This window comes from Desulfocurvibacter africanus subsp. africanus DSM 2603, assembly GCF_000422545.1.
GTDB classification, from domain to species: Bacteria; Desulfobacterota; Desulfovibrionia; order Desulfovibrionales; family Desulfovibrionaceae; genus Desulfocurvibacter; species Desulfocurvibacter africanus.
Map to the genome: position 1 here is coordinate 112,276 of NZ_AULZ01000010.1, position 57,671 is coordinate 169,946.

General features: G+C 62.7%; 50 protein-coding genes (2 of these 50 only partly in view). 33 read left to right on the top strand and 17 right to left on the bottom strand.

The features are described 5' to 3' along the window. From trpD to trpA, 5 genes are all read left to right on the top strand, one after another. Nucleotides 1-6, top strand: partial view of an anthranilate phosphoribosyltransferase gene (trpD, locus tag H585_RS0107970; protein WP_027367438.1) — the 3' end only. Its footprint begins 1,005 nt before the window's first position; only the last 6 of its 1,011 coding nucleotides appear in the window; its start codon lies off the left edge, out of view; the stop codon is at nt 4-6. Further along, complete coding sequence (locus H585_RS0107975) at nt 6-797, top strand: indole-3-glycerol phosphate synthase TrpC (RefSeq protein WP_027367439.1); 792 nt, start codon at nt 6-8, stop codon at nt 795-797. Before trpD ends, H585_RS0107975 begins: the two co-directional genes overlap by 1 nt. Then, nucleotides 797-1,420, top strand: coding sequence for a phosphoribosylanthranilate isomerase (locus H585_RS0107980; RefSeq protein WP_027367440.1), 624 nt, complete (start codon nt 797-799; stop codon nt 1,418-1,420). Before H585_RS0107975 ends, H585_RS0107980 begins: the two co-directional genes overlap by 1 nt. Before the next feature lie 20 nt (nt 1,421-1,440). After that, nucleotides 1,441-2,622: a tryptophan synthase subunit beta gene (trpB, locus tag H585_RS0107985; RefSeq protein WP_027367441.1), complete on the top strand. Its 1,182-nt coding sequence runs from the start codon at nt 1,441-1,443 to the stop codon at nt 2,620-2,622. Nucleotides 2,623-2,773: 151 nt separating this feature from the next. Next, the gene (trpA, locus tag H585_RS0107990; RefSeq protein WP_027367442.1) at nt 2,774-3,541 is read left to right on the top strand and encodes a tryptophan synthase subunit alpha; all 768 of its coding nucleotides are present in this window, start codon (nt 2,774-2,776) and stop codon (nt 3,539-3,541) included. Between the two features lie 265 nt (nt 3,542-3,806). Here the strand turns inward: trpA and H585_RS0107995 are convergent, their stop codons facing one another. Both H585_RS0107995 and H585_RS21090 read right to left on the bottom strand, forming a co-directional pair. After that, nucleotides 3,807-5,282 (bottom strand): sigma-54-dependent transcriptional regulator, encoded by a 1,476-nt coding sequence (locus H585_RS0107995; RefSeq protein WP_014259956.1) that lies wholly within the window; start codon nt 5,280-5,282, stop codon nt 3,807-3,809. A 14-nt stretch (nt 5,283-5,296) separates the two neighbouring features. After that, entirely contained in the window at nt 5,297-7,156 is a 1,860-nt protein-coding gene (locus tag H585_RS21090) for a hybrid sensor histidine kinase/response regulator (RefSeq protein ID WP_051183029.1), read from the bottom strand. Between the two features lie 360 nt (nt 7,157-7,516). On the opposite strand from H585_RS21090, the gene H585_RS21095 reads away from it, so the two are divergent. The 10 genes from H585_RS21095 to H585_RS0108055 are packed head-to-tail and all read left to right on the top strand — an operon-like array spanning nt 7,517 to nt 19,710. After that, the gene (locus H585_RS21095) at nt 7,517-8,629 is read left to right on the top strand and encodes a Coenzyme F420 hydrogenase/dehydrogenase, beta subunit C-terminal domain (protein WP_051183031.1); all 1,113 of its coding nucleotides are present in this window, start codon (nt 7,517-7,519) and stop codon (nt 8,627-8,629) included. 17 nt (nt 8,630-8,646) lie between these two features. Then, nucleotides 8,647-10,722, top strand: a complete 2,076-nt coding sequence (locus tag H585_RS21100; protein WP_034627460.1) for a CoB--CoM heterodisulfide reductase iron-sulfur subunit A family protein — start codon at nt 8,647-8,649, stop codon at nt 10,720-10,722. A gap of 10 nt (nt 10,723-10,732) precedes the next feature. Next, nucleotides 10,733-11,155 carry a hydrogenase iron-sulfur subunit gene (locus H585_RS0108015; protein ID WP_034627462.1) on the top strand — a complete coding sequence of 141 codons (423 nt, stop codon included), beginning with the start codon at nt 10,733-10,735 and terminating at the stop codon, nt 11,153-11,155. Between the two features lie 10 nt (nt 11,156-11,165). Beyond that, complete coding sequence (locus H585_RS0108020; protein WP_027367444.1) at nt 11,166-12,326, top strand: 4Fe-4S binding protein; 1,161 nt, start codon at nt 11,166-11,168, stop codon at nt 12,324-12,326. Nucleotides 12,327-12,344: 18 nt separating this feature from the next. Next, nucleotides 12,345-15,776 (top strand): FAD-dependent oxidoreductase, encoded by a 3,432-nt coding sequence (locus tag H585_RS0108025; protein ID WP_027367445.1) that lies wholly within the window; start codon nt 12,345-12,347, stop codon nt 15,774-15,776. Between the two features lie 14 nt (nt 15,777-15,790). After that, nucleotides 15,791-16,345 carry a 4Fe-4S dicluster domain-containing protein gene (locus H585_RS21105; RefSeq protein WP_034627465.1) on the top strand — a complete coding sequence of 185 codons (555 nt, stop codon included), beginning with the start codon at nt 15,791-15,793 and terminating at the stop codon, nt 16,343-16,345. Then, complete coding sequence (locus H585_RS0108035) at nt 16,342-17,235, top strand: CoB--CoM heterodisulfide reductase iron-sulfur subunit B family protein (RefSeq protein WP_027367446.1); 894 nt, start codon at nt 16,342-16,344, stop codon at nt 17,233-17,235. Before H585_RS21105 ends, H585_RS0108035 begins: the two co-directional genes overlap by 4 nt. Nucleotides 17,236-17,239: 4 nt before the next feature. Continuing rightward, on the top strand, nt 17,240-18,169 hold the full coding sequence (locus H585_RS0108040; protein WP_027367447.1) for a universal stress protein: 930 nt from the start codon (nt 17,240-17,242) through the stop codon (nt 18,167-18,169). Between the two features lie 11 nt (nt 18,170-18,180). Further along, complete coding sequence (locus tag H585_RS22445) at nt 18,181-19,500, top strand: (Fe-S)-binding protein (protein ID WP_081678618.1); 1,320 nt, start codon at nt 18,181-18,183, stop codon at nt 19,498-19,500. Nucleotides 19,501-19,527: 27 nt separating this feature from the next. Beyond that, complete coding sequence (locus H585_RS0108055) at nt 19,528-19,710, top strand: ferredoxin (RefSeq protein ID WP_027367450.1); 183 nt, start codon at nt 19,528-19,530, stop codon at nt 19,708-19,710. Between the two features lie 147 nt (nt 19,711-19,857). On the opposite strand, the gene H585_RS0108060 is transcribed toward H585_RS0108055, so the two are convergent. Continuing rightward, nucleotides 19,858-21,132 carry an adenylosuccinate synthase gene (locus tag H585_RS0108060; RefSeq protein ID WP_014259945.1) on the bottom strand — a complete coding sequence of 425 codons (1,275 nt, stop codon included), beginning with the start codon at nt 21,130-21,132 and terminating at the stop codon, nt 19,858-19,860. Between the two features lie 131 nt (nt 21,133-21,263). Here H585_RS0108060 and H585_RS0108065 point away from each other — a divergent pair, with 131 nt between their 5' ends. After that, nucleotides 21,264-22,721 carry an MltF family protein gene (locus H585_RS0108065; RefSeq protein ID WP_027367451.1) on the top strand — a complete coding sequence of 486 codons (1,458 nt, stop codon included), beginning with the start codon at nt 21,264-21,266 and terminating at the stop codon, nt 22,719-22,721. Here H585_RS0108065 and H585_RS0108070 read toward each other — a convergent pair. After that, nucleotides 22,641-23,060 carry a hypothetical protein gene (locus H585_RS0108070; protein WP_014259943.1) on the bottom strand — a complete coding sequence of 140 codons (420 nt, stop codon included), beginning with the start codon at nt 23,058-23,060 and terminating at the stop codon, nt 22,641-22,643. The genes H585_RS0108065 and H585_RS0108070 overlap by 81 nt on opposite strands. Before the next feature lie 175 nt (nt 23,061-23,235). On the opposite strand from H585_RS0108070, the gene H585_RS0108075 reads away from it, so the two are divergent. From H585_RS0108075 to H585_RS0108090, 4 genes are all read left to right on the top strand, one after another. Next, the gene (locus H585_RS0108075; protein ID WP_027367452.1) at nt 23,236-24,510 is read left to right on the top strand and encodes an IMP cyclohydrolase; all 1,275 of its coding nucleotides are present in this window, start codon (nt 23,236-23,238) and stop codon (nt 24,508-24,510) included. Nucleotides 24,511-24,916: 406 nt separating this feature from the next. Then, nucleotides 24,917-27,025 carry a ribonuclease catalytic domain-containing protein gene (locus H585_RS0108080; protein ID WP_027367453.1) on the top strand — a complete coding sequence of 703 codons (2,109 nt, stop codon included), beginning with the start codon at nt 24,917-24,919 and terminating at the stop codon, nt 27,023-27,025. Nucleotides 27,026-27,061: 36 nt separating this feature from the next. Then, a complete protein-coding gene (gene plsY / locus H585_RS0108085; protein ID WP_027367454.1) occupies nt 27,062-27,667 on the top strand; it encodes a glycerol-3-phosphate 1-O-acyltransferase PlsY in 606 nt (201 codons plus the stop codon). A gap of 245 nt (nt 27,668-27,912) precedes the next feature. Further along, nucleotides 27,913-28,911: a hypothetical protein gene (locus H585_RS0108090; RefSeq protein WP_027367455.1), complete on the top strand. Its 999-nt coding sequence runs from the start codon at nt 27,913-27,915 to the stop codon at nt 28,909-28,911. Between the two features lie 128 nt (nt 28,912-29,039). Here H585_RS0108090 and H585_RS0108095 read toward each other — a convergent pair whose 3' ends face one another. From H585_RS0108095 to H585_RS0108110, 4 genes are all read right to left on the bottom strand, one after another. Next, on the bottom strand, nt 29,040-29,345 hold the full coding sequence (locus H585_RS0108095) for an RNA recognition motif domain-containing protein (RefSeq protein ID WP_014259938.1): 306 nt from the start codon (nt 29,343-29,345) through the stop codon (nt 29,040-29,042). 205 nt (nt 29,346-29,550) lie between these two features. Beyond that, nucleotides 29,551-30,816 carry a DNA polymerase/3'-5' exonuclease PolX gene (locus tag H585_RS21110; RefSeq protein ID WP_051183035.1) on the bottom strand — a complete coding sequence of 422 codons (1,266 nt, stop codon included), beginning with the start codon at nt 30,814-30,816 and terminating at the stop codon, nt 29,551-29,553. Nucleotides 30,817-30,912: 96 nt separating this feature from the next. Beyond that, complete coding sequence (locus H585_RS0108105) at nt 30,913-32,040, bottom strand: site-2 protease family protein (RefSeq protein WP_027367456.1); 1,128 nt, start codon at nt 32,038-32,040, stop codon at nt 30,913-30,915. 17 nt (nt 32,041-32,057) lie between these two features. Continuing rightward, nucleotides 32,058-33,266, bottom strand: a complete 1,209-nt coding sequence (locus tag H585_RS0108110; protein ID WP_027367457.1) for a cation:proton antiporter — start codon at nt 33,264-33,266, stop codon at nt 32,058-32,060. A 699-nt stretch (nt 33,267-33,965) separates the two neighbouring features. Between H585_RS0108110 and H585_RS21115 the strand changes: the two genes are divergently transcribed. Then, complete coding sequence (locus H585_RS21115; RefSeq protein ID WP_244432496.1) at nt 33,966-34,778, top strand: Cache 3/Cache 2 fusion domain-containing protein; 813 nt, start codon at nt 33,966-33,968, stop codon at nt 34,776-34,778. Here the strand turns inward: H585_RS21115 and H585_RS21120 are convergent. The 4 genes from H585_RS21120 to H585_RS0108145 form a co-directional block, all read right to left on the bottom strand. Beyond that, a complete protein-coding gene (locus H585_RS21120; RefSeq protein ID WP_244432497.1) occupies nt 34,695-35,393 on the bottom strand; it encodes a hypothetical protein in 699 nt (232 codons plus the stop codon). The genes H585_RS21115 and H585_RS21120 overlap by 84 nt on opposite strands. A 189-nt stretch (nt 35,394-35,582) precedes the next feature. Next, on the bottom strand, nt 35,583-37,115 hold the full coding sequence (gene hflX / locus H585_RS0108135) for a GTPase HflX (protein ID WP_034627469.1): 1,533 nt from the start codon (nt 37,113-37,115) through the stop codon (nt 35,583-35,585). Nucleotides 37,116-37,245: 130 nt separating this feature from the next. Continuing rightward, a complete protein-coding gene (locus H585_RS0108140; protein WP_027367461.1) occupies nt 37,246-37,845 on the bottom strand; it encodes an IMP cyclohydrolase in 600 nt (199 codons plus the stop codon). A gap of 143 nt (nt 37,846-37,988) precedes the next feature. Next, complete coding sequence (locus tag H585_RS0108145; protein ID WP_027367462.1) at nt 37,989-38,549, bottom strand: tetratricopeptide repeat protein; 561 nt, start codon at nt 38,547-38,549, stop codon at nt 37,989-37,991. Nucleotides 38,550-38,832: 283 nt separating this feature from the next. On the opposite strand from H585_RS0108145, the gene flgB reads away from it, so the two are divergent. From flgB to H585_RS0108195, 9 genes are all read left to right on the top strand, one after another. Further along, nucleotides 38,833-39,336 (top strand): flagellar basal body rod protein FlgB, encoded by a 504-nt coding sequence (gene flgB, locus H585_RS0108150; RefSeq protein WP_081678619.1) that lies wholly within the window; start codon nt 38,833-38,835, stop codon nt 39,334-39,336. A gap of 13 nt (nt 39,337-39,349) precedes the next feature. After that, nucleotides 39,350-39,793 carry a flagellar basal body rod protein FlgC gene (gene flgC, locus H585_RS0108155; RefSeq protein ID WP_005985513.1) on the top strand — a complete coding sequence of 148 codons (444 nt, stop codon included), beginning with the start codon at nt 39,350-39,352 and terminating at the stop codon, nt 39,791-39,793. 37 nt (nt 39,794-39,830) lie between these two features. Beyond that, nucleotides 39,831-40,157, top strand: a complete 327-nt coding sequence (gene fliE, locus H585_RS0108160; RefSeq protein ID WP_027367464.1) for a flagellar hook-basal body complex protein FliE — start codon at nt 39,831-39,833, stop codon at nt 40,155-40,157. A 56-nt stretch (nt 40,158-40,213) separates the two neighbouring features. After that, a complete protein-coding gene (fliF, locus tag H585_RS0108165; protein WP_005985509.1) occupies nt 40,214-41,815 on the top strand; it encodes a flagellar basal-body MS-ring/collar protein FliF in 1,602 nt (533 codons plus the stop codon). Between the two features lies 1 nt (nt 41,816). After that, complete coding sequence (fliG, locus tag H585_RS0108170; RefSeq protein WP_005985507.1) at nt 41,817-42,818, top strand: flagellar motor switch protein FliG; 1,002 nt, start codon at nt 41,817-41,819, stop codon at nt 42,816-42,818. Further along, nucleotides 42,805-43,629 (top strand): FliH/SctL family protein, encoded by an 825-nt coding sequence (locus H585_RS0108175; protein ID WP_027367465.1) that lies wholly within the window; start codon nt 42,805-42,807, stop codon nt 43,627-43,629. Before fliG ends, H585_RS0108175 begins: the two co-directional genes overlap by 14 nt. Nucleotides 43,630-43,633: 4 nt before the next feature. Then, nucleotides 43,634-44,944, top strand: a complete 1,311-nt coding sequence (locus H585_RS0108180) for a FliI/YscN family ATPase (protein WP_027367466.1) — start codon at nt 43,634-43,636, stop codon at nt 44,942-44,944. A gap of 316 nt (nt 44,945-45,260) precedes the next feature. Next, the gene (locus tag H585_RS0108185) at nt 45,261-46,604 is read left to right on the top strand and encodes a sensor histidine kinase (protein WP_027367467.1); all 1,344 of its coding nucleotides are present in this window, start codon (nt 45,261-45,263) and stop codon (nt 46,602-46,604) included. A 146-nt stretch (nt 46,605-46,750) separates the two neighbouring features. After that, on the top strand, nt 46,751-48,181 hold the full coding sequence (locus tag H585_RS0108195) for a class I adenylate-forming enzyme family protein (protein WP_027367468.1): 1,431 nt from the start codon (nt 46,751-46,753) through the stop codon (nt 48,179-48,181). Between the two features lie 147 nt (nt 48,182-48,328). On the opposite strand, the gene H585_RS0108200 is transcribed toward H585_RS0108195, so the two are convergent. Then, nucleotides 48,329-50,539: a PAS domain S-box protein gene (locus tag H585_RS0108200; protein WP_027367469.1), complete on the bottom strand. Its 2,211-nt coding sequence runs from the start codon at nt 50,537-50,539 to the stop codon at nt 48,329-48,331. A gap of 436 nt (nt 50,540-50,975) precedes the next feature. Here H585_RS0108200 and H585_RS0108205 point away from each other — a divergent pair, with 436 nt between their 5' ends. Both H585_RS0108205 and H585_RS0108210 read left to right on the top strand, forming a co-directional pair. Further along, nucleotides 50,976-52,349, top strand: coding sequence for a cobyrinic acid a,c-diamide synthase CobB (locus tag H585_RS0108205; RefSeq protein ID WP_027367470.1), 1,374 nt, complete (start codon nt 50,976-50,978; stop codon nt 52,347-52,349). Further along, on the top strand, nt 52,346-53,455 hold the full coding sequence (locus H585_RS0108210; RefSeq protein WP_027367471.1) for a cobalt-precorrin-5B (C(1))-methyltransferase: 1,110 nt from the start codon (nt 52,346-52,348) through the stop codon (nt 53,453-53,455). The genes H585_RS0108205 and H585_RS0108210 overlap by 4 nt, the downstream gene beginning before the upstream one ends. A gap of 207 nt (nt 53,456-53,662) precedes the next feature. Here H585_RS0108210 and H585_RS0108215 read toward each other — a convergent pair whose 3' ends face one another. The 4 genes from H585_RS0108215 to H585_RS0108230 all read right to left on the bottom strand — a co-directional run bounded on the left by H585_RS0108215 (nt 53,663) and on the right by H585_RS0108230 (nt 57,330). Further along, nucleotides 53,663-55,033 (bottom strand): sigma-54 interaction domain-containing protein, encoded by a 1,371-nt coding sequence (locus H585_RS0108215; protein WP_027367472.1) that lies wholly within the window; start codon nt 55,031-55,033, stop codon nt 53,663-53,665. Nucleotides 55,034-55,159: 126 nt separating this feature from the next. Further along, nucleotides 55,160-56,041, bottom strand: a complete 882-nt coding sequence (locus H585_RS0108220) for an ATP-binding protein (protein WP_027367473.1) — start codon at nt 56,039-56,041, stop codon at nt 55,160-55,162. Further along, complete coding sequence (locus H585_RS0108225) at nt 56,038-56,904, bottom strand: nucleotide-binding protein (protein WP_005985489.1); 867 nt, start codon at nt 56,902-56,904, stop codon at nt 56,038-56,040. The genes H585_RS0108220 and H585_RS0108225 overlap by 4 nt, the downstream gene beginning before the upstream one ends. Before the next feature lie 189 nt (nt 56,905-57,093). Next, nucleotides 57,094-57,330, bottom strand: coding sequence for a DUF5320 domain-containing protein (locus tag H585_RS0108230; protein WP_338042134.1), 237 nt, complete (start codon nt 57,328-57,330; stop codon nt 57,094-57,096). A 175-nt stretch (nt 57,331-57,505) separates the two neighbouring features. On the opposite strand from H585_RS0108230, the gene H585_RS0108235 reads away from it, so the two are divergent. Beyond that, nucleotides 57,506-57,671: the 5' end (the start) of a sigma-54 interaction domain-containing protein gene (locus H585_RS0108235; protein ID WP_027367475.1), read on the top strand. The gene runs 1,184 nt beyond the window's last position; the window shows 166 of its 1,350 coding nt (coding positions 1-166); the start codon lies at nt 57,506-57,508; its stop codon lies off the right edge, out of view.

The window sequence follows — 57,671 nt, forward strand, 5'->3', positions numbered from 1 at the left end:
GCCTGATGCTGGAAAAATTCCGCCAAGCCAAGCTGGACGAAATCGAGAGGCTGCGCCGGCACGAGCAGGCCGGCACCCTGCCCAGGCCCTTCAAGGGCAAACGGCCGTCCTTCAGCGAGGCCGTTCGGGCCAAGGCTCCGCGCGCCGTCATCGCCGAATACAAGCGCGCCTCGCCCTCGCGCGGCGAGATCAACCTGCGCATGTCGCCCGAGGAAGTCGCCCTGCTCTACGCCTCGAACGGCGCGGCGGCCATCTCCTGCCTGACCGAGAAGACCTTCTTCAAGGGCAGCCTGGACTTCATCGCGCTCATGGCCGGGACGGGGTTGCCCATCCTGCGCAAGGACTTCCTGTTCGACCCGCTGCAGCTCTTGGCCACGGCGGCCACGCCCGCTTCGGCCGCGCTGCTCATCGCGCGCATGATCCCGAACATCAACGACCTGTCGGCCATGATCGTCAAGGCCCGCGACCTGGGGCTCGACCCCGTGGTGGAAATCTTCGACGAGCGCGATCTGTCCCACGCCCGAGACGCCGGGGCCTGGATCATCCAGGTCAACACGCGCGACCTGGACACCCTGGAAGTCGATGCGCAGAACGCCTTCCGGCTCATCAAGGACAAGCGCCCGGGCGAACTGTGGATCGCGGCCTCGGGCATCAAGGACGAGGGCGACGCCGCGGCCCTGGAGAGCGTGGGCTACGACGCCCTGCTCGTGGGCACGGCGCTCATGGAGCACAAGGACCCCGGCCGCAAGCTGGCCGAGCTGACCGGCAGGGTGCGCGACGGAGGGCTCACGCTGTGATGATCAAGGTCTGCGGCATGACCAGGCCCGAGGACGTGCGCCTTTGCGCAGAGGCCGGAGCCGATCTGCTGGGCTTCATCTTCCACCCGGCCAGCCCGCGTTTCGTCACCCCGGACTTTCCGGCCTCCCTTGAGCCGGAGGCTCTCGGCCAGGCGCGCAAGGTCGGCGTCTTCGTCAAGGAGAGTGTGGTGGAAGTCCGCCACACCCTGGACGAAGCAAGACTCGACTACGTTCAGCTCCACGGCGGCCAGGACCAGGAATTCTGCCGCGCCGTGGGCTTTGAGCGGGTCATCAAGGTCTTCTGGCCCAAGCGCTACGCTAGCCTGGACGAGCTGGCCGAGGACATGGCCCGTTTCGCGGACTGCGCTCTGTTTCTGCTGGACGCGGGGACATCCGGCGGCGGCCACGGCAGGAGCCTGGACTTCGCGGCCCTGGCTAAGCTGGACAGTCCTCGCCCCTGGCTGCTGGCCGGCGGCCTGGGACCGAAAAACGTGCGCGCGGCCGTCGAGGACTGTGCGAAGGCGAACCTGGCCGGAGTGGACCTCAACTCCGGCGTGGAATCCGCGCCCGGGCTCAAGGACATCGAGAAAGTACGAACCGCCATCGCCGCCTGCCGGCGATGAACCTATAAAGGACGTGACACATGCAGATGCTCAAGAAGGGTTATTTCGGCGATTTCGGCGGCCGCTTCGTGCCCGAGCTGCTCATGCCGCCGCTCATCGAACTTGAGGAGGCCATGGGCCGCATCATGCCCTCCCCGATCTTCCAGCAGGAGCTTGGCCGCATCATGGCCGACTTCGTGGGCCGTCCCACGCCGCTCTACCACTGCCAGGGCCTGTCCGAGATGCTCGGCCGCAACATCTGGCTCAAGCGCGAGGACCTGGCCCACACCGGCGCGCACAAGGTCAACAACACCATGGGCCAGGCCCTGCTGGCCAAGCACATGGGCAAGCCGCGCCTCATCGCCGAGACCGGCGCGGGCCAGCACGGCGTGGCCACCGCCACGGCAGCGGCCATGCTCGGCCTGGAGTGCGTGGTCTACATGGGCTCCATCGACGTGAAGCGCCAATCCCACAACGTGCGGCGCATGAAGCTCCTGGGCGCGGAAGTGCGGCCCGTGGAGTCCGGCACCAAAACCCTTAAGGATGCCATCAACGCCGCCCTGCGCGACTGGATCGCCGAGCAGCGCACCACGCACTACTGCCTGGGCTCGGTCACGGGCGCGCATCCCTTCCCGCTGCTCGTGCGCGACTTGCAAGCCGTCATCGGCCGCGAAGCCAAGCGCCAGTTCATGGAAAAGATGGGCGGCAAGCTGCCTTACATGATCGTGGCCTGCGTGGGCGGCGGCTCCAACGCCATCGGGGCCTTTCACGAATTCGTGCCGCACGGGGAAGTGCGCCTGGTGGGCGTGGAGGCCGCAGGCACGGGCGAGCTCGGCTGCTATCACTCGGCCACCCTGACCAAGGGCGAGCACGGCGTGCTGCACGGCGCGCTCACCAAGCTCCTGCAGGACAAGCACGGCCAGGTCGAGCCTTCGCACTCCGTGGCCGCCGGCCTGGATTATCCGGGCGTCGGGCCGGAGCACGCCGGGCTGCAGGCCGCCGGCCGGGCCGAATACTACTGCGTCAACGACACCCAGGCCCTGAACGCCTTCCAGGTGCTCTGCCGCACCGAAGGCATCATCCCGGCCCTGGAATCCTCCCACGCCCTGGCCTGGGTTCTGGACAACGCCGAGTCCATTCCGCGCGGCGAGCACGTCATCATCAACCTGTCCGGCCGCGGCGACAAGGACCTGGACATCATCGAGGAAGTGCTTGGAATTTAAGAGGCCTCCGGGGTCCAGGGGGATGATCCCCCTGGACCCCGCGTTTCCGGCGCGGCCGCGTCCCTCGAAGACTCGGGCCACAGCCGCGCCGGGGGATGCGAGGAGACAGGCAGTCAACCAGCGAAAAAAAGCGAGCGTGCATATGACCACACTGACGAAATCCAGGCTGGAGCAGAAGATACGCGAGGCCAACGAGGCCGGCCGCAAGGCGCTCATTCCCTACCTGCCGGCGGGCTACCCGGATAAGGAGCGTTTCTGGAAGGAGCTTTCGGCCCTGGACAAAAGCGGAGCAGACATCATCGAGATCGGCGTGCCTTTCTCAGACCCAGTGGCCGACGGCCCGGTGGTGGAACGGGCCTCCCTGCAGTGCCTCGAAGCCGGCGTCACGCTGGATTGGATTCTGGCCGAGCTGAAGAAACGCAAGGGCGGCTTCAAGGCCGGGATCGTGCTCATGGGCTACTACAACCCGTTCTATAAATACGGCCTGGACAGGCTCGCGGCCGACGCAGCCGAGGCCGGAGTGACCGGCTTCATCGTGCCCGACCTGCCCATGGAAGAGTCAGAGGACATGACCAAGGCGCTGGCGGCCCGCGGCCTGGACCTCATTCCGCTCGTGGGCCTGAACACGAGCGAGGAGCGCATGAAGCTCTACGCCGACAATGCGCGGGGCTACGTCTATTTCGTGTCCGTGCTGGGCACCACGGGCGAACGCACGAGCCTGCCCGAGGAAATCGCCGGTCGGCTGGCCGTGGCTAAGCGCGTATTCGACGTGCCCCTGGCCCTAGGCTTCGGCATCTCCAGGCCCGAGCAGCTGACCACCTTCGGCGACACGATCGACGCCGTGGTCTTCGGCAGCTCGCTCATCAAGCATCTGGACCAGGGCGGCGACTCGGCCGGCTTCATGGCCCGCTGGAAGTAGCGCCCAAGTAACCATCGGCCCTTTTGCCACTGCTTATAAACAAACAGCCGCCGGCTTCCGCCGGCGGCTGTTTGTTTATAAAAAGGGCCCCAAGGGATCGCACCTCTTGGCGGGATGTGTTCCCTTGGACCACAATTGAACTGCAAAATGCTATAAAAAACAGGTTGGGTTCGCCAGCCTGTCTTCTGCTTAAGATTCGCCTGGCAAACCGCGTCGGCATCTGCACAAAAGGACATGGCGACCGGATGGTTTCTTTCGTGTGTCTTCAGACTCTACTGTCAAGGACCTCCCGGTTTAGGTCAGCAGTCTGATCGCTCATGGCGCGTTTCACCGTCCGCTCGATTGCATGATGCTTGAGCAGGGCATAAAGGCGTGCGCGGGAAAGGCCTGATTGGGCACAGGCTGTTCTGATGTCTCCGTGAGCGATGGCCATGAGCTGTTCGAGATAGCAGCACTCTAGATCCTCAAGGGCCGTCTTGCGGAAGTCCTTGAGTTGCGGAATGTTCTCGGGGTCTAGGATTACGGCGGTGTTCCTCATGCACACGGCCTTTTGTCGATGCTCTTCGAGCGGGGCGCGGGCCAGCCGCACCCGAATGTTGAGGGGCAAATGGCGAGGCGCCAGCATGGGCTCGCCGCCCGCCGACGTAATCGCACTCTCGATGGCGTTGGCGAGTTCGCGAACATTTCCCGGCCAGTCAAATTCACACAGTGCCTCCAGGAATTCAGCGGAAATCATCTTCGGCTTGATGCCGAGCGCCCGACAGGCACTTTCGTTGAAGTAGTGGGCGAGCCTGGGAATATCGTCCTGGCGGTCTCGCAGGGTAGGCAACTCGATGCACAGCGTGCGCAGGCGGAACAAAAGATCCTGACGAAACTTCCACACCGTGACGAGCTCATCGAGATTCCTGTTTGTCGCGGCAACCAGCCTGAAATTGCTCTCCACCTCGGTAAGTCCCCCGATCGGACGAAAACGGCGGGTCTGCAGCACCCGCAGAAAGGCCTTCTGCATTGCAAGCGGCAACTCGCCCACTTCATCAAGGAAGAGCGTCCCTCCATGCGCTTGCCTGACAAGACCTTCCGAGCGCCGGTCAGCCCCGGTGAAAGCCCCCTTCTCGTGACCTAGGAGCACGCTTTCGACGAGGTTCTCCGGCAGGGCGGCACAGTCCACGATGACGAATGGACCATGCACCCTTCGGCTGTTCTCATGTATTGCCCGGGCAAAGAGCTCCTTGCCTGTGCCTGTTTTGCCGGTAATAAGCACATTGGCCTCGGTTGCCGCGGCCTGAGCCACCAGTTCCAGACTTTTCAAAAACAACCGGCTCTCACCGACTAGTCCGGCACGCTTGAGGACCACGGGCTGCCCGCAGTTCCTCTTTTTTTCATGATAATCAAGGGCCCGTTGCACCGGCAGTTGGATTTTGGTCAGCGTAGGCGGCTTGGAGATATAGCTCCACGCGCCGTTTCTGATGGCCAGCTCGGCACCCTCGGGATCGCCCGACCCCGAAAGAATGATGACTTCGGGGCTGCCCGCGCTGTCCTTGATCTGAGGGAGGAATTCAAGGCCGTTGCCGTCAGGGAGACTTATGTCGAGGATCACTACCTCGAAGCTGTTTCCCTTAAGGAGCCTAAGGCCCTGACGCAGGGTAAAGGCGCAGTCCGCCTCATTCCCCATGCGCTTGACCACGAGGGACAACGCCTTGCAGAGCTGCACGTCGTCATCGATGATGAGAATCTTTGCCATGGCTGCTGCTCACCTCATATCGTGGCTGGCATGCTGCCGAGCACCTTGGTCAGAGTTTTACGTAAGTCGTCCATGCGAAAGGGCGTGCGGATGCAAGCGCTGATTCCCAGGTGGGCCATCGATTCCATGGGCAAGCCCGCATGGGAAGCGAAGCTGAGCACAATGGGCAGATCGGGTCTATTGAGGAGCAGTTCACGGGCCAGCTCGACCCCGCCCATTTCGGACATCGACGCCTCGCAGATGCATACGTCGAACTGCTCCGGCGCCTTACGGAAGTAGGCCAAGGCCTCGAAGGCGCTGCGACAGGCGGTCACGGTGAAGCCCAGTTGTTCCAGGGCCCCTCGGCTTCCCTGGACAACGACGGGATCATCATCCACGAGCAGCATATGCTCTTCCCTGTCCAGCGGGACGCGTCTGGCAGTCTTCTCCGGAACACATGAGAGGAAGAGAAGTCGGAAAGTTGCTCCATTTCCCGGCGTGCTCTCCACCCTCACATTGCCTCCAATGGAATTCATGATCGTACGCACTACCGCCAGTCCAAGGCCGGTGCCGGTATCCTCCTTTTTTGTCGTGAAGAACGGGTCGAATATGCGTTCAAGGTTTTCGGGCGCTATTCCAGGTCCCGTATCACGCATCTCCAATTGGATATACCGTCCCTTAGGCAGGCCCTGGCTTCCAATCTGATTCTCCAGCACTTTAGCTTCAGAAAGGGTGATGCTTAATTCGCCGCTCCTGTCTTGCATGGCTTGGGCAGCATTTGTAGCCAGGTTCATTATGACCTGATGAACCTGCGTGGGGTCTGCCAGGATGAGATCCCAGCGGCTTCGATTCTCGAAGACGATGCGGATGTCCGAGGGAAGAGAGGGCCTGAGGAGCTTCAGGCACTCTTTCACCAGGCTGCTGAGCTGAAAACAGAGTGGTTGGTCTTTCTCGCGCTTACGGCTAAGTCCCAGGATGTGGTCGATAAGGCCTCTCGCACGCTGGGCCGCGCCGAGGATTTCTTCCAGGCCCTGGAAGATGGGAGAATCCTGTGGCAATCCCTGCATGTTCAACTCGGCATGCAGAATGATGGGACCCAGGATGTTGTTGAAGTCATGGGCTATGCCGCCCGCGAGCATGCCCAGGGCCTCCATCTTCTGGGCCTGCCGCAATTGCCTCTCGAGTTGCTCCATCTCGGTGATGTCGCGCCATACGCTTACGTATCCCAGCGGCCTGTAACGCTTGCCTCGTATGCGGGCGAACGTCTGTTCGCATTTGAAGACCACGCCGTTCTTGCGGGTATTGGTGGTCCGCCCCATCCAGGTCTCGCTATACTCGAGACTGTTGATGGTATTCTCGAGTACGCGCTTCTGGTCACCGCTCGTATAGAGCGTTTCGATGTTCTTGCCCTTGATTTCCTGCTGAGCAAATCCGGTCATCTCTTCAAAGGCTTGGTTCACATATTCGATGTTCAGATCGTTGCTTAGCAGGATGAAGGCTTCCACTGCCTGCTCGATGGCCTGGACCAAGCGTACGCGCTCTTGTTCGGCCTTGAATGAGGCGGTCGTGTTCCGCACGCTGATGACTGCGCATTCGGGCTGCCCCCCCTGTCTTAGAATCGGGACGACGCGGACAACGAAATTATTGCTGCGTGACAAGACGTCTTCAAAGATGACCGGTTGGCGCATGGACAAGGCCTGCCTGAACCGACGTTTGCGTTTGGCGGCTGTTTCCTTGGGGAATAGGTTGAAAAGGGCGCGCCCAATGAGATCGCCTTCGGCGATGCCGAGGCGCTCGCACATGGCTGTATTCGCCATGAGAACCACCCCACTCGTGTCCAACACCGCGATCTGATCGGTGGTGGCGGCGAGCAGGGCCATATGCAGTGAATCCACTGCCGCCTCCCGTGTGGAGATGTGTCCATCTGAAGACTATCGCTCTTGACAAAATCGTACAAGGGCGATGTCGATATTTCGTCTCATATCGCGAGACAGATTATGGCCTATCCCAGCAAGCCCTTATAGCGGCATATTGCCCGCGATCGCCGACTTGCTCGGCTCTTCCTCGTTTTTCGTCTTGCCGGACAAGACCATATCTTGTGCCGCAAGATGATCCCGTCTGCACCCTGATCGGCACCTCGCGCGACTCTCCTCTAATATATTAATATATAAAGTTTTTAATATACCATTCTGGCGGCATGGAAGTTGATTTGGGCAACCCAGGTGAACCTGAGTTCCGGCCCGAAGGAGGGACAAATGAGAACTAATTCCACCAAGTCCTTTCACGACCTCATGGCAGAGGTGATTGAACCGGGCCTCTGCTCGAATTGTTCAGGGTGCGTGTCCTTTTGCTCGGCCATGGGCTACGGCGCCCTGGAAACCGGTCCCGAAGGGGAACCGCGGTTCAGGAATCCGGCGCTGTGCATCGAGTGCGGCATATGCCACCTGATCTGTCCCGAAACCGGCCTGATGGAGGCAGATACCAGGGCGCGGCTCAACTCCCAGGCTCCCATGGGCGCGGTCCGCAATCTGACTTTTGCCCGGGCCAAAGCCCCTGAAGTCACCTGCATGGCCTCGCATGGCGGAGCCGTTACCGCCCTGCTCCTGCACCTCCTGGATACGAAGCAGATTTACGGCGCGATCGTGAACCGCCGGGAAGGGATCCACCGCAAGCCCGTGTTGGCCAGGAGCGCCAAGGACCTTCTGCTGTCCGCAGGGCATTATCCCGCCGTTTCCAATGGGCCAGCCCTGCTGGGCGAGTTGTACCAGACTCTTTCAGTGAGGGAATGCGCAGGCAGCCTGGCTCAGGGCTGGTTGCACAAGGTCGCTTTCGTCGGGCTGCCCGACCAGATCCTCGCCCTGCGCAACATGGAAACCCTGGGCATCATCCCTTCGGATGCCGTGGCCCTGTACGTGGGCCTTTTCTGTGACGAAGCCTACCAGTTGGGCATTACCGAACAGCTCCGCCTTGAGCAGGCCGGGAAGTTCAACTGGGAAAATATCCTGCGTTTCACCTGCGCCGAAGAACTCAAGATCCACCTGGACGACGGCAGGGTCGTCACCCCCCCCGAGAGGCTGCGCAAGAAGCTCAGTATGAAGGGATGTAGCGCATGCACCGACTACTCCGCGGAGCTTGCCGACATCTCCTTTGGCGGTCTGGGTGCTCCGAATGGCTGGACCACCGTGGTGGTCAGGACGGAACGCGGACAAAAGGCCTTCCAGAGTGCCTGCGGTACCGTTCTTGAGGAGCCAAGCCAGTCCCTTCGGCAAAGGCAAGAGGCCCAAAGGGCCATAGAAGGGATCTCCAGGCGCAAGCGTGAGCGAGCTGCAGGGATGCGCCAGGAACAGGTTGCCGTTTCCGGCGTCTAGCCCAAGGGGAGCATGCCATGGCCAACCGTATCGGAGTTTATGTCTGCCACTGCGGCACCAACATTCACCCGCGCGTGGATTCACCGGGAGTGGCCCGCTTCGCCGCCGGACTGCATAATGTCGTGGTTGCGAGGGACTATAAGTTCATGTGCTCGGACCCGGGCCAACAGATGATCATCCGAGACATTCATGAACTGGGGCTCAACCGGGTGGTCGTCGCGTCCTGCTCGCCGCGCTTGCACGAGAGGACCTTCCAGAACGCCTGCCTGCGCGCCGGACTCAACCCGTTCCTGTTCCAGATGACCTGCATCCGGGAGCACTGCTCGTGGATCACCACCGACAGCGAGGAGGCCACGGCCAAGGCCAAGCACCTGGTTGCCGCGGCTGTGCACCGGGTCAACGAGCACACGGAGCTCTACTCCAGAGTGGAGAAGGTCCATCCGGACGTGCTCGTGGTCGGCGCGGGGATCGCCGGCATCCAGGCCGCCCTGGATATCGCCAAGTCCGGCCATCGGGTCCATCTCGTCGAACGCGCGCCCTCCATAGGCGGGCATATGGCCCAGTTCGACAAGACCTTCCCGACCCTGGACTGCGCGGCGTGCATCTCCACCCCAAAGATGGTCGCCGTGGCCCAGGAACCCAACATCAACCTCATGACCTACAGCGAGGTGGCCGCGGTCAAGGGATTCGTGGGCAACTACCAGGCCACCATCCGGCGCAAGCCGCGCTATGTAAACATGGACGCCTGCACCGGCTGCGGGCTGTGCATGGAGAAGTGCCCCACCAAGGTTCCCAGCGAATTCGAGGAAGGGCTCGGCCTGCGCAAGGCCATCTACCGCAATTCGCCTCAGAGCGTCCCCAACAAGCCCGTCATCGATGCCGAACATTGCCGGTATCTCAACGGCAAGAAGTGCCAGGTCTGCGCGAAGAACTGCCCATCCGAGGCCATAGATTTCACGCAGACCGAACAGATGCTCGGCGTGGATATCGGCACCATCATCCTGGCCACCGGCTTCGACACCTTCGATCCCGCGCCGTTGGGCCAGTATGGCTACGGACTGTTCGACAACGTGCTCACGGGCCTCCAGTTCGAGCGCCTCAACAACGCCGTCGGACCTACCGGCGGCAAGATCCAGATGAAGGACGGCCGCCCTCCCGAAAGCGTGGCCATTATCCACTGCGTGGGCAGCCGGGATGTGAACCATTACGCCTACTGCTCGCGGGTCTGCTGCATGTATGCCCTCAAGTACGACCATCTACTGAAGGACAAGCTCGGGCACCATGTGCAGGCCTACAACTTCTACATAGACATGCGCTGCTTCGGTAAGGGCTACGAGGAGTTCTACCGCCGCGTGCAGGAGGAGGGAGTGCACTTTATCCGCGGCCGGCCGGCCGAAGTGACGGATGTGGCGCTTTCTCCGGAAGAAAAGGGCAAGCTCGTCGTGGTGAGCGAGGACACCCTGCTGGGCAGAACCGTCCGCGTGCCAGTGGACATGGTTGTGCTCTGCACGGCCATGACTTCGCGACATGATGCCGCCGAGGTGGCCCGCATCTTCGGGATCGCTCAGGGGGCCGACAGGTTCTTCCTGGAGGAGCATCCCAAGCTCGGGCCGGTCTCCACTACCACGGACGGCATCTTCCTGGCCGGAACCTGCCAGGGGCCCAAGGACATCCCTGATGCCGTGTCCCATGCCTCGGGGGCTGCTGCGCAGGCCCTGGCTTTGACCACCCGCGGTGAAGTCGCCATTTCGCCCACGGTTTCGAACATCAACCCGGACATCTGCATCGGCTGCAAGGTGTGCATAGACCTTTGCGCCTATTCAGCCATCGAATTTGATGAGCGCCGACGGGTGTCCGTCGTGAACGAGGCCATGTGCAAGGGGTGCGGCAGCTGTGCGGGCCACTGTCCGAGCGGAGCCGCGCAAATCCGGCACTTCACCGAGAGGCAGATCTTCAACGAGCTTGAGGGGATTCTCGCTCCGCAACCGCGGCCTGCCGCCGCGAAAGAACGCTCCGGGAGCGAGCTGGAATCTGCAAAGCTCCGGGTCATCCCTATGGCGGCCGCCGTGGATGCTCCAGTGCAAACGTCATGAGGAGCTGAATATGTCTGAATTCGAGCCTACCATCATCGCCTTTGTCTGCAACTGGTGCACCTACACGGCGGCCGATCTGGCCGGAACGGCGCGCATGATCCAGTCGCCGAGGGTTCGCCTCGTACGCATGATGTGCACCGGCATGGTCGATCCGAAATACGTCATCAAAGCCTTGCTTAGTGGTGCTGATGCAGTCTTGATCAGCGGCTGCCATCCCGGCGACTGCCACTACATCAACGGCAACTACAAGGCGAGGCGCAGGGTCAAGCTGCTTTCCGAGATACTGACCACTTTCGGTTTCGATCCGCGCCGGCTCAAGCTCACCTGGGTCGGGGCCAGCGAGGGAAACGAATTCGCGGAAACGGTGAATCACCTCGTGGAGGAGATCAAGGCGCTCGGCCCTTCGGAAACAACGGCGATCGAAGCCCTGTAAGGAGGAGGAGATGGGCACCACAGCCAGCATTCGGATCGACAGCGGCAGTCCCCTCAAGACCATACAGGGCCTGTTCGGTAAATTCCTTGCGGATGAAGAGGTCGCGGGAATCTTCGTTCCGCGTCATCTCCCGGCCAGAGGAATCGTCATGCCCTCCCTTATCACGGATGCGGGACAACTGGAGGCGGCCGATCCCATCGCGCCTTCCTTCCCGCTCAACGGAGCGCGGCAAATCGCGCGCCTGACCCGGGGAGAACTAGACGGGACTCTGGTCGCGGTACTCAGGCCATGCGAGATCAGGGCTTTCGTCGAACTCGTTAAGCTCAACCAGGGCAGCCTCGACAATGTCCTGCTCGTGAGCGTGGATTGCTATGGGGCCTTCGATAACCAGAACTATCGGGCCTACCTCGAAACCGGCGGCGACATGCGGCCGGAGCAGTCGGACGATTTCCTGCGCAAGGCCGCGACAGGCGAAATCGGTGAGCGGACCAACGGCCTGCCGGGATTCGCCCGGGCCTGCATGGCCTGCGAGTTCCCCACGGCCCAGGCCGCCGATCTGCACATCGGTCTCTTCGGCATGGATCTGGGCGAGGAACTTCAGCTCATCTCCGGCACACCCCGGGGCGAAGGCATCCTCAACCGCCTCGGCGTCAGCGAAGCGGCGCAAAGCGACAGGCGCGAGCAGGAGATCAAGCGTTTGACCCAAAAACGCACGGCCTACCGGGACGCCATGTTCGAGCAGACGAAAGCTAGGACCGACAGCCCGGCCAAGCTGGCGGAATACCTGGCCGGCTGCGTCAACTGCTACAACTGCCGGGTGGCCTGTCCGGTCTGCTACTGCAAGGAGTGCGTCTTCGTCACGGACGTCTTCGATCACAAGCCCTGGCAGTTCCTGGGCTGGGCCAAGCAGAAAGGCGTGTTGCGCATGCCCACGGACACGCTTTTCTATCACCTCACCCGCATGGCGCACATGAGCACCGCCTGCGTGGGGTGCGGGCAGTGCTCCAATGCCTGCCCCAACGACATACCCGTCATGGAGATATTCAGGCTGGCCGCGAACCGGACCCAGACCGCCTTCGGCTACCTAGCTGGGGCCGAACCGGCCGAAAAGCCTCCCTTGGCTGTCTTCAAGGATAGGGAATTTCCTGAGGTCACGGGCGGACTGGATTAGGGAGCGAAGGAGCGCGCTATGAAGATGACCTATGATGCCCTCGTGGTCGGGGCCGGAATCGGCGGCATCCGTTCGGCCCTTGACCTGGCCGAGACCGGCCACAAGGTCGCGCTCATGGATAGGCGACCGACAACCGGAGGACTGCTGGCCCAGCTTGACCACCAGTTCCCCACCGACCATTGCGGCATGTGCAAGATGCTGCCCCTGACCGAGCGGGACACCTCCTCGCAGTTCTGCATGCGCAAGGGGCTTTTTCACAGGAATATCGACCTGCTGCTCTCCACCGAGCTGGAATCGCTTGAAGGCGATCCCGGAGAGTTCCACGCCGTGGCGCGCAAGCGCTCCGGGTTCGTGGACCCGAGCCGCTGCATCGGCTGCGGCATCTGCGCCGAGGTCTGCCCGGTGCGGGTGAAGGACGAGTTCAACGCCGGACTCACCGAACGCTCGGCCATCCATCTGCCTGTTCCCCAGGCCATCCCCAACCACTATGTGGTGGATCTCGATAATTGCCAGCGCTGCTGGCAGTGCCACAAGGCCTGCCCCACCGGCGCGGTTGACTTCAAGTTCGAGGAACGCCCGAAGTTCGGGGTGCTCGTCGTGGCGCCCGACGGCCATGCCGCCGGAGAACTCATGCCTATTTTGGAGAGCGAGGAGTTCCCGGTGTCTCGGGTGACCAGCGGCGCGCAGGCCGTGGATCGTGTCATGGCGGATGAAAGCGTGAAGCTCGTCGTGCTGGGGCTGGGGCTCGAGGACATGCCCCTGGAACGCGTCCTGGCCAGGTTACTGGAGCTCAGGCCGCGCATGCCCGTGCTGGTTGCCGGTACGGAACGATCAGCCGAGGTCGAGACACTGTTGGGGGGCGGGGCTCACGATTTCGTGAGCCTGCCGGTGGAACCGAAGGCCTTCGTTTCCTGGTTCGACAAACTCTACATGCGGCTTGTATCGGACGAAATTCTGGAGATCGACGTGGCCGCCGTGGTGCTCGCCGCGGGATTCGACTGCTATGAACCCTCTCCGACCGGCGACGTGCTGGGCTACGGGCGCTACCCGGACGTGATGACTTCCCTCGAATTCGAGCGCTGGATCAGCGGGACCGGACCCAACGCCGGCAAGCTGATCAGGCGTTCTGATGGCGGGCCGGTGCGCAAGGTCGCCTGGCTCCAGTGCGTCGGCTCGCGCGACGTGCAGAAGCAGGCGGATTTCTGCTCCTCCATGTGCTGCATGGTCTCCATCAAGGAGGCCAACCTGACCAAGGATCTGACCCGGAACAGTCAGGAAGGGCCGGCCGACGCGGCGATCTTCTTCATGGACATGCGCACCTTCGGCAAGGACCATCAGCGTTACTGCAACGACGCCGCCGAAAGGAACGGCATCCGTTTCATCCGCAGCCGCATCCACTCCGTGATCCCGGCGAATGGTCCTGAAAAGGGCCTGTCGGTCGATTATCTGGATCAGGCCGGCGAGCTGCGCACGGAGCGTTTCGATCTGCTCGTCCTGGCGGTTGGAGCCCGCCCGCCGGAGTCCATGGCGCGCTTGGCCAAGGCCACGGGAGTCGAGACCAACACTTGGGGCTTCTGCAAGACCATGCCCTACGAGCCGTCCCGGACCTCGCGGCTGGGTGTCTTTGCCGCCGGATCGTTCGCCGGGCCCAAGGACATCGCCGAGAGCATGATCCAGTCCGGCGCGGCCGCGCTGGGCGCCTCGCGGCTCATCAACCTGTATGCCCCCATCCGGGAGCAGCACTCCGAGCCTGAACCCGAATACGAGAACGTCTCCCGTCAGCCGTCCCGCATCCTCGTGGCGCTGTGCACCTCCTGTCCGACTCTCCCCCGCAGCGCTAACCTCTCGGAGCTCTCCGCCATGTTGTCGTCGTGGCCCGGAGTGCAGAACGTCATCACCATCCACAGGGCCTGCACCGGCCCAGGCTGGCAGCAGATCATGGAGCATGCCCGCAATTCGCGGCCAAACCGTGTGCTTATAGGCGCGTGCATGCCCTATGCGTACATTCCCAAGCTCCACGAGCTGGGTCGGGAGCTTCACCTGGATCCCGCGCTCATGGACGTGGTGGACATCTACTCGCCTCTGGCGGGAACACGGTCGGAACATGCGCTCGCCGACATACGCACCACGCTGCGCATGGCGGTGACTAAGCTCGCCGGGGCCGAGCCGGCCCCAAAAACCAGAACACAGCCGGTGCACCAGGCCGCCCTTGTCGTGGGCGGCGGGCTCGCCGGCATGACGGCTGCCCTGGGTATCGCCGACCACGGCTATTCCGTGAGCCTGGTGGAAGAGAGCAATAAACTCGGCGGCATGGTCAAGAACGTGCGCGTCGGTCCCGAGGGTACGGACGCGGCCAAGTTCCTCTCCGAGCTCGTGGAGCAGGTCGAGAAGCATCCGAAGGTCAAGGTCTTCACCGATTCGCGGGTCTCGCTGTCCGTGGGCCGGGCCGGCCACTTCATGTCCGTCATCTCGACCCCGAAGGGCGCCATGAACCTGCTGCACGGGGCGACGGTGCTGGCGACCGGAGGCCAAGAATCCAAGGTCTACGAGTGGGGATTCAGGGTCCACAAGAGCGTCGTGACCCACCAGGAGCTGGAGCAGCGCCTGGCGGACGGCACCCTTGACGTAACGGACCTCGGCTGCGTGGCCATGATCCAATGCTGGCGCTCGCGGGAGGAGGAACACGAGTATTGCAGCCGGGTCTGCTGCCAACTGGCCATGAAGAACATCCTGGAACTCAAGCGCAGGAACCCGAGGCTGCCCATCTACGTCTTCTACCGCGATGTGATGACCTACGGCTTCAGCGAAGCACTGTTCACCCAGGCCCGCAAGGCCGGGGCCATGTTCATCCGCTACGATCCCGAGGCCAAACCCAAGGTTTCCTTCCAGGACGGCAAGCCCGTGATAAGCGCCATGGACCCGATGCTTGGCCGTGAAATCCAGGTGCGCGCGGACATCCTGTCGCTGGCCAGCGGCATCGAGCCGGGCGAAACCGATGAGTTGGCTGAAGTCTTCGGCGTGCCGCGAGACGAGCACGGGTTCTTCCAGGAGGCCGATACCAAATGGCGCCCGGTCGATTTCATGAAGCATGGGGTGTTCATGTGCGGCATCGCGCGCGCTCCGGGCAGCATGGAAGAAACCATTGTTTCGGCCAAGGCGGCGGCCCAGCGGTCCCTGCGGGTGCTCTCGGAGCAGCGGGTCGTCACGGGCGGCATGGTCGCCGAGGTGCGCCACACCTACTGCTCGTTGTGCGGGCGCTGCATCGATGTCTGCCCCTACGGCGCCCGAAGCATGGACACGGACCACCAGCGCGTGGTTGTCGACGAGCTGCTGTGCCAGGGCTGCGGGGCCTGCGCCGCCGTATGCCCCAACAGCGCCAGCCTGCTGAGGGGGTATTCCGACAAACAGGTTCTCGGCGTCATCGACGCGGCGCTCGAATTCTCGAGTTGACGGAGGAGGAAAGCATGCACGCATCAACCGAAACGTTGTCCATTCGTGAAGCGCCAGCCTTGGCGAAGGTGCGCGAGATGGTCATGGGCTGCATGCAGTGCGGCACATGCAGCGCATCCTGCCCCAACGCCTTTGCCATGGACTACACTCCACGGCAGCTATGGCGTCTGCTCCTCCTCGGACAGGAGCAGGAGGTGCTCGGCAGCAAGACCATCTATCTGTGTTCGAGCTGCTACACCTGCACGGTGCGCTGTCCCAGAGGGCTGCCACTTACCGAGGCCATGCACGCACTCAAGCGCCTGGCCTGGGAGCGGCTTCCTCAGACCCGTTCCCGGGCCGCCTTTTACCAGGCCTTTGTGGAGCACATACGCATCTATGGCAGGGTCCAGGAATCAGCGCTCATGGCCCGTTATTTCGCCAAAAGCCGTGATCCCCGGCTTCCCTTGTCGTTCACCGCCGCCGGCTTGCGTCTGCTGCGCAAGGGGAAGCTGCATGTGCCTGACGCCAGCCACAAGGGGATGCTCAAGAGAGTGGTCGATGCGGCCATGCCCAAGGAAGGTCGGACATGAAGTACGCATATTTTCCCGGTTGTTCCTTGATGGAAAGCGCCAAGGAATACGACTTCTCAACAAAGGTCGTGATGGAACTCCTCGATGGAAAATTGAGGGATATTCCGGATTGGGGCTGCTGCGGGGCCACTGCCGTGGAATCGGTCAGCCGGGAACTGGCCTTGTCGCTCGCAGCCAGGAACCTGGCCATTGCCGAGAAAGCCCTGCCCGGAATCGACGTCCTTGCGCCGTGCAGCGCCTGCTACCTCAACCTGCGGCGCGTCCAGGAGGAACTGCCGAAGGACCGCGAGCTTATGCAGTCGGTGAATAAGATCCTCTCGGTCGAGGATCTGGTCTACTCCGGCTCTGTCTCCGTGCGACATCTGCTTGATGTTCTGGAAAACGATATCGGCTACGAACGCCTTGGCGCCCATGTGCAGCGGGACCTCTCCAACCTGACCGTAGCCCCTTACACGGGTTGCCAGGTTCTGCGGCCCTACCGTGTCTTCGACGACCCTGAACGCCCCCAGGTTCTGGCGAAGATCCTCAAGACCATGGGCGTAAACGTGCATCCATGGGGACATTCCAGCCGTTGCTGTGGCGCATCCCTGCTGGCCAACCATCGCGCGGTGGGTCTGGAGGCGGTCAGGTCGATCCTGGAGGCGGCCCAGGGCGCGGACTGCATCGTGACCGTCTGCCCCATGTGCCAGATGAACCTCGAACTCTATCAGGGTACCCTTGGCCTGCGAATACCGGTTCTCTATCTGCCTCAACTCATGGGCATAGCCTACGGCTTTTCGTCTGATTTCATGCGCCTGGACGAAAACTTGTCGATTCCCTCGACATTTCTCGAATCCATGACGCCTGGGATCCATGCGGAGAATTTTAACAACCGTCCCGAAGGGAGGTAATGTCATGTTCAAGGACATCGTTTTGGCAGTAACACCTTCCGAGGTCTGTGAGCACGCCGCTGACAAGGCTTTCGGCTTCGCCCAGCGTTTCGAGAGCAACCTGACCATCGTCCATGTCACGGGCATGGAGCAAGGCTGGGGCCAGATGGAATGGCTCGAGCCGAGCGGCGAAACAGCGCGCATCCAAAAGAACATCGAGGAATTCTATTCCGAGAAGCTCAAGGGCATGCCGAACTACGACATCAAGGTCGTGGCGGGCATCCCGCATAACGAAATCCTGCGCATCGCGCGCCAGGCGAATGCAGACCTCATCATAATGGGCCCGCACACCAGGGAGCACAAGGAGAAGCGCTCAAAGATGTGGGGCATGGCCGGTTCGACCCTCGAGCGGGTCAGTCAGCGCGCCCGTTGCCCGGTCATGATTGTGACCCGAGAGGCGCCCTATGGCGAGCAGCGCATTACAAGGCTTCTCGCCACCAGCGACTTCTCCAAGCAGTCTGAGTGCGCGGTGGCCTACGGCGGGCAGCTCTGTCGCCACTACAACGCCGGGCTCACGGTGCTCCATGTGCTCGAAGATACCCATGGGACCCCGGACACCAAACTTGCGGAGGCCAAGGATCGTCTGCAGTGCTCCTGCGAGTCCGCGCTCAGAGGAATCAATAACGTCTGCTACGAATGCCTCGAAGGAAAGCCGGCCATGGAGATTCTCAAGTTCGCCCGCATGCGCGATGTCGACCTCATTCTCATGGCCCACCACTCCAAGGAGGAGGACCCCGAGGAGGCCTTCCTGGGTTCGGCCGTCGTCCAGGTTGCACTCAATTCGGCCTGCCCGACCATGAGCGTGAACCGGCACTTCGACCTGCGCTGCGGCATGATGTACGACCAGTCCGGCTCCGTGACGTCTGTTTCAAGCAAGGGCGAGACTACAGTCTAGGAGGAGAGCGCATGCAAGCGACCGAAAGTCTACAGCCAGTCTCTCCAATAGTGCTCCCGGTGGCCGGGCGGTCCACCTTTCTGGATACGGTGCGTGAGCTTCTGCCGGAGGGCGGCAATCTCGACATGTGCCTGACCTGCGGACTCTGCTCGGCAGGCTGCCCGGCCACGGGCATAGAGGGCATGGACCCCCGCAAGTTCCTGCGGCTCGCCGCCATGGGCGTGGACGAGGAGGTCACGTCCACGCCCTGGGTCTGGCACTGCACCATGTGCCAGCGCTGTGTCTACGCCTGCCCCATGAAGGTGGACATTCCCCAGCTTGTCTACAAGGCAAGGCAGACGTGGCCGCGCGAAAAACGCCCCAAGGGCATCCGCGGATCGTGCGACGTGGCCCTGGGCACGCCCACCAACAGCGCCATGGGCGTACGGCCCGACGACTTCGCCTTCGTCATCAACGATATCCTGGAGGAAGTCCGCGAGAACCAGGTGGGTCTGGGAAACTTGGTGGCTCCCGTGAACAAGCAGGGCGCGATGTACTTCCTCAATCAGAATTCGCGCGAACCCGCCACCGAGCCCGACGAGATGGTGCCGCTTTGGAAGATCCTGCACACGGTGGGCGCGGATTGGACCTATTCGGACGTGGGCTGGGCCGCGGAGAACTACTGCATGTTCCTGGCCGACGACGAGGCATGGGAAACGGTGGTGCGCAACAAGGTCAAGGCGGTGGAGGACCTGGGCTGCAAGTACTGGCTCAACACCGAATGAGGGCACGAGTTGTTTGCGGTCCGGTCTGGACTGCGAAAATTCAACATCACGCCCAAGTTCGAGATTGAGAGCGTCATCCGGCTCTACGCGCGCTGGATCCGCGAGGGCAAGCTGCCCGTGAGTTCCGAGTGGAACCGGGACCTCAAGGTGACCTTTACGGTCCAGGACCCTTGCCAGCTCGTGCGCAAGAGTTTCGGCGACCCCGTGGCCGAGGATCTGCGCTTCGTGGTCAAGTCCGTGGTCGGAGAGGAGAACTTCATCGACATGGTCCCGAACCGTTCGAACAACTACTGCTGCGGCGGCGGAGGCGGCTTCCTGCAGTCCGGCTACACAGAGGCGCGGCGCGTCTACGGCAAGCGCAAGTTCGACCAGATCATGGCCACGGGCGCAAAATACTGCATCGCACCCTGCCACAACTGTCATTCACAGATACATGATCTGTCGGAATATTTCCAAGGTCATTTTCCTGTGGTACACTTGTGGACGCTCATCTGTCTCTCCATGGGCATGCTTGGAGAGAATGAGCGGGCGTATCTGGGTGATGACCTGCAAGAGGTCGGTCTTTGAACCCCCAAAACTCAGCAAGGAGTGTATATGGCCATCATGATCAACGAGGAAGAGTGCGTAGGTTGCGAAAGCTGTGTGGAACTGTGCCCGGATGTCTTCGCTCTCAACGAGGCGGGGGACAAGGCCATGGTCTTGGCTCCTGATTCCACGGCTGAGTGCGTGGATGAAGCAATAGAGAACTGCCCGAGTGGGGCCATCTCGCGAGCCTAAACAGAAAGGTGGGGACTCAAAGCCGCTTTCTTTCTAGATTTGTGGATGGGGAATACAAACAACTCGCCAAGGGGTCGCACCCCTTGGCGAGTTGAGGGCGGGGAGGGCGCCGCCCTCCCCGATCAGCTTTGGCTTATTGCTCTTTTTCTACCGGCGAATGATCTGGTCGCGGTCCGGGCCGACGGAAATCATGGTCACGGGCACGCCGAGCAGTTCTTCCATGCGCAGGAGGTAGCGCCGGGCATTCTCGGGCAACTCTTCCCATGCGCGTACGGCCGAGGTGTCCTCATCCCAGCCTGGCATCACTTCGTAGATGGGCTCGACTTCGGCCAGGGCGTTCTCGGCCTGGGGCGGGTAGGCGTACTCATTGCCCTGGTAGCGGTACTTGACGCACAGCTTGAGGGTCTTAAGTCCATCGAGCACGTCGAGCTTGGTCACGCAGATGTCCGTGGGGCCGTTAAGGCGCGCGGACTCGCGCAGGATGCAGATATCCAGCCAGCCGCAACGGCGCTTGCGGCCGGTGGTGGCTCCGAATTCATGGCCGCGCGACTGCAGGAATTCACCGGTCTCGTCGTTCAATTCCGTGGGAAACGGACCGGAACCCACGCGCGTGGTGTAGGCCTTGACGATGGCCACGATGCGGTCCAGGACGCGCGGCGAACAGCCCGATCCGGCCGAGGCGTTGCCAGCCACGCAGATGGACGAAGTCACGAACGGATAGGTGCCGTGGTCGATATCCAGGTGCGTGCCCTGGGCACCCTCGAACAGCACGCCCTTGCCGGACTCCAGGCGCTGCTGGATCTCGCTGGAAACGTCGGCCAGATAACCGGCCACGCGTTCGGCATAGGGTCGCACCTGTTCGAAGACTTCATCGGCGTCCATGGGCTGCGCGCCGTACAGAGAGAACAAGGCGTTCTTCTCGACCAGGGCGGCCTCGATCTTGCGCCGCAGCAATTGCGGGTCGGTCAGATCAGCGGCACGGATGCCGGTGCGCGCGGCCTTGTCCTCGTAACACGGACCGATGCCGCGACCAGTGGTGCCGATCTTGCCGTCCTTCTTGGCCGCTTCGCGGGCCGAGTCGAGCAGCTTGTGGTAGGGCATTATGACATGCGTCTTGCGGCTGACCTTGAGTCTGTATGGAGCGACGTCCACGCCTTGCTTGGCCAGCGTGTCCAACTCGTTGCAGAAGACCTCGGGGTCCAGGACCACGCCGTTGCCGATGAGGCATATCTTGCCGGAGTGGAGGATGCCCGAGGGAATGAGGTGCAGCACGAGCTTGCGGTCCTTAACCACCAAGGTATGGCCGGCGTTGTTGCCGCCCTGGAAACGCACGATGGCATCAACCTCGTGCGTCAGCAGGTCCACGACCTTGCCCTTGCCCTCATCGCCCCATTGGGCGCCGATTATCACGATATTTGACATTTCCTACTCCTTGCATCAGCATATCCGCGGCATGGACGGAGACCGATCTGCTTGCGGAAAATAGCGCTCATGCGTAAAGGACTCTTCCCGCCTCTGTCAATGCGCATGACCAGTTTTCCGTTGGCTAATTCATGAAATCATACCATCTACACTTCTTTCTTCTGTCCCGTCGGCGCGAGCTGCTCATCCTGGCGGCCCTGTCCTTGAGCCTTGCCGCTTTGGTTTGGCTTCTGCTTTACCGCGACGTGTACTTCCCCGGCACCGTGCTGCGCGTGGCCGCACCGGACATGGAGATATTCCAGGGACGGCTGAGCCCTTACGGCTCCGGCCCTCAGCGTGACCTTCTCGAAAAATTCTGCGCCGAGCAAGGCATCGAAGCCCGCTGGTTGCCCATCAGCAATTGGGAAGAAGGCTGGCGATTGCTCCGGCAGGGTCGGGCCGACCTGCTGCTGGGGCACGGCGCATTTCCGCCCGAGAACCTCGCCTCGGCAGGCATCATCGAAGGGCCAGTGCTGGCGGAAAGCCAAGCCTTCATCCTGCACAACCGCGACAATTTCGGCCCCAAGGCACCCTTCTCTCCCTGCGACACGCCCTTCTTCTACCAACACTCGCCCGCCATTGAGGCAGTATTGAAGGGACTATGCCAGGATGACGGCGAACAGACACAGGGAAGCCCGATGGATAGCGTCTCCCTGCTGCCCATGTTCGAAGCCCTGGTCGAGGGCGGCGCCCGCCTGGGCGTGGTGGACGAGGCCTCTTTCCGCCTCTGGCAACCGCTCTTTCCCCAGCTTCAGCCTTCAAAGGTCCTGTCCACGGCCATCCAGACCCGCTGGTATATCTCCTCCAGACGCGAATGGCTTGCCGAGGCGCTGATGCAGTATCTCTCCGGAGACAGCCTGGCCCACGATCTGTCTCGGCTGGAAAGCCGCTACTGGGGATTCTTTCCTCAGGACACGAGCGCCTACGAGATCGGGTACATCCGCCGCGTGGTGCGCACGGTGCTTCCTCGCTACAAAAAAACCATCCTGGAGGCTGCCAAGCGCGAGCGCATCGATCCGCTGCTCCTGGCGGCCGTCATCTACCAGGAGTCCCGTTTCCGCTCTCGCGCCCGCAGCCATACGGGCGTACGCGGGCTCATGCAGCTCAACATGGACACGGCCCGCATGCTGGGCGTGACCAATCGCCTGGACCCTTTGCAGTCCATCCAAGGCGGCAGCAGCTACTTGCGCAGGCTCAACGACCGGCTCAATCCGCTCATTCAGGATCCCTGGGAGCGCTGGTTTTTGACCTTTGCCGCCTACAACCAGGGCTTCGGCCACCTTGAGGACGCCATGAAGCTGGCCCGCAAGCAGGGGCTCGCCCCGGACCACTGGCGTGACGTAAAGAAAGCCTTCAAGCTGCTGACCAAGAAGAAATACTATAAAGAAGCGACATACGGATATACGCGAGGATTCGAGGCCGAGGCCTACGTGGACAGCATCCGCTACTTCTACTACGTGCTCTATTCCCTAACCCTCGTCCCGGGTCCGGAAGCGGATCAACTTGCCCCCTTTGTCGACGCCACTCCTTCGGGCTGGCCCGATGTCTGAGTCGCGCCCGGCGTTTCTGGCCGCGCTGCCGCCGCGCGCTTGGGCCGCGCGGGGAATTCCCCGCCCCGGCTGCGGCAGTTCCGCCTCCGAGGTGGTCAGTTCAGCCGTTTTGGCTTTCAAGGGCTCTTGCGGTCGGTAGCCGCCTGCCCAGTGATGGTTGAAAAGCTGATTCTTCATACGCACGTTCTGGATGAAAGACAGTACAAGCACGGCCTCTTCCCAGCGTTCGCTGGGTTCGAAGCTGCGCACTACATCCGCGTAACGTTCCCAGAGACTCATGAGCGAGGCTTCATCCAGGCTGCGCAGCTGCCTGGCTATCTTAATCAGGGCCTTTTCCACGTAGATCATCCTCCACTGCTATTGCAAGTCCGCAACATATCAGAATGCGGACCTGCGGCCAATGGTCAATTTGCCCAGCGCCGCGCTTCCTGCTATGTACCTCGTTTCAGCGGGACCCACAGGCGGCCGCGTCCCGGTTCCGTGCACCACTTTTCCATGTCGTGAGGACCGCAGCATGAGCGACTTGAAATCCATGTACCGCGCCATGAGCGAGGATCCCTTTCCGGAAGATCTCACAATCCGCCTGGGCGACCAGGAACTCGTCTTCCGCAAGCGCACCTGGACCATCGGCGGCGAGCGCAAGGGCCTGCGCTACGGCGAAAACCCGGATCAGCCTGCGGCGCTATATGAATTGGCCGACGGCGGGCTCACGCTCGGCGGCGTAAGCTTTCGGGGACCCGGCCAAGGTCTTGTGTCCGCGCTCACCGAGGAGCACATGCTCCAGGCCGGCAAGCACCCGGGCAAGACCAACCTGACCGACGTGGACAATGGCCTTAACATTCTCCAGTACCTGACGGCCAAGCCCGCGGCCGTGATCCTCAAGCACAATAATCCCTGCGGCGCGGCCTGGACCGAGGAAGGCCTGGCCACGGCGCTCACGCGCGCCTTCGAATCCGACCGCATCGCGGCTTTCGGCGGCGCGGTGGTGGTCAACCGGGCCTTGGACGAGGCCACGGCCAAGATCATCGACTCGGCCTACTTCGAGGTCGTGGCCGCGCCGGACTATGCGCCCGCGGCCCTGGAGACCCTCAAACGCAAGAAGAGCCTGCGCATCCTTAAGATACCCGGCATCGCGCAGTTGCCGAAGCTGGTGGGCGAGCCTTTCCTGGATCTCAAGTCGCTCATGGACGGCGGCATCGTAGTTCAGCTCTCCTTCCGCAATCGCATCCTCAAACCCGGCGACTTCCTGCCTGCCCGGGCCGACAAGGACGGCTCCACGTTCCTGGCGCGCACGCCCTCGGCCCAAGAAGCCGAGGACCTGATATTCGCCTGGGCCGTGGAGGCGGGCGTAACCTCGAATTCGGTCATCTTCGCCCGCAACGGCGCTACCGTGGCCATCGGCACCGGCGAGCAGGACCGCGTAGGCTGCGTGGAGCTGACCATCCACAAGTCCTACACCAAGTATGCGGACCTGCTGGCCTTCAGGGAACAGGGCTTATCGCTGTACCAGCTCAAGGAAAAGGCCCAGCAGGATGAAGAGTCGGCCAAGATCCTCTCCGATATCGAGCGCCGCACGGCGGAGGCCCGGGGAGGGTTGGCCGGCAGCGTGCTCGTATCCGACGGATTCTTCCCCTTCCGCGACGGCGTGGATGTGGCCCTGGCGCAGGGCATCACGGCCATTGCGCAGCCCGGGGGCTCCATCCGCGACCATGAAGTCATCGAGGCCGTGAACCAGGCCAAGCCCCAGGTGGCCATGGTCTTCACGGGCCAGCGCTCGTTCAAGCATTAGAGCTTTTTGCTTTTGAAAATGCTCTGTAAGCCATGCGTCGGCATGGCTTACCGCTAACTTCGGCGTAGGCGCAATTCACTTGCGCCGTTAACGCTGGAGCGGGCGTCTTAAAGGCAATCTGCTCAAGACCAGCTGGACGAAAGGCGGGAGTATCCGCCGGAGACCGGAGCCCAACCGACAAGCGGCTCCCCGGGTCCCGATGTGCGTCGGCGGCTTTGTCGATCCGCCCGGAGTAGCCGGCTTCTCCGGCCGATTCGGGATCTGACGCCGGGGTGCAGCGCTCCCTGGTGGGATAAAAGCCGGAAAGGATAACGTCCCGCCGGGAAGACTAGTTTTCCCTGGGCAGGTTTTACCGTATATTTTGGCTGGCCAGCGCCTTGCTGGCGGCAAACGCCATAGGAGTGACATGGCCAGGCTTGTTCGCTATCCGGGACCCGGATGCGTCGTCGAATTCATGCAGGGCAACCAGCCGCAGCTCGCCTACGTGGTCGAGGAGCAGTCGGGACGGCTGCGCGTGCTGACCCAAAACCGCCGTGAGGCCAAGCTTCCGGCTTCACGCCTGTTGCCCTGGTCCGGTCCGGCCTACCCCGCGAACTTGAGCCGAGCCGATACCGAACGCCTGCTGGACAGCCATGTGGCCAAGCGCCGCGAACTCGCGGCCGACATCGATGTCCTGGAGTTGTGGTCCATGGCCCAGGGCGAGGTGGAGCAGGCCAAGGCCGAATGGTTCGCCGAGCTGCTCTGGGCCGACCCGGACCCGGATCAGGTGGCGGCCATGGGTCGCGTGCTCCTGGACTGCAAGACCCACTTCAAGTTCCACCCCCCGGAGTTCATCCCCTACTCGGCCGAGACCGTGGAATCCCGCCTGGTCGAGCAGGAGGAAACCCGTATCCGGGAGAAGCTCGTCGGCGCTGGACAGGCCTTTCTCAAGGAACTCTGGCAGTCGGGCAACGGCCCCGTGGATATTGACAAATTGCGAGCCAAGCCGGACGCCGAGACCGCGCCCTTGCTGGCCGCCATGCTCAAGGCCCGCATAGCCGACCCCGATGACAAGGAGCCCGACCTGCTGTGGCGCGAGCTACGTCGCGGGCTGCCCGAGCATCCTTACCTGGCTCTGCTGCTGGCCGAGCGCTGGGGCATCGTGCCGCCCCACTACAACTATCTGCTGGACCGCGCCGGCTATGTGACGGGCGAGTCCTGGGCCGAGCCCTACGCCGACGAGGTCGCGCAGCTGCGTCGCCGACGCGACGAGCTGGATGCCGCAATCGATCCGCGCCCCTTCGTATCCATCGACGCAGCCACCACCACTGATATCGACGATGCCTTTGTGGCCGAATGCGACGGTGAGGCTATCCGGGTCTCCGTGGCCTTTGCCTGCCCGGCCGTGCACTGGGATTTCTCGAGCCCGTTGGGCCGCGCGGTCCTGGACCGCGCCACAAGCCTGTACCTGCCCGAGGGCACGAGCCACATGCTTCCGCGCGAGTTGGCCGACGACATTTACAGCCTGCGCCAGGGCGAGCCCCGGCCAGCGCTGATCCTCGATTTGCGCGTGGACGCAGGCGGAGAGCCGACGTTGACCGGCCTGAGCTTCGGTCGAATCACGGTGGCCGCCAACATCACCTATTATCAGGCCGAGGAGCGTCTGTCCGCGGACTCGGCAAGCTGCGCCGACATGGCTGTCGACACGAGCACCGGCCTGGACAGGCTGGATTGGGCCGCTTCACGCGATCTGGCCTCGCGGCTGCGCGAGCGACGCATACGCAACGGAGCAGTCATCATCGAGCGCCAGGAGCCGGAGATCGTGCTCGACGACGGCGACACTCCCCAGGTGCGCCTGGAGGTCAAGAAGCCCACGCCCGCGGCGCAGCTGCTGGTCAGCGAGCTCATGATCGTGGCCAACGAACTCTGCGCCCGCTGGGCCATGGAGCAGGGCGTGCCGCTCTACTTCCGCACCCAGGACGCCGTGCTGCCCAAGGACGCCGCCGGAGTGTGGACCGAGCCCGAGGACGTGTACCGCGTGGTCAAGCACTTCGGCCCCACATTGTTGGAAATACAGCCCAAGCCCCACAAAGGCCTGGGAGTGCCTGCCTACTGCCCCGTGACCTCGCCGCTACGGCGCATCACGGACCTGATCAACGTGGCCCAGATCCAACGCGTCCTGACCACGGGCCAGCCCATGTTCAGCCGCGACGAATTGGAATCCATGCAGCCGTCCGTAAGCGCACGATTGGAGGCCGTGGGCAAGGTGCAGCGATTCCGCCCCCGTTACTGGAAGATGTTGCACCTGCTGCAGAACCGCAAGGCTTCCACCTGGACCGGCGTGGCTGTGGACGAGTGCGGTGGACTGGTGACCCTGGCCTTGCCCGACGCCCAGATTTTCGTGCGCGCCCCGCGCGACATGCTCGGCGAAAAGCTGTACCCCGGTCAGCGCTTCGCGCTCCGTTTCGGCAAGATCGACCCCCTATGCAACGAAATTCGCGTGGCCGAGGCCCACGAGGAGGAGGCGGATGTCTAAGCTCTCCCCTGCCCGGCGCGCCAAAGGAGTCTGCCCATGTTTTTGAGCATCGGCTGGATCCTCATGTCCTACCTTATCGGCTCCGTGCCTTTCGGTCTGGTGATGGCCAAGGCCGTGTGCGGCGTGGACCCGCGCCTGGAGGGCAGCCGCAACACTGGAGCCACCAACGTCTCGCGCCTGTGCGGGACCAGGTACGGCCTGCTCGTGCTGGCCCTGGACCTACTCAAGGGATGGGCGCCCGCGGCCGGGGCCATGGCTTTCAGCGACAACTGGTTCTTTTTGAGCCTCGTGGGCCTGGCCGCCATCATCGGCCACATCAGCTCACCGTTCTTGTCCGGCAAGGGCGGCAAGGGCGTGGCCACGACCATCGGCGTGTTCCTGGCCCTCACGCCTTCGGCCCTGATCATCTCCGTGCTATGCTGCGTGGCGGCCATCACCATATCGGGCTATGTGTCCCTGGGCTCCCTGACGCTCGGCGCGGCCCTGCCCCTGTTCACGCTGCTCACCGGCAAGATCGGCTTCCTGCCCGTGACCCTGCTGGTGGCCGTCCTCATCTACTGGAAACACCGCGAGAACATCCGCCGCCTGGCCACGGGTCAAGAGAATCCGTGGCGCAAGAAGAAGACGCAGGGACAGGCCTAATAATTTCGTCGGCCAGGACCGTAGCGGTCCTGGCCGACCTGTCCTTTCCCGAATTTGACCATCAGGGCTGCACGCCTATATCCCCCACCTTGCCCGCGACGCATATGCCTGGTCAAAGCTCTGTCAGGTTCGTCCGCGGAAAATCATGTCTTGCGCACCCGTTTCGTTCGGCTATGCTGACGGCTAACTCCTGACCCGAGCATTCCACCCTGCCCAGTTCAGGGCTTTAGCCGAAGGAGCAAGCCATGCTCGAACGCATGCGTCATCTAGTGGAAGCACGCTGGCCCAGCCAGCACCGCCAGACACCAAGGCGAGATGCCCGGCTCGACGAGACAGTGGATCGGGTCGCGCAGATCGTCTCGCCCAAGATCAAGGCCATGCACGATTACCGACGGCGGCTTCGCGAGCCGGTTCAGCAAGCCCTGGATTTCTTCAGGCAAGCCGCCGATTCGCTCGTGGGTCCGGTAGTCATGGAGCCGGGCCTCTGGCGCACGGACCCGCTGCTCAATGCATGTTTCAGCTCCATGGAGCAGATGGGCGGATTCCTGCGCAACAGCGAGTCCCTGCGTCGACAGGCAGCCAAGTCCAGCCAAGGCGAGATATACTTCCTGCTGACCATGGACCGCCGGGAGGAGTCCACCCTCGGCTGCGTTGTGGAGTGCGAGGTGGCCCGCAGGGACGTGCTGCAGACCGTGGTCACCTTCAGCGACCATCGGGCCCATGCCCCCGCCGCGACCTTGGAAGAAGCTCGTGAAACCATGGCACGCGGAGCATTGGAGCATCTCGCGGCCAGGGCCAGAGCGCACATCGTGGACAACCGCAAACAGATCGAGGAGCTGGAGCGCGCCAGGGCCATGCTCAAAAGCGAACTGAAGTTGCTGGAGCTGGAACGCCACGGGCTGGGCGAGGCATTCGTCGATGCCGACATGCGCCGCAAGTTGTCCGAGGGCGAGCAAGCCTTGCACGAGCTGGCTTCGAATATGGCCCAGCTAAGGTCGGAGTTCGTGGAGTTGGCGGACTATCTGGAATTCGCAGTGAGGGCTTTCGAGGAGCCTGGAGAGTTCGTCACCTTCAGCACCGTAACCTTGGTGGTGAACAGACAAGGCATCAAGGACTACCAGGGTCAGGACGACCCCAGCCGCCCCATCCGCTTCAGCGAGATACGCCTTGCGGACAGGACGCGCGCGGCGTTCGTGGCCCGCTGCTCGGTGGCGGATGTTCTGGCGGATCCTGATAGAGGATGAGGCTTGCGATGCTGGTTCGGCCCATAGCCCGCGGCCGGACGTGCTGCGGGCGAATAAAAAGCCCCAGCCTCGTGGGAGGCTGGGGCTTGGCTTGCAATCGCTTTCGGCTCAGGCCGAAAGGGAACGCTCTACCAGGAGCGCTTATTGTAGGAGGGGCGTCCGCCGCTGCCGCCGCCGGCCGGGCGAGGAGCGCGCTCCTGAGCTTCGTTGACCTTCAGGGCGCGACCGCTGAAGTCCTGGCCGTCCAGGGCCTCGATGGCGGCACGGGCACCGTCGTCATCCATCTCGACGAAGCCGAATCCGCGCAGGCGGCCGGTCTCGCGATCGGTGATGAGGCTCACCGACTTGACTTCGCCGTAGGCGGAGAACAGGTTACGGATTTCTTCGTCGTAAGTGGAAAAAGGCAGATTGCCGACGTACAGTTTCTTGGACATTGGTGTTAGCTCCAATCGGTTTTCGGCACTACTTCTCATCAACTCGGAGCCAAGCACACGCAACGGTCCAAGACTCAATGGGGATTCATGCCCTTACTATTGAAAGGACATATTAAGCCTATTTCGGGCATTGGGCAATGGGGGCCCAAGAATAAAAATTCCCGCCCATTCAACCCGGCTGAAAGAGACCCGGAGCCTTGAGTGTCTATCCCGTGAGTATCCTGGCGATATCCTCCAGCCCCATGGCGTTGAGCACGTTTTCGGGCGCGACTCGGCCACGGCGGGCCTGCCCGATTCCCCAGACCATGTTTTCCATGGCCTCCAGCGAATGCGCATCGGTGCACACGGCCAGCAGGCAGCCGACCTCGCGCGCCAGATCGCAGTGGTATCCGTTCAGGTCCAGGCGGTCGCGCTTGGCGTTGACCTCCAGGATACGCCCGCGCTCGGCTGCACCCACGATGATTCGACCCATGTGCGCGCCGTGTGCATCCTGGTTGCACAACAGCCGTCCGGTGGGGTGAGCCAGGACGCGGAAGCGCGGATGGTCCATGGCCTTCAGGATGCGCGTTGTCTGCTGCTCGGCCGGCAGGTCTAAGTGGGTATGAATGGAGCAGATGGTGTAATCGAGCTTGGCCAGCATTGCTTCGGACAGACCCAGCGAGCCGTCGGCAAGGATTTCCACCTCGGCGCCCTTGAGCAGCCGGATGTCCAGCTTCTCGTTGAGTCGATCAATCTCCTCCCACTGACGGGCCAGGTCGCGCTCGTGAATACCCCAACCGCCTTCCACACGGTGGGCATGATCCGTGATGCCCAGATAGGCGTAACCGAGTTCCTGGGCTTTGAGGGCCATTTCCTCCAGGCTGGCTTTGCCGTCGGACCAGTTTGTATGCACGTGCAGATCGCCGCGCAGATCGGCGCGGGCGATGAGCCTGGGCAACTCCCCTTCGCTGGCCTCGATCATCTCCTCGCCGCCTTCGCGCAACTCGGGCGGTACGTAAGGCAGACCCACGAGGGCATAAATATCTTCTTCCTCGGCCCCACCCAGGCGGCGCGCGCCCCGGAATACGCCCTGCTCGCCGATGGTCAGGCCCTGCTCGCCGGCCAGGGACGCGACCGCGGCCACATGGACATAGGTTCCCGTGCGCAGGAACATGGCCGCGCCGAAGCAGTCGTCGGGCACGAGCACGATCTCCGCCGGCAAGCCGCCCTCCAGGCGCACCTCCCTGCGGCTCATGAGGTCATCGGAATGGCCCTGGCCGCCCGCTAGGCCCGACAAGCCGGACAGGGTCGTGGAACTCTTGGCCTTGTCCCCGACGCCGGCCACGATGGTCACGGACCTGACGGTTTCCATGTGCCTGCGCGCGGAGCCGGCCAGCGCCACGCGACGGATGCCCGGCGCGCCTTGCAAGGCCTTTAACAGTCCGTGGGCGGCATCCACCGCCACGGGCAGGGGAAAGCATTGCTCGGCCATGATTGGTCCTCATCCAAAGGTGTATTTCCGCTCGATTGATCGGAACCCTAACCGCTGACGGCACATCTGTCCACGCCAGCAGACCGTGTGTCCGGTTCAGCTCTCCAGCTGCAAGCGCACCGATACCGCCGTGGATACATCCTTCAGGGTGATCAGACCGGCCAGCCGACCTTCCTCGACCACCAGGAAGCGGCTGTTGCCGCTGGTGGTCATACGGTCCAGGGCCTCGCCAAGGTCCATGTCCGGCGGCAGGACAAGCTCCGCCGTGAACGGACTGAGCACGTCGGCCACCTTGCGCCACCCGCGCTCCTCGCGCGGCACCGTGCGCACGTCTTTGATGCGCACGGCCCCTACCAGCCGTCCATTGTCCAGCACCGGATACATGTCATGATGGTGCTTGTAGATGAAATCCTCCACGAACTCCGTAAGCAGCAGATCGGGAGCGACCGTGACCGGATCGCGCACCATGAGGTCGCGCACCCGTTCGCCTTGCAGGCGCTGCCGAACCACGACCTGACGGTAGGAGGACTGGGCCGCGCTGCGCAGGAAGATGCCGATAACCAGGTACCACAGCCCGCCAACCAGCGCGCCGGCGAGCATGTTGAGCAGCCCCAGACCAATGAGTATGGCCCCGATGATGGCGCCCAGGGACGCGGCTATGCACGTGGCCCAGGTCAGGTCTTTTTTCCAACGCCAGAGTAGCGAGCGAATGATGCGGCCGCCGTCCAAAGGGAAAGCCGGCAGAAGATTGAAAGCGGCCAGAATGAAATTGATGAAAGCGAGGTAGGCCGTGACGCCGAGAACCGGCGCCGGCCAGCCGACGGAATCGCCCCAGCGGTACACGCCCCAGAAGGCAAAGCCGAGCAGTATGCTGGAGAACGGCCCGGCTGCGGCCATCCACAGCTCGGTGCGCGCCGAGCGCGGCTCTTCGGTCATCTCGGATACTCCGCCGAAGAGAAACAGCGTGATGCCGCGCATGGGCAAGCCCATGCGCCGAGCCACCACCGAATGCCAAAACTCGTGGAAGATAATGGAAGCAAACAGTCCCAGAGCGCCTACGGCGGCCATGGCCCAATATGTGGGAACGTCCAGTCGCGGGTAGTAGCTGGGGAAAAATCCCACGGCCAGTGACCATGTCACCAGCACGACGATGATGATCCAGCTTGCGTCTATGCTGACTTCGAAGCCGAATAAGGTGAATAGCTTGATCTTTCTGCCGAACATCCGCGCCTCCTTCAGTTCTACCCGGGGCTCAACTTGTCGAGCATGACCTTGACCAACACAGCCCCGACGATGCAGGTCAGCACGCTCGATAATACCACAGCCGCGAAGATGGCATCCGGGACCGCCCAGTCCCCCAGCCCCTGGCCCATCTGCATGATGATCATGGTGACTTCGGCCCGCGGCGCCATGCTCACGCCCACAAGCAAGGCTGCCCGCCTGTTCTCCAGGAACCAGACCGGCAGCCCGTTGCCAAGGAGCTTGCCAAGCAGCGCGGCCAGCAGGAGCACCAGACTGGCCAGTCCGGCCATGGGCAATGATGCCGGGGCGATGCGCAAGCCGATGCCGATGAAGAAGAAAGGGCTGAGCAGCTCGTAGATGGGCGTGAAGCCGCGGTCCAGCGGCAGCGCCCTTGGGTCGCGGCTGAAGGCCAGTCCGGCGAAGAAGGCTCCGATGGCCAGGGAAAAACCGAGCAGGCCGGCCAGTGCTGCCAAGATGAAGCCCAGGGCGGTCATGGTCAAATTCAGGTCCGCCGGCACTTCCCAGTGGCGCAGGAAAGCCATGAGCGGACGCTCCAGATAGCGGGCGAAGGCGAAGCAGACCGCGGTGAACAGGGCCAACTTGGCCAGAGTCAGCCCAAGGACGGTCTCGAAGGCCTCCAGCCTTACGTGGCCAGTGCGCAGGTCGGAGGCCAAGGCCAGAACCAGGCCGAGGATGATCACCCCCGCGATGTCGTCCATTTCTGCCACGTCCACGAGCAACGCGCCGGTCCGCGTGTTCAGCGAACCCGCCGCCTGCCATACGCTCACGGTCACGCCCACGCTCGTGGCGGTCAACGCTGAAGCCACGATGACGCTCTGGGTCAGGTCCAGGGACAGCAGCCAGCGGCAGGCCCCATAGGCGACGATGCCGGCCAGACAGATGTCTCCGACCGCCACCAGGCTGGCGCGACCGATCTGGGACCTGAGCCTGCGTAGATTGCTTTCGAGTCCCACCCTGAACAGAAGCGCTACCAGGCCCGCGTCGCCCAGGAAAAGAAAAATGTCCCTGCTCTCTGGATACGGCGCGCCCCAGCCCTGCTCCACAAGCCGCAGCCCCAAGCCCAGGCCGATATATCCCACCAGGGGTGGCAGGATGCCGCGGCTGAAGAAGGCCTTGATCAGCATGGCCAAGCCTATGGTCAAACCCAGGACGAGGATGGTCACGGACAGATCGTGCGTACTCTCCACAGGCGGACTCCAATTATCCTGCGCCACGGCAGCGTCTCTACGGCCCAGGGCGCACTCAAGCTAGCATGACGACATTGCCTTGGCCAAGCAGGTTGAGAAATCCGGCTGATCGGGCGTTGCGCATCACTTTTGCCGACACGCTCCGGCAATGGACATATGTGGCCTCTTCTCAGTTCATCCAATCCACTCACCACTCTATATAAAACAACTCTTGCTATCTTGAGCACATACAGCCGGTTTGCCGACCCAAAGCAGTCGTGCCCTTCCAATTCCAGCAAGACAATGGCGCGCGGGCATTCCTACATAATTCAACAAGCGTTCGCCAAATCCGGCGCAATTTCCGGATTACATGGTCTTTATAGTGGCTGGTTGATTGATCAAGCGCCTGGACTTTTACCAGACCGAGGACTCAATGAAGATTGGAACAAAGATACTTGCCGCGGGCGTCAGCCTCGTTGCGGCGACCGCCGCATGCATCGTGGCCATTATCTTGTGGAAGCAAGGACAGCTTCAAGTTTAAATGCACGAGACCTTCGAAGGGCAGGCGCAGCAGCAGATCACGCTCGCCGGTCACGACGCCTTGGGGCTAGTGAAGTCCCAGCATGAAAGCCTGACCAAGCTCCTTGAGGGCAACATGCGCGTGATGCGCGAGCTCACCGATACATCCGGCGGTTTCTCGCTGGCGCGCGAGACCGTGGAGTGGCGAGCCGTAAATCAGGTCAGCGGGAACGCCTCGCTGGCAAGGCTGCCGCGCATGATGCTCGGAGGCGAGTGGCTGGGCCAGAACGTGGACCCCATCCGACCCATACCGTTGTGGATAAGCTGCGCACCCTGGTGGACTGTACGGCCACCGTCTTCCAGGTCTTGAACGAGCGTGGCGATCTGCTGCGCGTGGCCACCAAAATCGCGGCCAACGGCACCTACATTCCGGGCAACAGCCCCGTGGCCCAGGCAATTAGCTCCGGCCGCGGCTACCAGGGCCGAGCCTACGTGGTCGACGCCTGGTATCTAACCAGCTACGAGCCCCTTCGCGCTCCCGACGGCCGAGTCATCGGCGCGTTGTATGTAGGGGTTCTGCAGGAAAACGTGGCCGCCCTGCGCCAAGCAATAAAAAACGCAGGCATCGGCAAGAACGATTACCTGTTTGTCGTGGGCGGACGCGGCGAAGAGCAGATCAGCAAGGCCGTGCGCGACCAGGACAGCACCGTGCAGCACAACGCCGCTTCAGCCGAGGAGCTGGCCTCCACGAGCGAGGAGCTTTCCGGCCAGGCCGAGCACCTGCGTGCGACCATCGGCTACTTCCGGCTGAACGACAGTGGCATTGTCAGATCCCGGACCTTGCGCCTAGGCGAGCCCACACGTTCCGCCCTGCCCTCCCGCCGCGCCGCGACCGCGCTTGCACCTGCGTTATCAGAGCGAGCGCCTGCGCTACCCGAACGCAAGGCCATGGCTATTCGGGCCGGGAACGAAGGCACGACCTTGCGTGCCGCTGGAGACAAAATTCCGGCGTAGCAGCCCAAGCGCATCAATCTGGACTTGGCGGATGAAGAGTTTGAGCGATTTTAGCCAGCCTTGAGCAAAAGCAAATCCAGTATGGGCCTGCTCGCGTGCGCTTTCGTCGTGAGCAGGCCTTTTCAGCGCACTTCGTTCCCCCAGACCAACCTGCCCGTCGATCCGCAAGGTGTATGCCGTGGTGGAAGGCGCATCCACAGCCCGAACTTCGATTACGTATTGCACATCGACATCCAGGAAGCGGACGATCTCCCTTGACGCGCCATCGGAATCCGCCCTGGCGAGCAACAAGCCGTTCCGGTCGTAGAGGAGCAGATCCAGATCGTTGGCCCCAAATCCGCTGAGGGTCATGGTGTACGACCCGCTCACGAACACGGAAAAGATGAAGAAGTCCGCGAAATCATCGCCCTGATCCACGGTCCCAATGACTGTAACTCCCACGGGGATGCCGGTGGCCTGGACGAGCGTGTCGTTGGGCTCGTTCTCGGACACGAGGTCGGTAGTGTCATCAGGCTCGTTGTCTGTGCACCCCGCAAAAGCGAGGATGCAAAACAGCAGGATGGCGAGAAAGCAGATCCCGGCGTTTGAGCCGGAGACCAAACGCAGCCCAGGCATAACCGCTCCTCCTCTCCTCCGTCCCCTGGCTGCAGCATACGGTTGATAGAGGGCGAGCGGTCAATGATTTGTGACGTGAGGACTGGGTGCGGGATCTTCAGCAAATGAAAGGCCATGGCTTGTGGGGGCTGCCATGGCGAAGAGATGGTATATCGAAGGCCGAATGGAATAAAATGGAACGGTTTCTACCTACTGCTGATCACTCTGCGTCACTTCCGTGTCACCGGCCTCCGGCAGCTTGGCCAGGATGGCCTCCACCAGCGGCTCCAGACTGCTCCTGTCCTTGGCAACGACCGGAATGCCTTCGGGATAGATGTTGCGCACGATCTGGCGCTCTTCCTCCGCCAGGGTGTCCCATTTGTTGAGCACCAGCACGCGCGCGATTTTCCCAAGCTCCATCTCGCCCAGAATGAATTCCACCGCCGCCACCTGGGATTCCAGCTCCGGGGAGCCGGCATCGGCCACGTGCACCAGCAGGTCGGCGGATTCCAACTCCTCCAGGGTGGCCTGAAATGCCTCCCGGAGCTCGTCAGGCAGTTGGCGGATGAAACCCACGGTATCCGTAAGCACCACCTCGCGTTCGCGAGGGAAGCGGATGCGTCGGCTGGTGGGGTCAAGGGTGGCGAAGAGCTTGTCTTCGGCCAGGACCACGGAGCCTGTCAGGGTATTGAGCAGCGTCGATTTCCCGGCGTTGGTGTAACCCACCAGAGCCACAACGGGCACGCCAGACTTGGCCCTGCGTTCGCGGGTGTAGCCCCGCCGACGGCGCAGGTCCTCAAGCTCGCTCTTGATGCGCGTGATGCGCTCGCGCACGCGGCGGCGGTCGATCTCCAGCTTGGTCTCGCCGGGACCCCGGCCGCCGATGCCGCCGGCCAGCCGCGACAAGGCCCTGTTCTGGCCCACCAGCCTGGGCTGGAGGTACTTGAGCTGGGCCATCTCCACCTGCAGCTTGCCCGAGCGGGAGGTGGCGCGCTGGGCAAAAATGTCCAGAATGAGCTGAGTGCGGTCCAGCACCTTGCGCTCGGTCATGTCGGCCAGGGTACGCTGCTGCGCGGGCGTCAGCTCGCGGTCGAAGACGAGCACCTGGGCGTCCTGTTGCAGGGCCTGGACCTCCAACTCGGCGATCTTGCCCTTGCCCAGCACAGTCTTGGGATTCATCTGACGCATGCGTTGGGTCATGCGGCCCATGACGGACAAGCCCGCGGTGCGCGCCAGCTCGGCCAGTTCATTGAGCGAAGCTTCCTGCACGGCGCGCGACTCCGTTGACACGGATATCAGCAGGGCGCGCTCTTCGCCCGCCACGGCCTTGACCTCGACGCCGCGCGCCAGCTCGTCCTCCAGGGACTCGGCCATGGCCGTGAAGTCAAGGTCCAGGCGATCCCAACGCCTGGGCGGCAGGATCTCCCAGGAGCGGTTCTCGGGATTGGGCGGAAGCAGGTGCGCCACATGCAAAGTCTGCGGCTGGCCGAGCTTGTCTACGCTCAAGGCCGCCATCGAATCCAGGCGCAGGAAAAGCATGTCCGTGAGATCCTCTTCGGACAGCCCGCTGTCGGTGAGGTGCGTGTGCAGGAGGCGCAGGCCGCGCAAGCGGCCGCCCACGGCCCGTTCGCGGCCCAGTTCGGGAATCAGGATGGAGTGGGCGTTGCCCACTATGACCATCTCGGGACGGCCCTGGCGGTCCAGAAGCAGGCCGATCTGGCGCCCGCTGGCGGCCGAAAGCATGGCCAGTTCCCTGGCCTGGTCGACACTATAGCCGCCCAGGGGCGGATAGCGGCGCTGGTAAAGGCGCTCAAGACCCTTTAGCTGGCTGACCTTGAGACCTTCGGTGTTGCCCTGGACTTTGGCGATGGCGTTATGCCTCCCTGCTGGAGATGTACTCCGCGATCATGGCGTCGTAGCCCGAAACCCTGCGGAAGGTTTCGGCGGCCAACTCCCGACGCAGCCCGAGCCCGACCTTAAAGCCGTTGGCAGCCAGCTCGGCCATGATGCGAGGATAGTGCAGCGGGTCCGGGACCACCAGCATGGAGTGAAAATTCTTGGCCGCGGCGCGCAGCAGCGTGGGACCGCCGATGTCGATCTGCTCCACGGCGGCTTTGAGGTCGGCCTGGCCGCGCACGGCCGAGGCGAAATCGTAGAGATTGACGCAGACCAGGTCGAAGGTCTTGATGCCGTGGTCCGCCAGTGTTGTCAGATGGGCCGGATCGTCCTTGTCGGCCAGCACGCCGCCGTGAATGTACGGGTGCAGCGTCTTGACCCTGCCGCCAAGGATCTCGGGGAAGCCCGTCACATCACTGACGGATGTGACCGCAAGGCCCGCGGCCTCCATGGCTTTCTTGGTGCCGCCCGTGGAAACCAGCTCCACGCCGTTTCCAGCCAGGAAGGCGGCGAACTCGGCGAGGCCCGACTTGTCCGTGACGCTCAAAAGCGCCCTGCCGATGGGCAGCATATCCATGCGCTAACTCCTGTTTTTTGGAGCCTGTGCCAGATTTGCCGACCCTTGGCAAGCCGCTCTCCTCGTTGGCTTCCCGCCCTGATAGTAGGGTAGGGATGGATAGGGCGGGAAGCCGTTCCGGGAGGGGATGCCGAACAGAAAAGTTAGGCGGCCTGGCTCATCAGTTCTTTGGCCTGGGCGTTATCGGGATCGTTCTCCAGAATGCGCGCCAGGTGGTTCTTGGCCTCGGCGTTGCGGCCCAGGCAGATCAAGCAACCCGCGAGAGAGTAACGGATCTCGTTCTTCATGGGGTCGAGCTGGAGGTAGTTCTCCAGGTGCGGGACCACGGTGTCCAGGCGGCCCAGGGTGTGGGCCAGGCGGATGAGGCCGAAGATGGCCACCATGTTCTCGGGATTCTTCTCCAGAGCCTTGATCATGTGCTCGAAGGCGGCCTCTTCGCGACCGATCTCCATCTCCACCAGGGCCATGCCGGCCAGGGGCTTGTCGCTCTCTTCGATGGAAGCGGCCTTCTGGTACAGAGTCAGGGCCTTGTCCAGTTCGCCGCGCTGCACGGCGATGGTGGCCATGCCGAGGTAAGGATCGGCGTGCACGCCGTTGGAGCCGATGGCCTTCTTGTAGTAGTCCTCGGCCTTGTCCAGCTCACCCATGAACAGGTAGCATTCCCCGAGTTCCTTGTTGATCTCGTAGTCAAGATTGGTGCTCATAACATCCCCTCCGTCGGGTGGTTTATAGCGGAAGACTGTACCGTTGCCGGCTAAATGCAATCGCCTTGCCAATTCAAATATACAACTCAAGCGTCTATAATTTATTATTATTTTAACAACGACCACTCGCCGGGGGATGAAAAAAAGCTCTACCTGAGCCTTCATAGCTCCCCGTTGAGGGAATTGTTTTCCCCTCACCTCCGACGAACTGCCGCACACCTCCCTGTCGGCTTCCAGACAGTATTTCATTAGAGCATCTATAAAGATATCAATATGTTATAAAATGGAACGAGCTTTGCTATTCGATATGCGTTCCGAACCGACATCTGCCGCGGGCGTGAATGCCCAAGGCTCGCAGAAGGAGGATGAATACGCCATGAAGACACTGTTCCAGCCCCATATGGAGCTAACCAAGAAGGTCATGGACCTGCGTCTGCAACGTCAGAATCTCGTCATCGCCAATATCTCCAACATCAATACGCCGAACTATAAGCCGCGTCGGCTTGATTTCGAGGAGAAGCTCCAGAAGGCCCTGGACATAGACTCACGCGGTAAGATGGCCAGGACGGATGAAAACCATGTACCGACCGCGTTCAACGCCAAGGGATTCTCCGGCGACTGGGAGAAGGAGTTCAAGCCTCGCGCCGAGCACGGACAGGATTCCGTGGATCTGGACAAGGAAATGGCCATCCTCAGCAAGAACAACATGCTCTATGACGCCCTGAGCCAACTGACCAAGGAAGGCTACAAGGGCATCAACAAAGTCATAAACGAAAGCAAGAGCTAGCAGGAGGGCCACCATGGACTTCATGACCGCACTCGATGTGGCCGCTTCGGGCCTCACGGCCAAACGGACGCAATTGAACATCATCTCGTCCAACCTGGCCAACATCAACACCACGCGCACGGCCGAAGGCGGGCCCTACCGGCGCAAGACCGTGGTCTTTCAAACCACGGGCACCCGCTCGCCCTTCGACAGCGCCATGATGGACGCCATGGAACGCGAGCTTAAGGGCGTCAAGATCTCGCACATCACCAAGGACAATCGGCCCTTCAAGATCGTTAACGATCCCGGACACCCCGACGCCGACGAATTCGGCAACGTGCGTTTTCCGGATATCAACGTGGTCGAGGAGATGGCCCACATGATCACGGCCATGCGCTCCTACGAAGCCAACGCCGCCTCGGTGGAATCCATCAAGAGCATGTTCAGCAAGGCTCTGCAGATCGGCCAGAGCGTATAAGCAAATCGGAACCGAAGAAAAATAGGGAGTGATTGATATGAGCGTTTCCAATGTCGCCATGAGGGCATACTCGAAGGCCCTGGACGCCCACAAGGAAGCCGAGAAAAAGGCTCTGGGCAGCGCCAGCTACAATCCCGACGCCGAATCCGGCTTCACCAAGACCATGAATGCCTCGCTCAAGAAGGTCAACGACCTGCAACTGGAGAAGAACTCCATGGTCGAGGCTTTTGCCTCCGGCGAAAACCAGAACGTGCACGAGCTCATGATCCAGATCCAGAAGGCCGGCCTGGCTATCAACATGACCAGCGCGGTGCGCAACAAAATCATGACGGCCTATCAGGAAATAATGCGCATGAGCTTCTAGAGGCGACGCATTACCTGGAAACCGACACACTATACGCGAGCTGAGGAGCACGGACAATGCCTCCCTTCCTGCAAGACAGCCTAAATAAGCTGACAGCCTTCTGGAGCGACCGTTCCATGGCCCAACGGGTCATGATCGGTGGCTTGGCGGCCTCGCTGGTCGTCATCTTCCTCCTGCTCATCATCTGGCTGAACCAGCCGGACTACAAGATACTCTACTCGAACCTCCCGCCTGAAGACGCGGGCAGGGTCGCCGAGCAGCTGAAGAAACAGAAGATCGACTACAAGCTTGAGGATAGCGGCAAGACCGTGCTCGTCCCTTCGGACCAGGTCTATCAGCTGCGCCTGGACATGGCGGGGGAAGGTCTCCTGCATGGCACGGGCTTGGGATTCGAGCTTTTCGACGAGGTGAAGATCGGACAGACCGACTTCGTGCAGCGCATCAACTACCAGCGCGCCCTGCAGGGCGAACTGTCGCGCACCATCACCGAGTTCCCCGAGATCGAACGCGCCCGCGTGCACATCGTCATGCCCCACAAGAGCCTGTTCATCGAGGAGCAGTCCCCGCCCACCGCCTCCATTATCCTCAAGCTCGCCGAGGGACGGGAGCTTAATCAGAAGCAGATCGAGGCCATAGTCAACCTCGTGTCACTCTCGGTGGAAGGGCTGGACAAAAGTCAGATCACCGTGGCCGACGTGGCCGGCAAGCTCCTCTTCCAGGCCGATTCCGATGATTCGGTGAAAGGTCTGACCTTGGGCCAGCTTGAGTACCGCACCACACTGCAGCGCAATCTCGAACAGCGCATCGAGCAGCTCCTGACGCCTGTGGTGGGCGTGGGCAAGGTCATCGCCCGCGTCAACGCCGACGTGGACTTCAGCCAGAAGACCATCACCAAGGATATTTACGACCCCAGCTCGGCGGTCGTGCGCAGCGAGCAGCGCACCGAGGAGCAGACCAAGGGCAGGGCCAATATCGAAGGCGGAGAGCCCGACCCGAACTTCCGTGGCGACGGCTTCAACGGAAGCCTCTCCAGCCAGGACTCCAACCGGGAAACGCGCACCACCAACTTCGAGATCAACAAGGAACAGCAGAGCATCGTCGTGCCCGTGGGCGAGATCGACCGCCTGTCCGTGGCCGTCATCGTGGACGGAACCTGGCAGGCGCCCGCCGAGGGAGAAGGCGAGCCCGTGTGGGTGCCGCGCTCCCAGGAGGAGATCCAGCGCATCACGGAGCTCGTGCGCAATACCGTCGGCTTCAGCCAGTCGCGCGGCGACGCCATCGAAGTTTCCAACATTTCCTTTGGCGAGCCCGACATGTTCGGCGAGCCGAGCCTGATGCAGACCATGCTCGAGTACATGCAGCGCCTGGGCAAACCCATCCTCAACGGCCTGCTCATCTTCCTCTTCCTGCTGCTCATCGTGCGGCCGGTGGTGCTCTCGCTCATCAAGCCCAAGGTCGCAGCCGAAGAGATCGAGGAACTCATCAGCCTGCCCGAAGCCGACGAACGCCTCGCCCTCGAGGAAGGCGTGCAGGACGAGGTGCTGGACCTGAACAGGCGGCTTGAGTTGGCCAAGGCACAAGCCTTGCAGCTTGCCGAGAAGGACATGGATCAAGCAGTGGCAGTGCTCAAGACTTGGCTGAAGCAAGAGGCAGCCTAACATGATGCAGCAGTACAGCGGCCCCCAGAAAACAGCCATCCTTCTGCTGGCTCTAGGGGAGAAGTTCACCACCGAATGCTTCAAGCGCATGGACCGGGCCGAGATAGCTCAGGTTTCCAGGGCCATGCTCAACATGGAATCAGTGCCCAAGGAAGACGTGGAAGAGGTCGTCAGGGAGTACAACGAAACCCTGGCCTACGGCCACGAACTGCTGACCGGCGGCGCGGACCAGGTACGCCGGCTGCTCATGAAGTCCCTGGACGGCGACACCGCCAAGTACATCATGGACCAGCTCAACATGGACAGCGGCCCGGCGCCCTTTCGCGAGCTGCAGAACGTCAGCCCCAGGATACTGGCCCAGATCCTGCGCAACGAGCACCCGCAAACCCTGGCCCTCATCCTCGGCCACCTGCACTCGGAGCAGGCCGCGGATCTTCTGGCCAGCCTGCCCGGCGGCATGCGCGCCGAGGTGCTCATGCGCTTGGCCAAACTCGAGGCCGTGGCCGAGGACATGCTCATGGAAGTCGACAAGGTCCTCCAGAGCCAGCTCATCGCCATGGGCGGCAAGGAAGGCAAGAAGGTCGGCGGCGTGGCCGCGGTGGCCGAAATCCTCAACGCCGTGGACCGGCAGACCGAGGAGGAGGTTCTCTCCGAGATCGAGGAAGAGTCCGCGCAGATGGCCGAGGAGATCAGAAACCTCATGTTCGTCTTCGAGGACATCAAGGCCATCGACGACCGCTCCATCCGCGAGCTGCTCAAGGAGATCTCCAACGACGAGCTCACCCTGGCCCTCAAGGGCGCCAGTGAGGATCTGAAGATGAAGTTCTTCAAGAACCTGTCCGAGCGCGCCGCGACCATGATCAAGGAAGACCTGGAAATCATGGGCCCCGTGCGCCTGGCCGATGTGGAAGGCGCTCAGCAGGCCGTGGTCAAGGTCGTCCGCCGCATGGAAACCGAGGGCCGCATAGTGGTCGGCAGAGGTTCGGGCGATGTCTTTATCTAGCGAACAGGCTGAACTACTGGTGCGTGAGGCGCGGGCTGAAAAGCCCGCGCGCGCCCAGGCTCTGGACAGCGGCGAGCACACCGAGCCCGATGCGGAAGGTGTGCGCTTCGTCTCGGGCCGCGTCATATTATCCATGAGCGACGGCTTGCCCAAGGTCACCTCGGTGCAGGAGATCGAGGGCAAGAAACCTCCGGTATGGGACGAGAAAGCCGGCGAGGAATATCTCTCTCGCGTGCGTGACAAAGCCATGGGCAAGGCCACGGAGATCTTGGCTCAAGCCATGGCCGATGCCGAGGAGATTAAGCGCAAGGCCTACGAGGAGGGGCTGGCTCAAGGCCGAAGCGAGGCCCTCAAGGAGGCCGCGGCCAAGCAGTCCGACATGGCCGAGGATTTGGCGCAGACGCTTTCGGCCATACGATCCGCCGGCAAACAGGCCTTTGATCGTCAGGCCGCCGACATCGTGCAGCTTATCCGCTTGGCCGTGGAACGCACCCTGGCCGTGGAAATGGACCAAAAGCGCGCGGAGATGCTGGAAAACCTCCTGCGCGAATCCTTGGACCTCATCGACTCGCAGCTCAACCTGACAATCCTTGTGCGCCCCGGAGAACGGGAACTGCTGACTCCCCTGCTGGAGGCATCCCGCGACCGCTACCCCTCCCTCTCGGGCTGGACCATCCGCGAATCAGCCGACCTGGAGCCGGGAGGCTTGTGGATCGAATCGAACGACGGCATCGTGGACAACACCCTGAACGGGCGCTGGACAGGCGTATCGCAGATTCTGGACCAGCTCACGCTGGAGCGGGAGGACTAACCGAGTGAATCCAACCGCCTGCCTGCACTACCTCTCCGAACTGCGGCCGGTCCGCAACTTCGGCAAGATCACCAAGGTCGTGGGGCTGGTGGCCGAAGGCCGCGGCATCAAGGCCCCTGTCGGCGCGGTCTGCCACCTCGTGCCCCACGAACCCGGAGGCGAATCCTTGGCCGCCGAGATCGTAGGCTTCAGAGACGGCGCTTGCCTGTTCATGCCCTACGGCGACATGCGCGGGGTCAGGCCCGGAAGTCTTATCCAGAATTCGAGCAATCCTCCGCACTTCCCCGTGGGCTTCGGCTTCCTGGGCCGCGCCCTGGATGCCTTCGGAGCCCCCCTGGACGGCCGGGAGGCGCCCGCGCCCGAGGCCTATTACCCCCTGCACACCGAACCGCCCAACCCGCTGACCAGGCCGCGCATCAACGAGCCACTGGACGTGGGCGTACGCGCGGTCAACGCCCTGCTGACCTTGGGCAAGGGCCAGCGCGTCGGCATCATGGCCGGCTCGGGCGTCGGCAAATCGACGGTCATGGGCATGATGGCCCGTTACACCAAGGCCGACGTGAACGTCATCGCCCTGGTGGGTGAACGCGGTCGAGAGGTGGTGGAGTTCATGGAGCGCGATCTGGGACCCGAGGGCATGAAGCGCTCCGTGCTCGTGGTGGCCACTTCGGACACCAGCCCGCTGGTGCGCATGCGCGCGGCCTACGCCGCCACGGCCATGGCCGAATTCTTCCGCGATCAGGGCAAGGACGTGCTGCTCATGATGGACTCGGTGACGCGCTTCTGCATGGCCGGCCGTGAGGTGGGCCTGGCGGCGGGCGAGCCACCCACGCGCGGCGGCTTCACTCCGAGTGTCTTCGCGCACCTGCCCAAGCTTCTGGAGCGCGCCGGCAAAAGCGCCAAGGGCTCCATCACGGGCATCTACACCGTGTTGGTGGACGGCGATGACTTCACCGAGCCCGTGGCCGACGCAACGCGTTCCATCCTGGACGGCCACATCGTGCTCACTCGCGAATTGGCCGACGCCGGCCACTACCCGTCCATCGACGTGCTCAAGAGCGTGTCGCGACTGCGCTCCGACATCACCACCCCCGAAGCGCAGGTCGCAGGCCGCACGCTCATCCGGCATATGGCCACCTTCAAGCGCGTCGAGGACATGGTCAACATCGGCGCCTACGCCCAGGGGTCCAACCCGGAAATCGACAAGGCCCTCAAGATGATCGGGCCCATCAACGACTTCCTGCGCCAGGGCGTGGATGAGAATGCGGACTTGCCCACGAGCTTCAAAGCCATGCAGGATTTGGCCAGACGCTAGATTCCGGAAGCGGATATCGCATCATCAAAAGAGGGTGGCTGCCTGCCACCCTCTTTTTTGCTCGTTGCATGCTCTTTTTACGCGTAGCCATCCGCAAGGTTGCGCTGCCTTGGCGGCAATACGTTTCCAGTATGCGCTTGCATGCTGGCGGCGTACAAATATTGATATAAGTTCAATGACGTACTAGATTTTTTGGAGGAAAGAAGCTAAGAGCGCCCCTGGACTGATCATCGTTCATACGTTGTAATCATCTGCCGTGCGGAAACCTGCCGCACCAGCGCCCACCCACCATGGATTTGCCTAAGAGAAGTAAGGCATGGCTGATCACATGAAGCCGGAATTCTGGCCTACCGGCTGTGCCGATAAACGCTCACGGCAGACGACCGACAAACAGCCTGCCGACGACATGCCCTCACCCGCCGACGCCACCGCAAGTGATTACAAGGCTTCCCCGGCGGCCATCCCCCCGACGAGCGTCTCCGCGGAGCCCCCTTCGCACTCCTTTCCAGAGAATCAGCATGGGCAGACAGTCCTCCTGTCGACCATTCCCGATGGCCAAGACCATAGCCGCGACCAGAATGCCCCGCCCGCAAATCCGACATTCGCAAGTCTTTTCGGACGGGCCGTGGACGCCTTCGTGCTGGTGGATCGGCAGGGTCGCCTAACGGACGCCAACCCTGCGGCCTGTGCTTTGGTGGGCTACACACGCGCTGATCTCCTTGGGCTCGCCCTGACTGCGTTCGGAAAGCCCGTCATCCGAGGCTGGATCGGCGTCGAGGATATCTTCGGTTTCGCCGGCGAGCGCAATTTGCCCAAGCGAGCTGAAAACCAACGGGAAATCGAGCCTGCTTTCGTAGCCGACCTCCCGAACGGCCAATTGCTGTTTATCCTGCACGACGTCACCCGGCACCACCGTCTGCTGGACGCCCTGGTGGAGACCAGCCAGGCCGCCACGGTCGCCGAAAAGGTCAAGCACGAATTCCTCTCCAACATGAGCCATGAACTGCGCACGCCCATTGGCGGCATCCTGGGCCTATCCACTCTGCTGCGGCCCAAGGTCGAGCCAGGGCATGCCCAGTACCTGGACCTGATCATCCAATCCGCCGAGAGCTTGTCCGCCATTGTCGGCGACATTCTCGAAATGGCCCGTATCGAAGCCTCCCAGGTCGCGCCCAATCCAGGGACCGTGGAACTCGCTCCCGCTCTGGCGCAGATGTTCGAGGAAATCCGACGGCAGGCGAGCGCCAAGGATCTGGAAGCGATTCTGACCATCTCTCCGCGCGTGCCGGCACAGGCCGTGCTGGCCTGGGAGCAGACCCGCAAGGCCCTGGACAATCTGCTCTCCAACGCCGTCAAATTCACGTCCAAGGGATGGGTAAACCTGTTCGTGGACCACTGCGTTGACGAGACCGGCCGCGAGTGCCTGTACTTCGCCGTGACTGATTCCGGCCTCGGCATAGCTTCCGAGGACCTGCCGCGCCTGTTCCAGCCCTTTACCCAACTTGAGCGGCCGCTTAACAAGCATACCCAAGGCACGGGCCTGGGGCTCGCCCTGGCCAAACGGCTGGCGGAGCTTGCCGGCGGCAGCATCTGGCTGGACAGTGAGCCCGGCCGGGGCAGTACATTCCATCTGCGCGTTCCCTGCGCTCCCCTTTCCTGAGTCGGGCAGGTCCGGGTCAGGATTCCATCCGGACCTGCTTGGCCTCCATCCCGAGCGACGCCGCAAGACGATTAGATTCACTCCCGGCCATAAGCATTGCCATGCTCCCTCTCCGCCGCAATACATAACAAGAGGTGGAGGAAAACATGGACTGGAACATCGCCAAGCACATCATTGATCGTCTCGCCCCTACGGCCGCACTCATCGACGCACGCCGCGGCAACGCCATCGAAACGGGTCTGGCCGAAGCCGTGGCCTCGGCCGCCGGGGCCATGCGCGCGGCAGGGCTTGCCCCCGGACAGCGCCTGGCCATCGGCTGCGACCAGACGCTGTGGACCGTACTGGCTTACCTGGGCGCACAGTATGCAGGCCTGACCGCCGTGCCCGTGGAGCGCGACAAGCTATCCGTCGCCCTGGGCGACCTGGGAGCGGAAGGCGTTTGGGTACCTGATTCCGCCTGGCTCGAAGGCCTGCCCACGCCTCGCGTGGCCAGCCTCGTGGGACCGGACTCGCTGGTGGGCGCGCCAGTGCAGGCCGAACCGCGCGGCCCCGACGACCTGGCCGCGCTCATGGCCACCTCGGGCACCACGGGCCGGGCCGTGCGCTTCATCATGGTCACGCACCGCAACCTGCTGACCAATACCCGCGACATAGCCGCCAGCCAGCACCTACAGCCCGGCGATCGGGCCATGCTTATCCTGCCCATGAGCTACTGCTTCGGCGTCAGCGTGCTGCTGAGCCATCTGTGGGCCGGGGGCGACTGCGTGCTCGACTCGCGTTTCACCTACCCTGACACGGTGCTGGCGGCCATGGACGAATACCGCTGCACGAGCTTCGCCGGAGTGCCGTCGGTCTACCGCATCCTGGACACGCGCTCGGCCCTGGCGCGCATGGAGCTGCCCCATCTGCGCCGCTTCCTGCAAGCCGGCGGCCCCCTGGACGCGCCGACCATCGAGCGCATCCGCGCGGCCAAGCCGGGCGTGGCCTTCTACGTCATGTACGGCGCCACCGAAGCCACGGCGCGCATCACCACCCTGGACCCGGCCCTGTACGAGAACAAGAAGGGCAGCGTCGGCCGGGCCATCGGCCAACTCACCTTGCGCATCCACGAACCGGACAAGCACGGGATCGGCGAGGTCATGGTCAGCGGAGACTCGATCACGCCGGGCTACTGGTGCTGCGAGCGGCAAGAGACGGTGCTCATGGAGGACGGCTGGCTGCGCACGGGCGATCTTGGTTTGCTGGACGAGGACGGCTGCCTGTGGATCAAGGGCCGCAGCAAGGATATCGTCAAGGTCAAGGGCCTGCGCGTGTCCCTGCAGGAGGTAGACGCCATTGTGAACAACGTGCCCGGAGTCCTGTCAGCCGCGGCCTGTGGCGTGCCGCACACCCTGGCGGGCGAGGCTCTGGCCGTTTTCGCCGTAGTGCGCGAGCACACCGAAGAGCTGCGCGGCGAGATCCGCAAGGCCCTGCCTCTGCAATGGGTCGTGGACAGAATATGCTTCGTGCCCGAGCTGCCGCTTACCCCCAGCGGCAAGGTCGTGCGCGGGAGGCTCGCGGAACTGGGCGGCACATAGGGACGGCCTCCTAGAGCAGATCGCTTTTAAGACGCCCGCTCCGGCGTTGACGGCGCAAGTGAATTGCGCCTACGCCTACGCGGCAGCAAGCCATGCCGACGCATGACTTGCAGAGCATTTTCAAAAGCAAAATGCTCTAGCGCCTGGCTAGGTTTCGAGCTTCTTCCGCTCGGCCAGGATGCGCGCAAGGCTGCGACGCAGTTCGTCCATGTCCAAGGGCTTGCTCAGGTAGTCATCCATGCCTGCGGCCATGACGCGCTCGCGATCCTCTTTCATGGCATAGGCCGTGAGCGCGATGATGGGCACATGGGCCTTATCGGGCTTTTCCAAGCTCCTGATGCGCCGGGTGGCCTCCAGGCCGTCCAGCTCGGGCATCTGCACGTCCATGAGCACCACATCGAAATCCTGTCGCTCCAGCAGGTCCAGAGCCTCGCAGCCGTTGGTCGCAGTGGTGACCGTGTGCCCCTCGCCTGACAGGAAGAAGGTCACGAACTCTCGGTTGAGCTGCTCGTCCTCGGCCAGCAGGATGCGCAAGGGCGGCACCTCGACCACTTCGGGCGGCTCGGGCTGCCAGGGGCAGAACTCGCCTCCGGCGGCCTCGAAGCGCGCCGTGAAGCAGAACTCGCTGCCTTGGCCGCGCTCGCTCTCTACCCAAATATCTCCGCCCATGCGCTCCACCAGGCGCCTGCTGATGGACAGGCCCAGGCCCGTGCCCTGGTGGCGTTTGGCATAGGTCGTGTCGAGTTGACTAAATGGCTTGAACAGATCCTTCTGCCGGTTCTTGGGAATGCCGATGCCCGTGTCCTTGACCGAAAAGTACAGCAGCCCCGTCTCGCCTTTCTCCGGCTGACGGACCGAGATGGTGATGTGCCCGCGCTCGGTGAACTTGAGCGAGTTGCCCACAAGGTTGCGCAGCACCTGCAGCAGACGGTCGGGATCGCCTCGCATACACGCGGGAACGTCGGGCTCGACATAAGCGGCCAGATCAAGCCCCTTGGCTTGGGCCAAGGCCGTGAATTCCTCCACGCAGGCGCAGACTACCCATTCGGGCGAGAAGTCCTTCGCGCGGAACTCCAAACCCTTGGCCTCGATCTTGGACATGTCCAGGATGTCGTTGACGATGGACAGCAGCGACCTCGCAGCGTTCTCGATGCGCCGCAACTGCTCGGCCTGATTGCCGCGCCGTTCGCTTGCCAGGGCCATCTTGGCCGTGCCGATGACGCCCGCGATGGGCGTGCGTATCTCGTGGCTCATATTGGCCAGGAACTCGGACTTGACCCGGTTGGACCGCCGCGCCTGACGCACCGCGTTCTCCAGACGCAGTTTGGTCGCCACCTCGCTGGACACGTCACGGAAAAAAACGCAAACAAGTTTGCGGCCAAAGCTTTCGAAGCTCGCGGCCGAAATTTCCGAATGAAAGGTGGAGCCGTCCTTGCGCCGCTGTCTGGCCCTGGTGAGCGGCAGAGTCCCTTTGGCCATGAGCTCGTCGAAGCTTTCCTGGGCACGCTTCGGGCTGGCCGTAAGCGCCAGGGAGGGCAGGCCGAGCATCTCTTCGCGGGTGTAACCGAACAGAGCCAAGGCCGCGGGGTTGGCATCCACCACCGTGGAGTTTTGCGTATCCATGATTACGATGGCGTCCAGGGCGCTGTCGAAAAGCTTGCGGTAGTTTTCTTCACGCTCCGCAAGCCTGCGCTCGGTCTTGCGCCGGTCCGTTATGTCAATGCCCGTCATCCACCAGGCCCAGCCCGGCACCGATGCTTTCCCCGATACTCTTGTCAGCAGCACGTTGCGCATCGTGCCGTCCTTGGCCCGGAATGTCTGTTCCACCTCCTGCAATTCGACCCACGGAAAGTTCACGCACTTCCCATCGCCCGGCAGGCAGCCCTTGCCGCGACAGAGCATGTCTTCCTTGCCGGAAGTGCCCAGCATCTCCCGCGCGGAGTAGCCCGTGACCCGCTCGCACTCCCTGTTCCAATATACGATGCCGCCCGATGCGTCATGGGCGTGAATCATGACCGGCATGGCCTCCACCACCCCTCGCAGCCGGTGCTCCTCCTCTGACCTGCGCTCGGCCGCCTCTCTGAGCCTGTCCAGCAGCGGACCGATATGTGCGATGCCTACAAGCAGAAGCACGGAAACCGCCAGCATGGCGATATTGGCGCTTACTTCCAAAGAAGGGTGAAACGGCGACTGCCGGTATATAACCAGGTCGATGGTGCGATTGACGGCCATGATCAGCATGGCTGCGGCCAGGAGCCACCAACCAAGCCCGGCCTTGCTTCGCCGGCCCTGCCGAATGGCCAGCAGTGCGGCGACGAGTTGAACAGCTATCGACAACGCCAGCAGAAACACGCCCATAAATCGGCTCCTCTACGCCTGATCCTCTATTTTTAGCCCTTACGCCCTTTGCTGTACGGCGACAATCAGACGAGAGAATGAATGATCAGGCTTTGCGATATTCGCTTCGATTAGACGCAATCCGCACGACAATACTTGAAAATGGACTTAACTGGTCAGCGACAGCCGCCGAACCCAATGGCGGCGCAGCGTCCGTGCATGATGGTCGACTTTGTCCGAGCTTGCCGGAAACTTGTCCGCCTCTTGCACAAAGTAGGGACCACGCTTTCTCATAACCTTGACCTCATGCAGACCGCGCATACACTACGCAGCAGTGATTCAGACATACGGCCGCGTCATACGACCTCCCGGACAATTTGCCAGCATGGCGTTTCCTGCTACACTTGCTTTGTCAACGGCAACGCACGGCCGCCCCGGGCGGCCATTCTGGAGGAGCATGGCCAAGGGAATCGTCATCGCCGGCACGCACAGCGGCTGCGGCAAGACCACAGTTACACTGGCGCTCATGGCCGCCTTGCGGCGCAAGGGACTGGTCGTCCAGCCCTTCAAGGTCGGGCCGGACTTCATCGATCCGGGACACCATGCCCTTGCCGCAGGCCGGCAAAGCCACAACCTGGACGGATGGATGTGCGGCCGGCGCGCCGTGCAGGATGTCTTCGCCCGCCATGCCTGGGATGCGGACATCGCCGTGGCGGAGGGCGTCATGGGTCTGTATGACGGTTTCTCACCAATATCCGAACAAGGTTCCACGGCTGAAATCGCCAAGTGGCTCAAGCTGCCCGTGCTCCTGGTTGTCGACGCGCGCTCGATGGCCCGCTCCGCGGCGGCTCTGGTCAAAGGATTTGCCGAGTTCGACCCGTTCCTGAACTTGGCGGGCGTAGCTTTCAACCGTGCAGGCAGCGAGAACCACGCGAAGCTCCTTGCCGAGGCCATGACCCTGGCGCCTAACGTGCCTTTGGCCGGCGTTCTGCGCCGCCGCGAAGGCCTTGCGACGCCTTCGCGACATCTGGGGTTGGTCACGGCCTGCGAAGCGCCTCTTTCGCCCGCGACCCTGGAAAAGCTGGCCGACTGGATTGAACAGGGCCTGGACCTGAACCGATTGGTGGCCAACCTGCCGCACCTGGCCATCTACCCCCCCGACGACCCGGACCTTCCCGAGCCGCGCGCCGCCATAGGCGTGGCCTGGGACAAGGCCTTCTGCTTCTACTATGATGAAAATCTGCGTTTGTTGCGCGAGAGCGGGGCGCGACTGATCTACTTCTCGCCCATGGAGGATCAGGCGCTGCCACAGGGGCTGCACGGCCTGTATCTAGGCGGCGGCTATCCCGAGGTACATGCCCGCGCCCTGGCCCAGAACAGGTCCATGCGCCGCGACATCCGCGACTTCTGCCGCTCGGGCCGGCCCGTGCTGGCCGAATGCGGCGGCTTTATGTACCTCATGGACGCGCTCGTCGGTGAGCACGGCCAGAACTTCCCCATGGCCGGGGTACTCCCCTTCACGGCATCCATGAACGAACGCTTCGCGGCCCTGGGCTACAGAGAGGTAACCCTCGCGCGCGACTGTCCCTTGGGTCCGGCCGGTCTCAAGGTCCGCGGCCACGAATTCCACTACTCGTCCATCCCCGACGGGGCCTATGCCGGCGCAGGGCTGTACATCGTCTCGGACCGCCACGGCTCCCTGTCCAGGCCCGAGGGCTTTACCGAGGGCAATGTCGTGGCCTCGTACATCCACCTGCACTTCGGCAGCAATCCGAGCTTGGCCCCGCGTTTCGTGGACGCCTGCGCCGGCGCTGTTCCCGCAAGCCAGTGACGCGAACCCTGCGCGAAGGATTCACCACGGGCACGGCCGCGGCGGCGGCGGCCAAGGCCGCCGCGCTCCATCTGCTCACGGGCGCGACCCCGGAACACGTGGACGTACCTCTGCCGGCGGGCGGACGGCTGCGCATCGCCATAGCCACCTGTCGGAGCGAAGGTTCTGGCGCTCGCGCGACTGTCATCAAGGACGGCGGCGACGACCCGGATGCAACGCACGGCGCGGCCATCGAGTGTCTTATAGTACTGAACGAATGGGGATCGTGCGCTGAGATCGATGTCACGGGCGGTCGCGGCGTGGGTATGGTCACCCGGCCCGGCCTGCCAGTGCCGCCCGGTCAGCCCGCCATCAACCCGGCCCCGCGCCGCCAGATCGCTGACTCGTTGCGTGAGGCCATGGAAGCAGCCGACTTCAGAGGCTCGGCCCGTGTGCTGGTGGAAGTTCCAGACGGCGAGGCCATTGCCAGGCGCACGCTCAACCCGCGCCTGGGCATCCTGGGCGGCATCTCTATTCTGGGCACGCGCGGCACGGTGCGACCTTACAGCCATGAGGCCTGGGCCGCCACGGTCAGCCAGAGTCTGGACGTGGCCCGCGCCGCCGGACTAAGCGAGGCCTGCTGTTCGACCGGCGGCCGCAGTGAGCGTCTGCTCATGGCCCTGCGGCCCGACCTGCCCGAAGTAGCCTTCATCCAGGCCGCGGACCACTTCGCCCACGCCATGTCCGAGGCCGGCCGCAAGGGTGTCACCCGCGTAACCTGGGGCGTGTTCTTCGGCAAGCTGGTCAAGCAGGCTCAGGGCCTGCCCCAAACGCACGCGCGCAACGCGCCCACGGACATGCGCCAACTGGCCGACCTGTGTGCGACGCTGGGCGCTTCGGCCGTCAGCGTGGACTCCGTGGCCAAGGCCAACACGGCCATGCACGCCCTGGACATCCTGCGGCCCGAACCCGCCCTGCCCGTCATCCTACAGGAGTTGTGTCGTCTGGCGGCGCACCACGCGCGAAGCTTCGCCGGGACCGATATGGAAGTCCGGCATGTACTGTTCTCGCTGGAAGGCGAGTTGCTGGCGCAATGGCCGAACCGGATAGAGGCTAGAGCCTATTGAACACTGCTTGGAGTTTTTGCGAACGGCTGATGTAAGGGGTATTCCGGGTAAGTTTCGATGCCGAAGAGCTTATGCCCCCGGATCGGCTATTTCCTGAGACCTTATGCTTTCCTGCCTTGCTCGCTTCCCGTGCTCTGGTCTTCAGACAGAATTCTTCAGGCCGTTGGTAACACGCGTTAGATCGAATCGCACTTCATCCAGCCCTCGTCAGATGCCGTACTTGCGCATGCGCCGCCATAGCGTGGTGCGGTTGATACCCAGTTGCGCGGCGGTCTGGAGAATGGACCAGTCATTTTCGGACAGGGCCTGGAGCAACAGGTCCCGCTCGCGCTCCAGCAAGCTGCCGCCCTGGGCACGCTCGACTTCGGGCAAGCGCTGAGCCGCTTGGCCCGGACAAGTCGGATGGCCCGGATGGGACATTGGAGCGGTCGGAGCCGGATGGACCGCCATCTGGGGCGGAAAATGGGCGGGCGTGAGCGTGGTGCCGTCGCTCAGGATCACGGCGTGCTCCATGAGATGCTTGAGTTCGCGCACGTTGCCGGGAAAGGAGTAGGCGGACAGCAGCCGCTTGGCGGATTCGTCCAGGTGTGTGGCCCGCTTGGCGTAGCGCTCGGCCGCGCGGGCCAGGAACAGCTCGGCCAGGGGCACGATGTCCGCGCTTCGCTCGCGCAGGGGCGGGATGTGCAACTCCACTACCCGCAGCCGATAGTAAAGGTCGGAGCGGAAGAGGCCCTCGGTCGTGCGTCGAGCCAGATCCAGGTTGCTGGCGGCCACCACGCGCACGTTGACCGAAACCGGCTTGGTGGCGCCCAGGGGATAGAAACGGCGCTCTTCCAGAGCCTGCAGAAGCTTGGCCTGCAGGTCGGACGGCAAATCGCCGATCTCGTCCAGGAAGATGGTCCCGCCCTGGGCCAGTTCGAACATGCCAGGCTTGTCGGCGCGGGCATCGGTGAACGCGCCCTTCTTGTAGCCGAACAGCTCGGATTCCAGGAGCTTGTCGGGCAGGGCCGCGCAGTTGACGCCCACGAATGGTCCGACGCGCCGGCGGCTCAGGTCGTGCAGCGCCTTGGCCAGCAAGCCCTTGCCCGTGCCGGTTTCGCCCGTGAGCAGCACCGAGGCGTCCGTTGGCGCGACCATGCGCAGGATGTCCAGGAGCTGCAGCATGAGCGGATGGCGGAATACCAGGCGACGCAGAGGATCGTCAGCCGGCGTGTCCGTGCCGGCCTGATCCGCCAGAACCTCGCGAAAGCACAGCACACCCATGGTCCGCTCGCCGCTGCCCGTGAAGGGCGCGGCGGAGATTTCCAAGGCCACGCGGCGGTTGTCGCGGGTCAGGAAATGCACCTGACGCCTGGAAACCCTGTCGCCGGAGACCAAGGCCTGCTGCAGCGGGCAGCGTGCATTGCAAAACTCGGTATGGAAAATCTCCGAACATTTGCAGCCTAAGGCTTCCTTGCGGGTGAAACCGGTGATGCGTTCGGCTTCCCGGTTGAAGAGCAACACGTTCCAGCCTTCGTCCACGACGAAGAAGCCGAAGCCCAAGGCATCGAAGACGCCGGTGGATTCCGTCAGGCGCATGGGCTGCTCCTCATTGCAGGATGCGAACAACAATTACCCCGGCAGCCGGGGAATGATTTCCCCGGCCCCGTAGGATTTCGCTTACCATGACTTGGCCTAAACGCCAGCATTGCCTTTTCGTAGCGACTATAAATGCACCAGAGCGGTCTTTTCCAACGTTTCGCGCATCAGATCCCAGATAGCCTCGAAGCGGGGCTTCTGACTCCGCGGGTCAAACTCGACCACACTTTGGCCGGCAAGCTGGGCCTTGGTAAACACCGGGTCATAGGGGATCTCACCTACCAGGGGCAGGCCGCATTCGGAGCAGAAGTCCCTTATCTCCCGTAAGCGATCACTGCTCAGGTCGGCCTTGTTGACCAGCACGAGGCAGGGAATTCGGAAATGGCGAGCCAGTTCATGCACCCGCCGCAGGTCGTGCAGGGCCGAAACCGTGGGTTCGGCCACGAGCAGGGCCAGGTCCGCGCCGGTCAGGGAGGCGATGACCGGGCAACCGATGCCCGGCGAGCCGTCCACAAGCACGTGCGCGCAGCCCTCCTGCACGGCCAGCTCGTTGGCCCGGCGGCGCACCGTGGTCACCAGCCGGCCCGAGTTTTCGGCCCCTGGCTTGAGCATGGCGTGGACCATGGCGCCGAAGCGCGTGCGGGACTCGTACAACCATCCGCAGTGGCGCGGTTCCATCTTGATGGCCCCCACCGGGCAGATGAAGGCGCACAGCCCGCACCCCTCGCAATGCTCAGCCAGGATGCGCGGCTCCATCGTTATGGCCTCGAAGCGGCATCTGGACTGGCAGAGCAGGCACTGCGTGCATTCGTCCGCCTCGATGCGCGCCAATTCGCCGCTTATGAAGTCCTGGGTGAAAATGGCTTGCGGCTTGGCGATCAGGTGCAGGTCCGCCGCGTCCACATCGCAGTCGGCCAGGATCTTGGAAGGCATGACCGTGGCCAGCCCCAATACGATGCTGGTCTTGCCCGTGCCGCCCTTGCCGCTCAGTACGACGATCTGACTCATGCCGTGACCTCCTCGGGCAGCAGGCGGCACAGGGATTTCCACAGCCGCGTGTAGGACTCGCCCATGTCCGGCAGAACGTCCACCAACAGATGTCCGTCGGCGCAAGCCACGGCCGCTTCCCGGCTGTATGGCAGGCTGGCCAGCAGCGGGATGGATTCCTGTTCCAGATAGCGCTCCACCCGTTCGTCGCCCATGCCGGCCCGGTTGAGGACCACGCCAAACGGCAGGCCCAGTTCGCGCACCAGGGCCACGGCCAAAGTCAGGTCGTGCAATCCGAAGGCTGTCGGTTCCGTCACCAGCAGCGCCACGTCCGCGCCCTGCAGGGAAGCCACTGCCGGACAAGCCGTACCCGGAGGGCAGTCCCAGATTTGCAGGTCCTCGACCTCTGCCTCGCGCTTTACTGCACGGATGAGCGGCGTGGCCATGGCCTCGCCAACGCGCATGAGGCCTCCCAGCAGACGCACACCGCGCGCCTTGCCGGATCGCACCACGCCGACCTCGCGTTCGGCCCAATCGACGGCCCCGGCCGGGCAGGCCTCGGCGCACAGTTCGCAGCCGTGGCACAGTTCCGGGAAGACCATGACTTCCCCGGCCATCCAGATGAGCGCCTTGAAGCGGCACAGCTCGATGCAGCGCCTGCATTCGGAGCCCAGGCAAGCCTTGTGGTCGATACGCGGCACGGGTTGCGTGATCCGCTGCTCCCGTTCCCAACTCGGAGCCAGGAAGATGTGGCTGTTGGGCTCCTCCACGTCGCAATCAACCAAGGCCGGCGCAAGGCCTTGGCGGGCAAGTATTACGGCTAGATTCACGGCCACGGTTGTCTTGCCCGTGCCGCCCTTGCCGCTGGCTATGGCGAGCTTCATGATTTCCTTTCCATTGAGGCTGCTTGCACTAGGCTCGGCAGAAGCCCTGTCTCCGGGCTTGCCAGAGGCGACCGCACCCCTAAGCTAGTGCATTTCATCGGCGGACCCGACCTAGTATGTAGTCGCCCACCCTCCGGCGTCCCGGCCCGTGGCTCGGACCGGGACTGATGGAGGAGCGGGTCGAGAGGCCTATTTCTCGCTCTGAGCCAGTTTGGACTTGAGCGCGGCGATCTCTGCTTCAAGGGCGGCAATGCGTTCGCCTTGAACGTCGCCGGCATCCTGCGCAAAGACGCCCTGACGGCCCAAGCCGCGACCGCGTCCCGCCATTTGCCCTCCGCCCGCGCCGGCCATGCAGCGACCGAGTCCACGTCCAGTGCGGGGTCCATTGCCGAGAGGTCCAGTTCCGTTGAAGCCAGGCATACGCATATCCTCCTTGCGCGTGTTTTGCTTCGATCTTACATAAAGCGTACCATGCTAAATTTACCATAATAGCAATAAGTTACGAACGGCACTCAGCTTGTCGTAATAAAAGCGGCTAAATTTGCGCTGTACAGCAAAGAGGTGTATCCTGTCAGAAACCTCAGCCAGGAAATGCACAGCCATGAACGAACGTAAACCCATACGCAGCTTTCCCGCGGACATCCCCTGCGAGGCCATCATGGACAGCGTGGCCGACGGCGTGTTCACCGTGGATTTGAACTGGGTCATCACCTCCTTTAACCGGGCGGCCGCGGAGATCACCGGCGTCCCGGCCGAGCAGGCCATCG

Bases quoted from the DNA above. Each gene is read 5' to 3' on its own strand.
- H585_RS0107975 (WP_027367439.1), top strand. From the start codon at position 6: ATGCTGGAAAAATTCCGCCAAGCCAAGCTGGACGAAATCGAGAGGCTG.
- H585_RS0107980 (WP_027367440.1), top strand. From the start codon at position 797: ATGATCAAGGTCTGCGGCATGACCAGGCCCGAGGACGTGCGCCTTTGC.
- trpB (WP_027367441.1), top strand. From the start codon at position 1,441: ATGCAGATGCTCAAGAAGGGTTATTTCGGCGATTTCGGCGGCCGCTTC.
- H585_RS0107995 (WP_014259956.1), bottom strand. From the start codon at position 5,282: ATGGCAAAGATTCTCATCATCGATGACGACGTGCAGCTCTGCAAGGCG.
- H585_RS21095 (WP_051183031.1), top strand. From the start codon at position 7,517: ATGAGAACTAATTCCACCAAGTCCTTTCACGACCTCATGGCAGAGGTG.
- H585_RS21100 (WP_034627460.1), top strand. From the start codon at position 8,647: ATGGCCAACCGTATCGGAGTTTATGTCTGCCACTGCGGCACCAACATT.
- H585_RS0108015 (WP_034627462.1), top strand. From the start codon at position 10,733: ATGTCTGAATTCGAGCCTACCATCATCGCCTTTGTCTGCAACTGGTGC.
- H585_RS0108020 (WP_027367444.1), top strand. From the start codon at position 11,166: ATGGGCACCACAGCCAGCATTCGGATCGACAGCGGCAGTCCCCTCAAG.
- H585_RS0108025 (WP_027367445.1), top strand. From the start codon at position 12,345: ATGAAGATGACCTATGATGCCCTCGTGGTCGGGGCCGGAATCGGCGGC.
- H585_RS21105 (WP_034627465.1), top strand. From the start codon at position 15,791: ATGCACGCATCAACCGAAACGTTGTCCATTCGTGAAGCGCCAGCCTTG.
- H585_RS0108035 (WP_027367446.1), top strand. From the start codon at position 16,342: ATGAAGTACGCATATTTTCCCGGTTGTTCCTTGATGGAAAGCGCCAAG.
- H585_RS0108040 (WP_027367447.1), top strand. From the start codon at position 17,240: ATGTTCAAGGACATCGTTTTGGCAGTAACACCTTCCGAGGTCTGTGAG.
- H585_RS0108055 (WP_027367450.1), top strand. From the start codon at position 19,528: ATGGCCATCATGATCAACGAGGAAGAGTGCGTAGGTTGCGAAAGCTGT.
- H585_RS0108060 (WP_014259945.1), bottom strand. From the start codon at position 21,132: ATGTCAAATATCGTGATAATCGGCGCCCAATGGGGCGATGAGGGCAAG.
- H585_RS0108065 (WP_027367451.1), top strand. From the start codon at position 21,264: ATGAAATCATACCATCTACACTTCTTTCTTCTGTCCCGTCGGCGCGAG.
- H585_RS0108075 (WP_027367452.1), top strand. From the start codon at position 23,236: ATGAGCGACTTGAAATCCATGTACCGCGCCATGAGCGAGGATCCCTTT.
- H585_RS0108080 (WP_027367453.1), top strand. From the start codon at position 24,917: ATGGCCAGGCTTGTTCGCTATCCGGGACCCGGATGCGTCGTCGAATTC.
- plsY (WP_027367454.1), top strand. From the start codon at position 27,062: ATGTTTTTGAGCATCGGCTGGATCCTCATGTCCTACCTTATCGGCTCC.
- H585_RS0108090 (WP_027367455.1), top strand. From the start codon at position 27,913: ATGCTCGAACGCATGCGTCATCTAGTGGAAGCACGCTGGCCCAGCCAG.
- H585_RS0108095 (WP_014259938.1), bottom strand. From the start codon at position 29,345: ATGTCCAAGAAACTGTACGTCGGCAATCTGCCTTTTTCCACTTACGAC.
- H585_RS21110 (WP_051183035.1), bottom strand. From the start codon at position 30,816: ATGGCCGAGCAATGCTTTCCCCTGCCCGTGGCGGTGGATGCCGCCCAC.
- H585_RS0108105 (WP_027367456.1), bottom strand. From the start codon at position 32,040: ATGTTCGGCAGAAAGATCAAGCTATTCACCTTATTCGGCTTCGAAGTC.
- H585_RS21120 (WP_244432497.1), bottom strand. From the start codon at position 35,393: ATGCCTGGGCTGCGTTTGGTCTCCGGCTCAAACGCCGGGATCTGCTTT.
- hflX (WP_034627469.1), bottom strand. From the start codon at position 37,115: ATGCTTTCGGCCGCCAGCGGGCGCCAGATCGGCCTGCTTCTGGACCGC.
- H585_RS0108140 (WP_027367461.1), bottom strand. From the start codon at position 37,845: ATGGATATGCTGCCCATCGGCAGGGCGCTTTTGAGCGTCACGGACAAG.
- H585_RS0108145 (WP_027367462.1), bottom strand. From the start codon at position 38,549: ATGAGCACCAATCTTGACTACGAGATCAACAAGGAACTCGGGGAATGC.
- flgB (WP_081678619.1), top strand. From the start codon at position 38,833: ATGGAACGAGCTTTGCTATTCGATATGCGTTCCGAACCGACATCTGCC.
- flgC (WP_005985513.1), top strand. From the start codon at position 39,350: ATGGACTTCATGACCGCACTCGATGTGGCCGCTTCGGGCCTCACGGCC.
- fliE (WP_027367464.1), top strand. From the start codon at position 39,831: ATGAGCGTTTCCAATGTCGCCATGAGGGCATACTCGAAGGCCCTGGAC.
- fliF (WP_005985509.1), top strand. From the start codon at position 40,214: ATGCCTCCCTTCCTGCAAGACAGCCTAAATAAGCTGACAGCCTTCTGG.
- fliG (WP_005985507.1), top strand. From the start codon at position 41,817: ATGATGCAGCAGTACAGCGGCCCCCAGAAAACAGCCATCCTTCTGCTG.
- H585_RS0108175 (WP_027367465.1), top strand. From the start codon at position 42,805: ATGTCTTTATCTAGCGAACAGGCTGAACTACTGGTGCGTGAGGCGCGG.
- H585_RS0108185 (WP_027367467.1), top strand. From the start codon at position 45,261: ATGGCTGATCACATGAAGCCGGAATTCTGGCCTACCGGCTGTGCCGAT.
- H585_RS0108195 (WP_027367468.1), top strand. From the start codon at position 46,751: ATGGACTGGAACATCGCCAAGCACATCATTGATCGTCTCGCCCCTACG.
- H585_RS0108200 (WP_027367469.1), bottom strand. From the start codon at position 50,539: ATGGGCGTGTTTCTGCTGGCGTTGTCGATAGCTGTTCAACTCGTCGCC.
- H585_RS0108205 (WP_027367470.1), top strand. From the start codon at position 50,976: ATGGCCAAGGGAATCGTCATCGCCGGCACGCACAGCGGCTGCGGCAAG.
- H585_RS0108215 (WP_027367472.1), bottom strand. From the start codon at position 55,033: ATGCGCCTGACGGAATCCACCGGCGTCTTCGATGCCTTGGGCTTCGGC.
- H585_RS0108220 (WP_027367473.1), bottom strand. From the start codon at position 56,041: ATGAGTCAGATCGTCGTACTGAGCGGCAAGGGCGGCACGGGCAAGACC.
- H585_RS0108225 (WP_005985489.1), bottom strand. From the start codon at position 56,904: ATGAAGCTCGCCATAGCCAGCGGCAAGGGCGGCACGGGCAAGACAACC.
- H585_RS0108230 (WP_338042134.1), bottom strand. From the start codon at position 57,330: ATGCGTATGCCTGGCTTCAACGGAACTGGACCTCTCGGCAATGGACCC.